The sequence below is a fragment of the Rhodovulum imhoffii genome (genome assembly GCF_003046545.1).
Lineage (GTDB): Bacteria > Pseudomonadota > Alphaproteobacteria > Rhodobacterales > Rhodobacteraceae > Rhodovulum > Rhodovulum imhoffii.
On the sequence record NZ_QAAA01000013.1, the window covers coordinates 1 to 56,830 of the forward strand.

At 63.7% G+C, this 56,830-nt stretch carries 53 protein-coding genes and 1 tRNA gene (1 of these 54 cut by a window edge); 34 read left to right on the plus strand and 20 right to left on the minus strand.

Features of this window, described 5'->3' with window-relative positions:
• Together C8N32_RS15490 and C8N32_RS14985 are read right to left on the minus strand one after the other, a co-directional pair.
• Window positions 1-92, minus strand: a 92-nt coding sequence (locus tag C8N32_RS15490; RefSeq protein ID WP_146159704.1) for a glyceraldehyde 3-phosphate dehydrogenase NAD-binding domain-containing protein, incomplete at its 3' end; no start/stop codon positions are given.
• Window positions 93-170: 78 nt separating this feature from the next.
• Window positions 171-314: a hypothetical protein gene (locus C8N32_RS14985; RefSeq protein WP_170106778.1), complete on the minus strand. Its 144-nt coding sequence runs from the start codon at window positions 312-314 to the stop codon at window positions 171-173.
• A gap of 210 nt (window positions 315-524) precedes the next feature.
• Here C8N32_RS14985 and C8N32_RS10585 point away from each other — a divergent pair, with 210 nt between their 5' ends.
• Window positions 525-986, plus strand: a complete 462-nt coding sequence (locus C8N32_RS10585) for a hypothetical protein (RefSeq protein WP_146159705.1) — start codon at window positions 525-527, stop codon at window positions 984-986.
• Window positions 979-1,380, plus strand: coding sequence for a cell division protein ZapA (locus C8N32_RS10590; protein WP_107892964.1), 402 nt, complete (start codon window positions 979-981; stop codon window positions 1,378-1,380). The genes C8N32_RS10585 and C8N32_RS10590 overlap by 8 nt, the downstream gene beginning before the upstream one ends.
• A gap of 307 nt (window positions 1,381-1,687) precedes the next feature.
• Here the strand turns inward: C8N32_RS10590 and grxD are convergent, their stop codons facing one another.
• From grxD to C8N32_RS10610, 4 genes are all read right to left on the minus strand, one after another.
• Window positions 1,688-2,050, minus strand: a complete 363-nt coding sequence (gene grxD, locus C8N32_RS10595; RefSeq protein WP_107892965.1) for a Grx4 family monothiol glutaredoxin — start codon at window positions 2,048-2,050, stop codon at window positions 1,688-1,690.
• A gap of 3 nt (window positions 2,051-2,053) precedes the next feature.
• On the minus strand, window positions 2,054-2,296 hold the full coding sequence (locus C8N32_RS10600; RefSeq protein ID WP_107892966.1) for a BolA/IbaG family iron-sulfur metabolism protein: 243 nt from the start codon (window positions 2,294-2,296) through the stop codon (window positions 2,054-2,056).
• Between the two features lie 62 nt (window positions 2,297-2,358).
• Window positions 2,359-4,521, minus strand: coding sequence for a phosphoribosylformylglycinamidine synthase subunit PurL (gene purL / locus C8N32_RS10605; RefSeq protein WP_107892967.1), 2,163 nt, complete (start codon window positions 4,519-4,521; stop codon window positions 2,359-2,361).
• A gap of 290 nt (window positions 4,522-4,811) precedes the next feature.
• The gene (locus tag C8N32_RS10610; protein ID WP_107893013.1) at window positions 4,812-5,717 is read right to left on the minus strand and encodes a LysR family transcriptional regulator; all 906 of its coding nucleotides are present in this window, start codon (window positions 5,715-5,717) and stop codon (window positions 4,812-4,814) included.
• Window positions 5,718-5,878: 161 nt separating this feature from the next.
• On the opposite strand from C8N32_RS10610, the gene C8N32_RS10615 reads away from it, so the two are divergent.
• The 11 genes from C8N32_RS10615 to C8N32_RS10660 all read left to right on the plus strand — a co-directional run bounded on the left by C8N32_RS10615 (window position 5,879) and on the right by C8N32_RS10660 (window position 17,206).
• On the plus strand, window positions 5,879-9,271 hold the full coding sequence (locus C8N32_RS10615; RefSeq protein ID WP_107892968.1) for an indolepyruvate ferredoxin oxidoreductase family protein: 3,393 nt from the start codon (window positions 5,879-5,881) through the stop codon (window positions 9,269-9,271).
• A gap of 71 nt (window positions 9,272-9,342) precedes the next feature.
• A complete protein-coding gene (locus C8N32_RS10620; protein ID WP_107892969.1) occupies window positions 9,343-10,221 on the plus strand; it encodes a lysophospholipid acyltransferase family protein in 879 nt (292 codons plus the stop codon).
• Between the two features lie 3 nt (window positions 10,222-10,224).
• Window positions 10,225-11,037, plus strand: coding sequence for a glutamate racemase (locus tag C8N32_RS10625; protein ID WP_107892970.1), 813 nt, complete (start codon window positions 10,225-10,227; stop codon window positions 11,035-11,037).
• Between the two features lie 55 nt (window positions 11,038-11,092).
• Window positions 11,093-12,121, plus strand: a complete 1,029-nt coding sequence (gene argC, locus C8N32_RS10630; protein ID WP_107892971.1) for an N-acetyl-gamma-glutamyl-phosphate reductase — start codon at window positions 11,093-11,095, stop codon at window positions 12,119-12,121.
• Between the two features lie 12 nt (window positions 12,122-12,133).
• Window positions 12,134-12,592: a cytochrome c maturation protein CcmE gene (ccmE, locus tag C8N32_RS10635; protein WP_107892972.1), complete on the plus strand. Its 459-nt coding sequence runs from the start codon at window positions 12,134-12,136 to the stop codon at window positions 12,590-12,592.
• A 60-nt stretch (window positions 12,593-12,652) separates the two neighbouring features.
• Window positions 12,653-13,264, plus strand: coding sequence for a holin-associated N-acetylmuramidase (locus tag C8N32_RS10640; RefSeq protein WP_107892973.1), 612 nt, complete (start codon window positions 12,653-12,655; stop codon window positions 13,262-13,264).
• On the plus strand, window positions 13,255-13,734 hold the full coding sequence (locus C8N32_RS10645) for a holin family protein (protein WP_107892974.1): 480 nt from the start codon (window positions 13,255-13,257) through the stop codon (window positions 13,732-13,734). Before C8N32_RS10640 ends, C8N32_RS10645 begins: the two co-directional genes overlap by 10 nt.
• On the plus strand, window positions 13,731-13,853 hold the full coding sequence (locus C8N32_RS15495; protein WP_274610752.1) for a hypothetical protein: 123 nt from the start codon (window positions 13,731-13,733) through the stop codon (window positions 13,851-13,853). The genes C8N32_RS10645 and C8N32_RS15495 overlap by 4 nt, the downstream gene beginning before the upstream one ends.
• Before the next feature lie 83 nt (window positions 13,854-13,936).
• A complete protein-coding gene (locus tag C8N32_RS10650) occupies window positions 13,937-15,907 on the plus strand; it encodes a heme lyase CcmF/NrfE family subunit (RefSeq protein ID WP_107892975.1) in 1,971 nt (656 codons plus the stop codon).
• A gap of 4 nt (window positions 15,908-15,911) precedes the next feature.
• The gene (locus C8N32_RS10655; protein WP_107892976.1) at window positions 15,912-16,361 is read left to right on the plus strand and encodes a cytochrome c-type biogenesis protein; all 450 of its coding nucleotides are present in this window, start codon (window positions 15,912-15,914) and stop codon (window positions 16,359-16,361) included.
• Window positions 16,362-16,429: 68 nt separating this feature from the next.
• Complete coding sequence (locus C8N32_RS10660) at window positions 16,430-17,206, plus strand: enoyl-CoA hydratase-related protein (RefSeq protein ID WP_107892977.1); 777 nt, start codon at window positions 16,430-16,432, stop codon at window positions 17,204-17,206.
• 103 nt (window positions 17,207-17,309) lie between these two features.
• On the opposite strand, the gene gltA is transcribed toward C8N32_RS10660, so the two are convergent.
• Complete coding sequence (gltA, locus tag C8N32_RS10665; protein ID WP_107892978.1) at window positions 17,310-18,605, minus strand: citrate synthase; 1,296 nt, start codon at window positions 18,603-18,605, stop codon at window positions 17,310-17,312.
• 70 nt (window positions 18,606-18,675) lie between these two features.
• A complete protein-coding gene (gene gltX / locus C8N32_RS10670; RefSeq protein ID WP_107892979.1) occupies window positions 18,676-20,076 on the minus strand; it encodes a glutamate--tRNA ligase in 1,401 nt (466 codons plus the stop codon).
• Between the two features lie 76 nt (window positions 20,077-20,152).
• Here gltX and C8N32_RS10675 point away from each other — a divergent pair, with 76 nt between their 5' ends.
• A complete protein-coding gene (locus C8N32_RS10675; protein ID WP_107892980.1) occupies window positions 20,153-22,171 on the plus strand; it encodes a ComEC/Rec2 family competence protein in 2,019 nt (672 codons plus the stop codon).
• Here the strand turns inward: C8N32_RS10675 and lexA are convergent.
• From lexA to C8N32_RS10705, 6 genes are read right to left on the minus strand one after another with little or no spacing between them, the layout of a single operon-like run.
• Window positions 22,165-22,845 carry a transcriptional repressor LexA gene (gene lexA / locus C8N32_RS10680; RefSeq protein WP_107892981.1) on the minus strand — a complete coding sequence of 227 codons (681 nt, stop codon included), beginning with the start codon at window positions 22,843-22,845 and terminating at the stop codon, window positions 22,165-22,167. The genes C8N32_RS10675 and lexA overlap by 7 nt on opposite strands.
• A gap of 57 nt (window positions 22,846-22,902) precedes the next feature.
• Window positions 22,903-24,072, minus strand: a complete 1,170-nt coding sequence (locus C8N32_RS10685) for a molybdopterin molybdotransferase MoeA (protein WP_107892982.1) — start codon at window positions 24,070-24,072, stop codon at window positions 22,903-22,905.
• Window positions 24,069-24,545, minus strand: coding sequence for a cyclic pyranopterin monophosphate synthase MoaC (moaC, locus tag C8N32_RS10690; RefSeq protein WP_107892983.1), 477 nt, complete (start codon window positions 24,543-24,545; stop codon window positions 24,069-24,071). Before moaC ends, C8N32_RS10685 begins: the two co-directional genes overlap by 4 nt.
• 1 nt (window position 24,546) lies before the next feature.
• Window positions 24,547-25,347 carry an indole-3-glycerol phosphate synthase TrpC gene (trpC, locus tag C8N32_RS10695; RefSeq protein ID WP_107892984.1) on the minus strand — a complete coding sequence of 267 codons (801 nt, stop codon included), beginning with the start codon at window positions 25,345-25,347 and terminating at the stop codon, window positions 24,547-24,549.
• Window positions 25,344-26,363: an anthranilate phosphoribosyltransferase gene (gene trpD / locus C8N32_RS10700; protein ID WP_107892985.1), complete on the minus strand. Its 1,020-nt coding sequence runs from the start codon at window positions 26,361-26,363 to the stop codon at window positions 25,344-25,346. The genes trpC and trpD overlap by 4 nt, the downstream gene beginning before the upstream one ends.
• The gene (locus tag C8N32_RS10705; RefSeq protein ID WP_107892986.1) at window positions 26,360-26,941 is read right to left on the minus strand and encodes an anthranilate synthase component II; all 582 of its coding nucleotides are present in this window, start codon (window positions 26,939-26,941) and stop codon (window positions 26,360-26,362) included. Before C8N32_RS10705 ends, trpD begins: the two co-directional genes overlap by 4 nt.
• Window positions 26,942-27,070: 129 nt before the next feature.
• On the opposite strand from C8N32_RS10705, the gene C8N32_RS10710 reads away from it, so the two are divergent.
• On the plus strand, window positions 27,071-28,123 hold the full coding sequence (locus tag C8N32_RS10710) for a divergent polysaccharide deacetylase family protein (RefSeq protein WP_146159706.1): 1,053 nt from the start codon (window positions 27,071-27,073) through the stop codon (window positions 28,121-28,123).
• Here C8N32_RS10710 and trpE read toward each other — a convergent pair.
• The 4 genes from trpE to fabI form a co-directional block, all read right to left on the minus strand.
• Window positions 28,120-29,631: an anthranilate synthase component I gene (trpE, locus tag C8N32_RS10715; protein ID WP_107892988.1), complete on the minus strand. Its 1,512-nt coding sequence runs from the start codon at window positions 29,629-29,631 to the stop codon at window positions 28,120-28,122. The two genes, C8N32_RS10710 and trpE, sit on opposite strands and share 4 nt — an antisense overlap.
• Before the next feature lie 9 nt (window positions 29,632-29,640).
• Window positions 29,641-31,467, minus strand: coding sequence for a peptidylprolyl isomerase (locus tag C8N32_RS10720; RefSeq protein WP_170106780.1), 1,827 nt, complete (start codon window positions 31,465-31,467; stop codon window positions 29,641-29,643).
• Window positions 31,468-31,532: 65 nt separating this feature from the next.
• Window positions 31,533-32,036 carry a xanthine phosphoribosyltransferase gene (gpt, locus tag C8N32_RS10725; protein ID WP_107893014.1) on the minus strand — a complete coding sequence of 168 codons (504 nt, stop codon included), beginning with the start codon at window positions 32,034-32,036 and terminating at the stop codon, window positions 31,533-31,535.
• A 139-nt stretch (window positions 32,037-32,175) separates the two neighbouring features.
• Complete coding sequence (fabI, locus tag C8N32_RS10730; RefSeq protein ID WP_107892990.1) at window positions 32,176-32,994, minus strand: enoyl-ACP reductase FabI; 819 nt, start codon at window positions 32,992-32,994, stop codon at window positions 32,176-32,178.
• 108 nt (window positions 32,995-33,102) lie between these two features.
• Between fabI and pdxH the strand changes: the two genes are divergently transcribed.
• From pdxH to C8N32_RS15120, 19 genes are all read left to right on the plus strand, one after another.
• Entirely contained in the window at window positions 33,103-33,708 is a 606-nt protein-coding gene (gene pdxH / locus C8N32_RS10735) for a pyridoxamine 5'-phosphate oxidase (RefSeq protein WP_107892991.1), read from the plus strand.
• A gap of 180 nt (window positions 33,709-33,888) precedes the next feature.
• Window positions 33,889-34,425 carry a cold-shock protein gene (locus C8N32_RS10740; RefSeq protein ID WP_107892992.1) on the plus strand — a complete coding sequence of 179 codons (537 nt, stop codon included), beginning with the start codon at window positions 33,889-33,891 and terminating at the stop codon, window positions 34,423-34,425.
• Window positions 34,422-34,889 carry a DUF192 domain-containing protein gene (locus C8N32_RS10745; protein ID WP_244905915.1) on the plus strand — a complete coding sequence of 156 codons (468 nt, stop codon included), beginning with the start codon at window positions 34,422-34,424 and terminating at the stop codon, window positions 34,887-34,889. Before C8N32_RS10740 ends, C8N32_RS10745 begins: the two co-directional genes overlap by 4 nt.
• A gap of 40 nt (window positions 34,890-34,929) precedes the next feature.
• Window positions 34,930-35,006 (plus strand) — tRNA-Pro (locus C8N32_RS10750).
• A 294-nt stretch (window positions 35,007-35,300) separates the two neighbouring features.
• Window positions 35,301-35,957, plus strand: coding sequence for an ATP-binding cassette domain-containing protein (locus tag C8N32_RS15100; RefSeq protein WP_201132423.1), 657 nt, complete (start codon window positions 35,301-35,303; stop codon window positions 35,955-35,957).
• A gap of 227 nt (window positions 35,958-36,184) precedes the next feature.
• Window positions 36,185-36,325, plus strand: coding sequence for a hypothetical protein (locus C8N32_RS15105; protein WP_201132424.1), 141 nt, complete (start codon window positions 36,185-36,187; stop codon window positions 36,323-36,325).
• Window positions 36,322-36,726, plus strand: a complete 405-nt coding sequence (locus C8N32_RS15110) for an ATP-binding cassette domain-containing protein (RefSeq protein ID WP_201132425.1) — start codon at window positions 36,322-36,324, stop codon at window positions 36,724-36,726. The genes C8N32_RS15105 and C8N32_RS15110 overlap by 4 nt, the downstream gene beginning before the upstream one ends.
• A gap of 650 nt (window positions 36,727-37,376) precedes the next feature.
• Entirely contained in the window at window positions 37,377-41,006 is a 3,630-nt protein-coding gene (locus C8N32_RS10760) for a vitamin B12-dependent ribonucleotide reductase (protein ID WP_107892993.1), read from the plus strand.
• A 226-nt stretch (window positions 41,007-41,232) separates the two neighbouring features.
• Window positions 41,233-43,305, plus strand: a complete 2,073-nt coding sequence (locus C8N32_RS10765; RefSeq protein WP_244905916.1) for a protein-disulfide reductase DsbD family protein — start codon at window positions 41,233-41,235, stop codon at window positions 43,303-43,305.
• A gap of 95 nt (window positions 43,306-43,400) precedes the next feature.
• The gene (ggt, locus tag C8N32_RS10770; RefSeq protein ID WP_107892994.1) at window positions 43,401-45,122 is read left to right on the plus strand and encodes a gamma-glutamyltransferase; all 1,722 of its coding nucleotides are present in this window, start codon (window positions 43,401-43,403) and stop codon (window positions 45,120-45,122) included.
• A gap of 73 nt (window positions 45,123-45,195) precedes the next feature.
• Window positions 45,196-45,714: a TRAP transporter small permease subunit gene (locus C8N32_RS10775; RefSeq protein ID WP_242509575.1), complete on the plus strand. Its 519-nt coding sequence runs from the start codon at window positions 45,196-45,198 to the stop codon at window positions 45,712-45,714.
• Complete coding sequence (locus C8N32_RS10780; RefSeq protein WP_107892995.1) at window positions 45,711-47,249, plus strand: TRAP transporter large permease; 1,539 nt, start codon at window positions 45,711-45,713, stop codon at window positions 47,247-47,249. Before C8N32_RS10775 ends, C8N32_RS10780 begins: the two co-directional genes overlap by 4 nt.
• A gap of 313 nt (window positions 47,250-47,562) precedes the next feature.
• Window positions 47,563-47,925, plus strand: coding sequence for a hypothetical protein (locus C8N32_RS10785; protein WP_107892996.1), 363 nt, complete (start codon window positions 47,563-47,565; stop codon window positions 47,923-47,925).
• A 91-nt stretch (window positions 47,926-48,016) separates the two neighbouring features.
• The gene (locus C8N32_RS15115) at window positions 48,017-48,757 is read left to right on the plus strand and encodes a hypothetical protein (protein ID WP_211309709.1); all 741 of its coding nucleotides are present in this window, start codon (window positions 48,017-48,019) and stop codon (window positions 48,755-48,757) included.
• Between the two features lie 95 nt (window positions 48,758-48,852).
• A complete protein-coding gene (locus C8N32_RS10795; RefSeq protein WP_170106781.1) occupies window positions 48,853-50,319 on the plus strand; it encodes a c-type cytochrome in 1,467 nt (488 codons plus the stop codon).
• Window positions 50,320-50,332: 13 nt separating this feature from the next.
• The gene (locus C8N32_RS10800) at window positions 50,333-52,891 is read left to right on the plus strand and encodes a molybdopterin-dependent oxidoreductase (protein WP_107892998.1); all 2,559 of its coding nucleotides are present in this window, start codon (window positions 50,333-50,335) and stop codon (window positions 52,889-52,891) included.
• A 15-nt stretch (window positions 52,892-52,906) separates the two neighbouring features.
• A complete protein-coding gene (locus tag C8N32_RS10805) occupies window positions 52,907-53,578 on the plus strand; it encodes a 4Fe-4S dicluster domain-containing protein (protein ID WP_107892999.1) in 672 nt (223 codons plus the stop codon).
• A complete protein-coding gene (locus C8N32_RS10810) occupies window positions 53,568-54,305 on the plus strand; it encodes a TorD/DmsD family molecular chaperone (RefSeq protein WP_107893000.1) in 738 nt (245 codons plus the stop codon). The genes C8N32_RS10805 and C8N32_RS10810 overlap by 11 nt, the downstream gene beginning before the upstream one ends.
• Complete coding sequence (locus tag C8N32_RS15120; protein WP_201132396.1) at window positions 54,277-55,038, plus strand: 4Fe-4S binding protein; 762 nt, start codon at window positions 54,277-54,279, stop codon at window positions 55,036-55,038. Before C8N32_RS10810 ends, C8N32_RS15120 begins: the two co-directional genes overlap by 29 nt.
• A gap of 1 nt (window position 55,039) precedes the next feature.
• On the opposite strand, the gene C8N32_RS10820 is transcribed toward C8N32_RS15120, so the two are convergent.
• A complete protein-coding gene (locus tag C8N32_RS10820; protein WP_107893001.1) occupies window positions 55,040-56,389 on the minus strand; it encodes a sigma-54-dependent transcriptional regulator in 1,350 nt (449 codons plus the stop codon).
• Window positions 56,386-56,830 carry the end of a sensor histidine kinase gene (locus C8N32_RS10825; RefSeq protein WP_201132395.1) on the minus strand. The gene runs 1,469 nt beyond the window's last position, so the window shows 445 of its 1,914 coding nt (coding positions 1,470-1,914); its start codon lies beyond the right edge, outside the window; it ends in the stop codon at window positions 56,386-56,388. Before C8N32_RS10825 ends, C8N32_RS10820 begins: the two co-directional genes overlap by 4 nt.

A 56,830-nucleotide genomic window follows, 5' to 3' on the forward strand; every position in this document is an offset into this window, starting at 1 on the left:
ACCTCGATGTCCGTCCGGCCAGACTCGACAATCCCGCGCAAAACGTTCCGCCCAATCCGGCCAAAGCCGTTGATCGCTACCTTCACTGTCATGTCCGTGCCTCGCTGATGTGAAAGAATCCCGCTCCAAGAACGGAATTTGCACGGGAAGGTCAAGATCGTCGGGCTATGTTAGCGCCAGAAGGCGACCCATTCCATGAGGTCCATGAATTTCAGGGTCAGGAAAAACGAATTGTCCCAGTCAAACAGGATGCCATCCGCGACAAGCGCCACCGCGATCAAAATCGTCAGACCAAGTGCGATACTGTTGCTCATGACGCCTCCGTTCGAGATGTGGCCCTGAATGGTCCGGACAGGTGAAACTGATAGCAGTGTGGCGGGCAAGTTCAAGCGCGCCGGGGATATTGCAGGCGAGGGGGCGCAATTCATGCTTTGTTTCGGTAATGTCACTACCTGAGACCAATCGAATCGGTGTGCAGCGAAAACCGCAGTTCGGGAAAGCGTAGAATGAGTGACATGAAGGATTTGGAAGGCCGCATTGCCATGGCCCTTGAGAGGATCGGCAAGGGTATCGAGGCCCTCAAGGCTTCGCCGGTGGAGGGTGCGGGGCCAGATGCGGAAGGCATGCAAAAGGATCTGGAGGAGGAGCGTGCGGCGCGTGAGGCTGCCGAAAAAGCGCAGAACGCACAGCGGCAGCGGATCGTTCAGTTCAAGCGGTGGGTGAAAGGTCTCAAGGAAGAAATCGCTCAGCGGGACAGGGAGATTGCGCGACTCAAGGCCGTCAATACCGAATTGCGTGTTACCAGTCGCGCCCTGCGCGGCGCCAATGCCGAGGGCCTTGGTAATGCGCTGCTGATCAACAAGGCCATGGAAGCGGAACTGGACGCCCTGAATTCGCTTCGCGATTCCGATCGCAGCGAACTTGACACCATCATTCGCGAAATCGAAACCCTGGTCGATCTCCGGGAGAATAAAGAAGATGCCTGATGTCCAGATCACCATTGGCGGCCGGATGTTTGAGGTCGCCTGTCAGCAAGGTGAGGAAGAATACCTTCAGAATGCCGTACGGCTTCTGGATACGGAGGCCAGGGCCGCGAATGAGCAGATCGGTCGCCTGACAGAGTCGCGCATGTTGCTGATGGCGGGGCTGATGCTGGCTGACAAGGCTGCCGGCATGGAGCGAAAGCTGCGTGCGCTTGAGGCCGCGCATGCCCAACAGGTCGGGGAACTGGAAAAGTTGAAAGATGCGCCCCTGCCCGCGCCGGAGCGGGTGGAAGTGCCCGTTATTCCCGCCGGGTTGCGGGATCTTCTGGCTGAACTGGCCGCACGCACCGAGGCCCTTGCGGATGCCGTGGAGGAAAAGCAGACGCGTGTGGACTGAGGCGCGTTTCCGGGTGCTGTCTGGCTGTTCCGCGGGCACACGATGACGGCCAGGGGCCGTCACCGATGTCCTCGGGATATACACGGGGTGTAGGAGCTGCTGCCTGTTTTTCCCACCGGGTTTGGCAGGGAAACGTCACTTGGGCCGCGCCTGCCCTGTTTCATGACCGCCCCTGATGCATGCCTGCGCGGCATGCGCAGCGACCCGCCTATGGCCCGCATGCGGACCCCGGCACGAAAGACCGTCCGCAGCGGACTGGCCAGGGGCGAAATACCCCGGCGCGGGGAGTCGGAAGGTTGTCCGGCGATCAGGCGTTTGCAGCGCGGATCTTGTCGGCGGCATCCTTGGAATAGGCCACGCCCTTGTCGTCGAACAGCTTGTCCAATTCTCCCGAAAGGGTCATCTCGGTCACGATATCACAGCCTCCGATGAACTCACCCTTCACGTAAAGCTGGGGGATGGTCGGCCAGTCCGAATAATCCTTGATCCCTTGCCGGATGTCTTCGTCTGCCAGTACGTTCACGTCTGCAAAGTCGATCCCCATGAAGGTCAGGACCCCTGCCACGCGGCTGGAAAAGCCGCATTGCGGTGCCCCCTTGGTGCCTTTCATGAACAGAACGACATCGTTGTCGTCGATGGTTTGCTTGATCTTGGTCTGGGCGTCGGGCATGGGTTACTCCGGGGCTTTGGTGGTCAGGGCAAGCGCATGGAGTGCGGCGTCAGAGCCGTCCATTTGCTCTTTCAGCGCGGCATAGACTGCGCGCTGCTGCTGGACGCGGTTCATTCCGCGAAAGCTCTCGTCGATGACTTCGGCGGCATAATGGTTCCCGTCGCCGGCGATGTCGGTGATGGTGATCCGCGCCTCCGGGAAGCGGGTGCGGATCAGGGTTTCGATCTCTTCGGGCGCGATGGCCATGTCGGGGCGTCCTTTACTTTAGTCAGTCCAGATGTAGGCCAAGGAGCGGGCGGCGACAACACTCAGCCGAATGTCTCTTCAAAGCTTCCGCGGTAAAGGGCGGACAAGTCCGTCAGCGGGGCCTCGTGGCCGCCGAAGCTGACGGTGTCGCCCCCGAACTTGCCGACGGTTTCCAAATGTACACCGGCCTGCCCCGCCGCAACCATAAGGGCTTCGGCCGCATCGAAAGAACAGGCGATCAGATAGCGGCCCTGATCCTCACCAAAGAGCGTGGGCGTGTCTGATGCCTCCAGATGTATGCCCAAGCCTGCGGCTTCTGCCATCTCGAATGCCGCGAGCGCGAGCCCGCCGTCCGACAAATCCGTTGCGGCAGCGATCCAGGCGCGGTTCTCGCGGATGAAGATACCGTTGCGGCGTTCTGTCTCCAGGTCCACATGGGGTGCATCGCCGTCCTCACGGTTGAAGACCTCGTAGAGCAGGGCGGATTGCCCCAGATGCCCGGTCGTTTTTCCGACCAGAAGTGCCAGAAACCCGGCCTGGGGCTGACCGGAGATCAGGTCGTCGAGGCTTTCCAGCAGGCCGACCGCCCCGATCGTGGGGGTGGGCAGGATCGGCGTGCCGTCGGTTTCATTATAAAGCGAGACGTTGCCCGACACGATCGGCATGTCCAGTGCCTTGCAGGCGGCGCCGATGCCCTGGATGGCCCCCACGAACTGGCCCATGATCTCCGGTTTTTCGGGGTTGCCGAAATTCATGTTGTCCGTGGCGGCCAGCGGCCTTGCGCCGACCGCGCAGAGGTTGCGAAACGCCTCGGCTACGGCCTGCTTGCCGCCCTCCCTCGGGTTGGCGCGTACGTAGCGGGGCGTGACATCGGCGGTAAAGGCCAGCGCCTTTTGCGTGCCGTGCACGCGCACGACGCCAGCGCCAAGGCCGGGACGGCGCACGGTGTCGGCCATCACCTGGCTGTCGTATTGTTCATAGACCCACTGCCTGGCCGCATGGTTGGGGCTGGCGATCAGCGCCTTGAGACCATCCACCGGGTCGATTCCGGGGACATCTTCCATTTCCGGGGCAGGGGGTGTTTCCACCCACGGGCGGTCGTATTCCGGTGCATTGCCCGACAACGCCTTGAGCGGCAGGCTCGCTTTTTCCTCGCCGTTGTGGAGGATGAGGAAACGATCTTCGCTTATGGTTTCGCCGACGATGGCGAAGTCCAGATCCCACTTGTCGAAAATCGCCTTTGCCTCTGCCTCTTTCTCGGGGCGCAGGACCATCAGCATGCGTTCCTGGCTTTCCGAAAGCATCATTTCGTAGGCGGTCATGTTTTCTTCGCGGCAGGGCACGCGGTCGAGATCGAGCCGTACGCCAAGGTTGCCCTTGTCGCCCATCTCCACCGCCGAGCAGGTCAGCCCCGCAGCGCCCATGTCCTGGATGGAGATCACCGCGCCGGTGGCCATCAGTTCAAGGCAGGCCTCCATCAGGCGTTTCTCGGTGAAGGGATCGCCGACCTGAACCGTGGGGCGCTTTTCCTCGATGCCGTCGTCGAACTCCGCGCTGGCCATCGTGGCGCCGCCGACGCCATCGCGTCCGGTCTTGGCCCCGAGATAGACGACCGGCATGCCCACGCCGCTGGCGGCGGAGTAGAAGATCTTGTCCGCATCGGCCAGACCGGCGGCAAAGGCGTTCACAAGGCAGTTGCCGTTATAGGCCGGGTGGAACCGGACTTCGCCGCCCACGGTGGGTACGCCAAAGCAGTTGCCGTAGCCGCCGATGCCTTCGACCACGCCATGCACAAGCTGGCGGGTCCTGGGGTGGTCCTTTTCGCCAAACGACAATGCGTTCATCGCCGCGACAGGGCGGGCGCCCATGGTGAACACGTCGCGCAGGATGCCGCCCACGCCGGTGGCCGCGCCCTGATAGGGCTCGATATAGCTGGGATGGTTGTGGCTTTCCATCTTGAAGACCACGGCCTGCCCGTCGCCGATATCCACGACCCCCGCGTTTTCACCGGGCCCGCAAATGACCTGCGGGCCTTCGGTTGGCAGGCTGCGCAGCCATTTCTTCGATGATTTGTAGGAACAGTGTTCGTTCCACATCGCCGAAAAGATGCCCAGTTCGGTAAAGGTCGGTTCCCGGTTCAGAAGGCGCAGAATTTCCGCGTATTCCTCGGGCTTCAGGCCATGGGCCTCGATCAGCTCTTCGGTGATGTTCGGCTCAGCTGTCATGGGGCGGTCTCGTCTTGCTGCATTGCCTGCGTTCTAGGGGCAAGTGGCCCGAAGGGGAAGTGGAAAGCGCGGCCATGTCCCGGTGGTGCGCAGGGCTTGGGCAGAGACGCCGAAAGTTTTGGCGGGTCCCACGGGGCACAAAAAAAGGCCGAGACGAGTCTCGGCCCAAGTCCAACAGGGAGGTAAAGGTGAAAAATGCACCTTCCATTCGGAAATATGGGGGCAAGCGGGGTAACGCAAGACAAATTTCCCGGAATGGTTGCAAATCCGCTATGATTTTAATGCATAGCTCAAGGATTGTGCGCTACCCGCAGCCGGTGTTGGGAATCCGAAATCTCTGCGGTTACGAAGTCCCGGAAGGCGGCGATGCGTTTGGAGTGGCGCAGTTCTTCGGGGTAGGCGAGGTAGACCGGCACCTCGTTGCTTTCGGTTTCCGGCATGACACGGATGAGCTGAGGGTGATCTTCGGTCACGTAATCGGGCAGAATCCCGATGCCCAGCCCGTTCAGGACCGCCTGCAAAACCCCGAAATAGCTGTTCACGGTCAGAACCGAAGGGACGTTCTGCGCCAGAAGTTCCTGTGCCAGACGCGCCCCGGCATTCACCTGTGTCGACCGTGTGTTCTGGCAGATCAGCCGGTGGCTGGTCAGGTCGTCCAGGGTTTCCGGAGTGCCGTACTGATCCAGGTAGGGCTGTACAGTGTAAAGACGCATCTTGACACTCATCAGGCGACGGCGGATCAGATCGGCCTGGCTGGGTTCCTTCATGCGGATGGCGACATCGGCTTCACGCATCGGAAGGTCGAGAACCTGCTCCTCCAGCATCAGGTCGATCTTAATATCCGGGTGCTGCGCGTAGAGCTTGGGCAGGCGCTTTGCCAGCCAAAGAGAGCCAAAGCCCGTGGTCGTGGTCACGCGCAGTTCGCCGAAGACTTCCTCTACGCTGTCGCGGATGCGCGCCTCGGCGGCTTCAAGCCGTTTGGTCATGGCGCGGGTGGCGTCGAACAGCAATTCCCCCTGCTCGGTCAGAATCAGCCCGCGGGCGTGACGGTGGAACAGTGTCGTGTTCAGGCTTTCCTCAAGCGCCCGAATTTGCCGGCTGACAGCCGACTGCGACAGGTGCAGGGCATCGCCGGCGTGGGTCAGGCTGCCCGCGTCCGCGACCGCGTGGAAGATTCTGAGCTTATCCCAATCCATCATGCAATTCCTGCAAACCTGTTATGCTGATTCCGACAGATACCTACCCTTGCCCGTGTGCGATTTGCAAACCGAAAGATCGGGTAATTTTTCGCTTGGTAGGTCAATTTTTATGACCTATAATTTTGGCCGGGCGCGCTTCTCCGCGCCGGGGAGGAAACATGGTAAATCACGATATTCGCCTTGGCGACCGCTATGACCTGTCCCGTTCGCCGGTCTTGTTGAACGGGACGCAGGCTCTGGTGCGGCTGATGCTGATGCAGGCGGCCCGCGACAAGGCGGCAGGGCTCCACACCGCGGGTTACGTCACGGGGTATCGCGGTTCGCCCCTGGGGGCGGTCGATTTGCAGATGGCCCGCGCGCGAAGCGAACTCGGCGCCGCCAACATCCTGTTCCAGCCCGGCCTGAACGAGGATCTTGCGGCAACGGCACTTTGGGGGACGCAGCAGGCCGGGTTACGGGGTGAGGGCAGGTATGACGGCGTTTTCGGCCTGTGGTACGGCAAGGGGCCGGGGGTGGACCGTTCCGGCGACGTGATGCGCCACGCCAACATGGCGGGGACTGCGCCGCTGGGCGGCGTGCTGATGGCGATGGGGGATGACCATACGGGCGAGAGCTCCACGGTTTGTCATCAGTCCGATTGGGCGCTGGTCGATGCCTACATGCCGGTGCTGTCGCCGGCCGGGGTGCAGGAAATTCTTGATTTCGGGCTTTACGGGTTTGCGCTCTCGCGCTTCGCCGGGATTTGGGCCGGGCTGAAGATGATGAAGGACACGGTAGAGGTGACATCGGTCGTCGACGGGCGGCCGGACCGGATGCAGATCGTCACCCCCGACTTCGACATGCCGCAGGGCGGGCTGAACATACGGATCAACGATCATTGGGTACCCCAGGAAGCGCGCATGATCGATTACAAGCGTTTCGCGGCCGAGGCGTTCGCCCATGCCAACCGGATCGACCGCCGGGTCTGGGGCAAGCCGGGGGCGAAGATCGGCTTTGTTGCGGCGGGAAAAAATTGGCTGGATCTGGTGCATGCGCTCAATCTTCTGGGTATCGACGAGACAGCCGCCCTGCGCCTTGGCCTGACGACCTACAAGGTCGGGCAGGCCTGGCCGCTGGACATGACGGGATTTTCCGAGTGGTCCGAGGGGCTGGAACTGATCGTCGTCGTCGAGGAAAAGCGCAAGCTGATCGAGGTGCAGGCCAAGGAAGCGATTTTCCACAACCGCCATGGGCGTCGTATTTATGGTTGGGAGAATGACCGGGGAGAGGAACTGTTCCCGACGCGCTATGCGCTTGATCCGGTCATGATCGCCGAAAAGCTGGGTTCGATCCTGATCGAGGAGGGGCGCGGCACAGAGGGTGTGCGCGCCGCGCTTGCCCGGCTGGAGGATGCGCGCCGCGCCGACAACGCCAAGGAAATCGCCGCCCGCTTGCCGTATTTCTGCGCGGGGTGTCCGCACAACACGTCCACCCGCTTGCCGGAGGGGTCCCGTGCCTATGCGGGGATCGGTTGCCACATCATGGCCCTTTGGATGGACCGTGAGACCAGCGGCTTCACCCATATGGGGGCGGAGGGCGCGAACTGGATCGGCGAGGCGCCCTTTTCCACCCGGAACCATGTGTTCCAGAATCTCGGCGACGGAACCTACAACCACTCCGGCATTCTGGCGATCCGCGCGGCGGTCGCGGCAGGCACGACGATCACCTACAAGATTCTTTACAATGATGCCGTCGCGATGACCGGCGGCCAGCCGAACGAGGGCGGTCTTGCCCCCCGGCGTATCGTCGATGAACTTCTGGCCATGGGCGTGGGCAAGGTGGCCGTCGTGTATGACGAGAAGGAGGACGTGGACACCGGCGCCTTCCCCCCCGGTGTAAACTGTTACCCGCGTGCGGATCTTATGCAGGTGCAGGAGGACATGCGTGACACCGCAGGTGTGACGGCAATCGTTTACATCCAGACCTGCGCCGCGGAAAAGCGCCGCCGTCGCAAGCGTGGCACCTTCCCCGACCCGGACACGCGCATTTTCATCAATGCAGATATTTGTGAGGGCTGCGGCGACTGCGGGGTACAATCCAACTGCGTCGCCATCGTGCCGCGGGAAACGCCGCTGGGCCGGAAACGCGCCATCGACCAATCCGCCTGCAACAAGGATTTTTCCTGCCTGCAAGGGTTTTGCCCCTCGTTCGTGACAGTGGCGGGCGCCACCCCGCGCAAGGCCGCCAGCGCAGAGGTCGATCCGGGTGAGTTGCCTGCCCCGGCACTTCCTGCCATCGACGGCACCCATAACGTGGTGATCACCGGTGTCGGCGGGACCGGGGCGGTGACGATCGGGGCGATTCTGGCCATGGCCGCGCATATCGACGGCAAGGGGGCGGGGATGATGGAGATGGCCGGGCTGGCTCAGAAAGGCGGGGCGGTGCATATCCATTGCCGCATCGCCGAGCGTCCCGAGGACATTTCCGCCATTCGCGTTGCGACGGGAGAGGCCGATGCGGTGGTCGGCGGCGATCTGGTCGTCAGCGCGGGGGCGAAGACACTGGGCCTGATGACCACGGGGCGGACGGCGGGGGTGGTCAACAACCACGACATCGTCACCGGCGCGTTCACCCGCGACCCGGAATTCCGCGTCCCCTCGGAGCGCCTGGAGATGGCCTTGCAGGCGCGCCTGAAAGATCGCCTGCACCTGTTCGACGCCACGGAACTGGCGCGGTGTGCTATGGGCGATACGATCTTTGCCAACATGATCGTGACCGGGGCGGCGTGGCAGCGGGGTCTGTTGCCTCTCAGCCACGGGGCGATGGTCCGTGCCATCGAACTGAACGGCGCGGGCGTGGCACAAAATCTCAAGGCGTTCGAACTGGGCCGGTGGGCCGTGGTGCATCCGGAGGAGGCCACGGCGCTGATCACACCTGCGGTTCGCCCCGCGCCAACGCTGGAGGCTGTCATGGCAGCCCGCGCGGCGCATTTGCGCGCCTATCAGTCCGCCCGTCTGGCACGCCGCTACATCCGCCTGGTGGAACGGGCCGAAGATCCGCGTTTGAAAGAGGCCATCGCCAAGGGGTATCACAAACTCCTGGCCTATAAGGATGAATACGAGGTCGCGCGCCTGCACCTGCGCACCGAGGCCCTTGCGCGGGAGGCGTTCGATGGCGACATCCGCCTGACTTACCATCTTGCGCCGCCGTTTCTGGACCGTCCCGGTGCGGGGCAGCGCCCGGCCAAGCGCCGCTATGGCTCCCGGATGCGCCAGATGTTTCGCGTCCTGGCGGCCATGCGCCGCCTGCGAGGTACGCTGCTGGATCCGTTCCGATGGCAGGAGGAGCGCCGCACCGAACGGGCCCTGATCGCCCGGTACGAAGCCGATATGGAGGACGCCCTGCATGCCGGGAACAGGGACGCCGCCGTGGCGCTGGCGGAGCTGCCGTTGCAGATCCGTGGTTTTGGCCCGGTCAAGCGCGCCAACCTCGACAAGGCGGAGGACCGGCGCAAGGTGCTTTTGGCCGCGCTGCACGCGCCCGCGCGGGGGGCGCCGGTGGCGGCGGAGTGAAACTCTTTCCTGCGGAGGCGTTTTGGTGTAGCCCGCACGCAGGCGCGGCATGGCAGCGCCTTGTTGGGGTAATGCCAATGCAGCGCCAGATCGCGCGCGACATCAGCTATGCCAGTTCGGCCCGGACAAGGGGGGGGCGGGTGCTGATACGTGTTGTCGAGAACGCCAGCGGCCGGTTGCGGCTGATCCGGCGGGCGCGGGGCTATGAGCGGGAGGTCGCTTCCGGGCGGGATTTCTGGGACGTGATGGTCGCCCGCTACGGTTTGAGCCTGGAGATCACGCGCGGCAGCCTGGCGAATATCCCGCCGGACGGGCCGCTGGTCCTGGTTGCGAACCATCCCTATGGAATTCTGGACGGCCTGATGTTGGGCTACATTCTGTCGCGGACGCGGCGGGATTTCCGCATTCTGGCCAACTCCGTTTTCCGCAAGGCCGAGGATCTGAACCGGATCGTTCTGCCCATCAGTTTCGACGAAACCCGCGAGGCGCAGGCGCTGAATATCGAAACCCGGCGTGCGGCACTGTCCTTTCTGGGGCAGGGGGGGGCGATCGGTGTATTTCCGGGCGGCACGGTGTCCACCGCGCTGCGGCCTTTTTCCTGTCCGATGGATCCGGGCTGGCGCAGCTTTACCGCACGGATGATCGCGAAATCGGATGCCGCGGTGGTGCCCGTTTATTTCGAAGGCCACAATTCGCGTCTGTTTCAACTGGCCAGCCACCTGCACGCAACCTTGCGGCTTGCGCTTTTGATCAATGAATTTCGCACCCGTGTGGATGAACCCGTGCGCGTGGCCATTGGAGAACCGATCGCTCCGGAGTGCCTGCGACCCCATGCGGGCGATGCACGCAGGATGATGGATTTCCTGCGCAAAGCAACCTATGAGTTGTCGCCAGAGCCGGTGAAATCCTTCGATTACGGCTTCGAGTTTGACCAAAGGCACGGGGCATAGCGAATGGCTGTCGGCATTTTCGATTCGGGTTTGGGTGGGTTGACGGTTCTGGATGCGGTGACGCGTCGGCTGCCCGACGTTCCGTTCGTGTATCTGGGGGATAACGCCCACGCGCCTTACGGGACGCGCAGCGCGGACGATGTGTATGATCTGACCACGCGCGGGGTATCGCGTTTGTTTGAGGAAGGGTGTGATCTTGTCATCCTGGCCTGCAATACCGCCAGTGCCGCCGCCCTGCGCCGCATGCAGGAGGGCTGGCTGCCCCAGGGCAAGCGCGCGCTTGGGGTTTTCGTGCCGCTGATCGAGGCCCTGACCGAAAGGCAATGGGGCGACAACTCCCCCCCGCGGGAGGTTGCGGTCAAGCATGTCGCGCTGTTTGCCACCCCGGCGACTGTGGCCAGCCGGGCGTTTCAGCGGGAGCTGGCTTTCCGTGCGATCGGGGTGGATGTGGAGGCGCAGCCCTGCGGGGGCGTGGTGGATGCCATCGAGGACGGCGACGAGGCCCTGGCCGAGGCCCTTGTGCGCAGCCATGTCGAGGCGCTGAAGCGACGGATGCCGCACCCGGAGGCCGCCATCCTGGGCTGTACGCACTACCCGCTGATGGAGGCGTCCTTTCAGGACGCGCTTGGCCCGCAGGTAAAGGTGTACTCACAGGCCAACCTCGTGGCCGAAAGCCTGGCGGACTATTTGCAACGCCACCCGGATATGCTGGGGGCGGGGACCCGTGGCACCTTTCTGACCACGGGCGACCCGGCCGCCGTGACCGGCAAGGCGACACAATTCCTGCGCCGCCGTATTGATTTTAGCGCCGCCTGATTGCGGTGCGTGTGCCCTGTGCCTAAATACCGATGCAAGACGGAAAGACAGGTCTATGAGTCATAAAATCGCAATCCTGGGGGCTTCGGGGTATACGGGGGCGGAGCTTGTCCGCATCATCGCAACCCATCCGGGGATGGACATCGTGGCCCTTTCGGGGGACCGCAAGGCGGGCCAGCCGATGGAAAGCGTGTTCCCGCATTTGCGCCATCTCGATTTGCCCGATCTGGTGAGAATCGAGGAGATCGATTTTTCCGGAGTGGATCTTGCCTTTTGCGCTTTGCCGCATGCGACGTCACAAGCTGTCATCAAGGGGTTGCCCGGCGATCTCAGGGTCGTGGACCTGTCCGCCGATTTCCGTTTGCGCGACCCTGCGGCCTATGAAAGGTGGTATGGCAAACCCCATGGCGCCCCGGAGCTTCAGGAAGAGGCCGTGTACGGCCTGACCGAGTTTTACCGCGACGACATTCGCGCCGCGCGGCTGGTGGCGGGAACTGGGTGCAACGCCGCCGCGGGGCAGTTTGCCCTGCGCCCGCTGATTTCTGCGGGGGCGGTCGACCTTGACGATATCATCATCGACCTGAAAGCCGGGGTTTCGGGGGCCGGGCGGGCGCTGAAGGAAAATTTGCTCCACGCGGAGTTGTCCGAGGGGTTTCACGCTTATGCCGTGGGGAGCACCCACCGGCATCTGGGCGAGTTCGACCAGGAATTCAGTGCCCTCGCCGGGCGTCCCGTCCAGGTGCAGTTCACGCCCCATCTGATCCCGGCGAACCGGGGTATTCTGGCGACGGTTTGGGTCAAGGGCGATCCTCAGGTCATTCATGCCACCCTGGCCGGGGCGTATGCGGCGGAGCCTTTCCTGCATGTGCTGCCGATGGGGCAAGCCCCCTCTACCCGCCATGTGCGCGGGTCGAACTTTGCTCATATCGGCGTGGTGGGGGACCGCCGCCCGGGCCGGGCGATGGTGATCGTGGCGATCGACAACCTGACCAAGGGGTCCTCCGGCCAGGCCGTCCAGAACGCCAACCTGATGCTGGGGCTGAAGGAGACCGAGGGGCTGATGCTGGCCCCCTGCTTCCCGTAAGGAGGAGACAACATGCGCGGGCTGAAAAAGAAGCGTCGGATACAGGTCATCATCGTGGCGGCGGTTGCCCTTGCGGTTTCAACCGCGCTGATCGGGTACGCGATGCGCGACGGTATCAACTTTTTCCGCTCTCCCAGCCAGATCATGGCGGAACCGCCCGCACCAACGGAGACTTTCCGCATCGGCGGGCTGGTGGAGGAAGGCAGCCTCCGGCGCGGGCAGGGCAAGACCATCCGTTTCAACGTGACCGATGGCGGCGCAGCAGTGCCTGTGACCTATACCGGCGTGCTGCCCGACCTGTTTGCCGAGAACCAGGGAATGGTCGGGACCGGGAGGCTTGTCGAGGGGGTCTTCGAAGCGTCTGAAATTCTCGCCAAGCACGATGAGAGCTACATGCCCAAGGAGGTTGTGGACGCCCTGAAGGAGCAGGGGGTCTACCGTCATACGGAGAACGCCGCGAACGATGGCTGAGGGCCGCGTTAACCGCACTTGAACCACTCTGCCCCCGGTTGACGCAACCGGGGGTTTTCCATGCGGACAGTTCAGGACTTGGCTGAAGAAATCGTTGCCCGTGAGGGCGGCTATGTGAATGACCCGGATGATCCGGGCGGGGCTACGAAATACGGGATAACAGGACAAACGCTACGGCGCCTGGGCCTGGATCTGACCGGCGACGGGCGGGTGGATGACCGCGATGTGCGCCGCCTGACCCGGCGGCAGGCCGTGGATATCATGGTGGAGCATTATTTTCGCCGCCCGCGGCTGGATGCTTTGCCGGAACTTCTCCAACCCGGCGTTTTCGATATGTACGTGAATGCGGGTGCCAACGCGGTCCGGGTGCTGCAGCGGCTGCTTAACGACATGGGGCAGCGTGTGGCGGTGGATGGTGTTGTCGGGCCCGAAACAGCGGCTGCCGCCAAGGCCGCGGCCACCGCGGCACCGGGGGTGATTGCGGATGCCTACGGCATTGCCCGGCGTAATTATTATTATCGTCTGGCCGATTCCCGCCCTGCCAGCCGCAAATACGCCCTCCGCCGCGATGGCGGCAAAGGCGGCTGGATTTTGCGTGCGGAGGAGTTCATCTCTCCCCGTTACCGCCTGACGGAAGCAGAACACACGGCGAGGGTCGCGGCATGGGGATGATTGCCACTCTGGCGGAACTGATGTTTGGGTCCGGTCGTAACGTGGTGCGCGAGACGGTGGAGGCGTTCCGTGCCAGCGCCGAAGGCGCCGATGACCGGGAGGCGCGGATGCAACAGGCCGCGCTGGAGCAGTTCGCCGCCGAGTTCGCGCAGCCCCGACCAAGCCGGTTCGACCGGGTGGTGGATGGGCTCAACCGCCTGCCGCGTCCGGCTTTGGCGCTGGGGACGGTGGGGTTGTTCATCGCGGCGATGGTGGATCCGGACTGGTTCGGATCGCGCATGCGGGGGCTTGCGGAGGTGCCTGAGCCTCTTTGGTGGCTTCTGGGGGCGATTATCTCGTTCTATTTCGGGGCGCGCCACCAGGCCAAGGGGCAGGAGTTTCAGCGTGCCATCGCCCGGACTTTCGTCCGCGCACAGCCAGTGCAAAGCGGTCCCAATCCGGCATTGCGCGATTGGCGGGGGGGACAATGACGGGGGCGGCCCCGGCCTTTGCGGCGGGTCTGTCGGTTTCGGCGTGGTGTCTGTTTCAGGGCCGGCGTGCGGAGGCGATGTCGGTGGCGATCCTGACCGGGGGCGCGATGCTGACCTGAGATCACGCTATCGTCAGCGGGCGCGGGGTTTGGGCGCAGCCAAAACCGTTGGCGTGCCGGAGGCTTGCCGTTAAATATCGGGCATGTTCATTGAGCTTGGCCACTTTGCCCTGACCCTCGCCTTCGCTGTCGCCCTCGTGCAGACGGTGATTCCCCTGATCGGTGCCCACAAGGGCTGGACCGGATGGATGGCGGTGGCCGAACCTGCGGCCATCGCCCAGTTCCTTTTGACGGCCTTCAGTTTCGCGGCGCTGACCTACGCCTTCGTGGTCTCGGACTTCTCGCTGCGATTGGTGGTGTTGAATTCGCATACGCTCAAGCCGATGCTTTACAAGGTGTCGGGCGTATGGGGAAACCATGAGGGCTCAATGCTGTTGTGGGTGTTGATCCTGACGTTGTTCGGGGCCATGGCGGCGTGGTTCGGGGGCGGCTTGCCACCGTCACTGCGTGCGCGTGTCCTGGCAGTTCAGGCTTCAATCTCGGCAGCATTTTTCGCCTTCATCCTTTTCACCTCCAACCCTTTTCTGCGGCTGGAGGTCCCCCCGTTCGACGGGCAGGATCTCAACCCGCTGTTGCAGGATCCCGGCCTGGCGTTCCACCCGCCGTTTCTCTACCTCGGCTATGTCGGTCTTTCGATCTGCTTTTCCTTTGCCGTCGCTGCGCTGATCGAAGGGCGCGTCGATGCCGCGTGGGGTCGCTGGGTGCGACCGTGGACGCTGGCCGCCTGGATCTTTCTGACGGTCGGTATCGCGCTGGGATCGTGGTGGGCCTATTACGAACTGGGCTGGGGAGGCTTCTGGTTCTGGGACCCGGTGGAAAACGCCAGCTTCATGCCGTGGCTGATTTCGGCGGCGTTGCTGCATTCGGCGATTGTGGTGGAAAAGCGCGAGGCGCTGAAAAGCTGGACCATTCTTCTGGCCATCATCGCCTTCGGTTTTTCGTTGATCGGGGCGTTCATCACCCGCTCGGGGGTGATTACTTCGGTGCACGCCTTCGCCTCGGACCCGGAGCGGGGGGTGTTCCTGCTCGTTATCACCGCGCTGTTCATGGGGGGCGCGCTTACGCTTTATGCCGCGCGGGCGGGGATCATGCAGGCCAAGGGGGTCTTTGGCCTTGTCAGCCGTGAAAGTGCACTGCTTTTCAACAATATCCTGCTGGCAGTTGCCGCCTTGGTGGTGTTTGTCGGAACGATCTGGCCGCTGGTGGCAGAGATGTTTTTCGACCGTAAGCTTTCGGTCGGGGCGCCGTTTTTCAACATGGCGTTCACGCCTTTCATGGTGGTGCTGGGGCTGCTTTTGCCCGTCGGTGCGGTGATGCCATGGAAACGGGCGCGGCTAGGACGGGGCCTGCGCCAGATGTTGCCGGCCGCTATTCTTGCCGTGGCCCTGGGGGCGTTGGCCTGGGCGATGCAAACCGGCCGCAGCGCCCTCGGTCCGGTCGGGGTGATGTTGGGCGCATGGTTGGTTTCCGGGGCGCTGGCCGATTTGTGGTTGCGGTCCGGGCGTGGCGTGCTGGCCGAGCGATTGCGCCGCATGGGGCGCCTGCCACGCGCTGACTGGGGCAAGGCTGTGGCCCATTCCGGTCTGGGGGTAACGATGCTGGGAATCGCGGGGCTGATGGCCTGGCAGCAGGAGGATATCCGCGTCACGCAACCCGGCGAGAGATTCGAGATCGGCGATTATGGCATCGTTCTGGAGGGGGTCGAACGCGTCGAGGGCCCCAACTACATCTCAACCATGGGAACGATGTCTGTCTGGCGGGCAGACCGCCAGGTCGCCACACTCTATCCGGAAAAGCGGGTTTATCCCGTGGCTGGGTCCACGACCACCGAAGCGGCGCTCGATAACGGCGTGTTCCGGGATATTTACGTGGTGATCGGCGATCCGCAGCAGAATGGCGGCTGGGCGGTGCGCAGCTATGTCAAGCCGTTTGCCAACTGGATCTGGGCCGGTGCGATCATCATGGCGCTTGGCGGCGCGTTGAGCCTCTCCGACCGGCGTGTGCGTGTCGCGGCGGGTGCACGCAAATCCGCGCCACCGGTTCCTGCGGAGTAGACACATGTTCAAACGACTTCTTTTCGCTCTCCTTGTTTTTGCGGCCCCGGTTCAGGCTGTGCAACCCGATGAAATCCTGCCCGACCCGGTGCTGGAGGATCGCGCGCGGGAGCTTTCCAAGGGGTTGCGCTGTCTCGTGTGCCGCAATGAGAACATCGACGATTCCAACGCCGATCTTGCGCGGGATCTGCGCCTTTTGGTGCGCGAACGCCTCGTCGAAGGGGACAGCGATGCGGAAGTGATCGATTATGTGGTCGACCGCTATGGCGAATATGTGCTGTTGAAGCCTACGGCGACGGGGTCGAACCTGGTACTATATATTGCCGGGCCGGTCATGCTTCTTCTTGGGCTCGGTCTGGCGGGCGTCTATCTGCGGGGGCGCCGCCGGACGGTCGGGCTGCCGGATCTGAGCGCAGAGGAAGAGGCCCGCCTGAAGGAAATCATGGGGGAGTGACCCCGCGTTCCCCTTTGCGCCGCTTTGCCGCCCGCTAAACTGGCTCCAAAGCTTGGAGGGAGAGGCCGATGGTGTATCAGGCGATCACTTATGACGTTGATCTGGGGGTCGCGGTTCTGACGCTGGACCGCCCCGATGTGATGAATGCGCTCAATACCCAGATGCGAGCAGAGATCACGGATGCGGCTCGCCGTGCCGCTCGGGATGCCCGCGTTCTGGTATTGACGGGTGCCGGGCGGGCATTCTGTTCTGGGCAGGATCTGACCGATGGCGGGAATGTTGCGGATATAGACCTGGAGGCCACTCTGCGCGATGAGTATGAGCCCATGCTCAATGCCATCTACAATAGTCCGATTCCGACGATTGCCGCAGTAAACGGTGCGGCGGCGGGGGCGGGTGCGAATCTTGCGCTGGCCGCCGATGTGGTGATCGCTTCGGAAACAGCGGTGTTCTTGCAGGCCTTTTCCCGGATCGGCCTGATCCCCGATGCAGGCGGAACCTACTGGCTGCCCCGGCAGGTTGGCTTTGCCCGTGCAATGGGTACCACACTGTTCGCCGAACCTGTCAGCGCCGCACAGGCGGCTTCTTGGGGGATGATCTGGGAGGCCATTCCCGAGAAGTCTTTTCCCGATCACTGGCGCGCTCGTGCCGCACACCTCGCGCAGGGACCGACGGAAACCTACCGCCATCTCAAACACGCGATTCGCGAAAGCTACGCGAACGACCTGCCCGAGCAACTGGCGCTTGAGGCCGACCTTCAGGGCCAATGCGGCCGGACCCGCGATTTCCGTGAGGGTGTGATGGCCTTCCTGGAAAAGCGCAAACCTGCCTTTGAAGGGCGCTGAACGGCTTTGCTTTGGTCGAAATATCCCCGCCGGAGGCCCCCGCCTCTGGCGGGGATAAACAAAGGCCGCCTTTTGGAGCGGCCTTTATAGTTGTCATACTGGCTCAGCGGTTTTCCACGTCCACATAATCGCGGCGGGTATGTCCGGTATAAAGCTGCCGCGGACGGCCGATTTTCATCGCCGGGTCGCCGATCATTTCCTTCCACTGGGAAATCCAGCCTACCGTCCGGCTGACGGCGAAGATCGGCGTGAACATCGATGTGGGGAAGCCCATCGCGTCGAGGATGATGCCGGAGTAGAAATCGACATTCGGGTAGAGCTTCTTTTCGACGAAGTACGCGTCTTCCAGGGCGATTCGCTCCAGTTCCATCGCGACCTTGAGGGTCTCGTTGTCTTCGACCCCCAGCAGGTCCAGAACTTCGTGGGCGGATTGCTTCATCACCTTCGCGCGTGGATCGAAGTTCTTGTAGACCCGGTGGCCAAAGCCCATCAGGCGAAACGGGTCGTTCTTGTCCTTGGCGCGCTTGAGATATTCGGGAATGCGATCCACCGTACCGATTTCGCGCAGCATCTCCAGACAGGCCTGGTTCGCGCCGCCATGGGCCGGACCCCACAGGCAGGCGATGCCGGCCGCGATGCAGGCGAACGGGTTCGCCCCGGAGGACGAGGCCAGCCGCACCGTCGATGTGGAGGCGTTTTGTTCATGGTCGGCATGCAGGGTCAGGATGCGATCCATTGCGCGGGAGAGGATCGGATCGACCTCGTATTCTTCCGCCGGGACGGCAAAACACATGCGCAGGAGGTTGGCGGCATAGTCAATATCGTTGCGTGGATAAATGAAGGGCTGCCCGATCGTATATTTGTAAGCCATCGCGGCGATGGTCGGCATTTTGGCGATCAGCCGGACCGATGCCACCTCACGTTGTTGCGGATCGGAGATGTCGATCGAGTCGTGATAAAAGGCCGACATCGCGCCGACGACTCCCACCATGACGGCCATCGGGTGTGCATCGCGCCGGAAGCCGGTAAAAAAGCGGTGCATCTGCTCGTGCACCATGGTGTGGCGCGTGATTCGGGTTTCGAACTCTTCCAGTTCGGGGGCAGTCGGCAACTCCCCGTAGAGCAGCAGGTAGCAAACCTCAAGATAGTGCGATTTTTCCGCCAGCTGATCGATCGGGTATCCCCGGTGCAACAATTCGCCCTTGTCGCCATCGATGAATGTAATGGTCGACTCACAGGAAGAGGTCGAGGTGAACCCCGGGTCGTGGGTGAAAACACCCGCCTGGCTGTAAAGTTTTCGGATGTCCACGACATCCGGGCCAGCCGAAGGGCTGAGAACCGGAAGATCGACGGATTTGCCGTCGAGGGTCAGGGTTGCTGTTTTCTGAGTGTCAGCCATGAAAGTCCCTCTTTTCAGGACCAGGCCGCAACGGCCCGGTCAAAATTCCTGGGGGCTTTCGGCACTGCCTTCAGCCCGTGGCGTCCTCGATCCGGGCGATGGTTTCCTCCCGGCCAATGACGAGCATCATGTCGAATACGCTGGGCGAAACGGTTCGTCCGGCCAGCGCGGCGCGCAAGGGTTGCGCGATCTTGCCCAGCTTCAGATTATGGGCTGCGGCAAGTTGGCCCACCTCTGCTTCCAGCGCATCACGCGACCAGCTAGCATTTTGCAGATGCGGCGTCAATTCTGCCAGTATACGACGGGATACATCATCGAGAGATCCGGCCGCTTTTTCATCGGGCTCAAAGGGGCGTTCTGATAAGATAAAATGTGCTTTTTCAATAAGATGTGCGATCGTTTTCGTTCCGGACTTCATCTGGGGCAAGGCTTTGGAAAAGCGTTCTTTTTGCAGGTCAGTCAAGGGGGCTGACCTTTTTGACGCGAGGTAATCCTCGGCTTCTTGCAGCAGTGCAGCGTCGTCCATCACGGCAATGTGTTGACCGGACAGGTTGTCGAGCTTCTTGAAGTCGAACCGGGCCGGAGATTTCCCGATCCCTTCGAATCCGAACCACGCTTTCGCCTGAGAATCAGTGAAGAACTCGTCGTCTCCGTGTGACCATCCCAGCCGCGCCAGATAATTGCGCATCCCCGCCGCCGGGTAGCCCATGGCCTGATATTCCTCGACCCCCAGCGCCCCGTGGCGCTTGGACAGTTTCTTGCCGTCCGGCCCGTGTATCAGCGGGATGTGGGCCCAGACCGGGACATCCCAGCCCATGGCATGGTAAATCTGCATCTGGCGCGCAGCATTGGCCAGATGGTCGTCCCCCCGGATGACATGGGTCACCCCCATGTCGTGATCGTCGACAACGACGGCCAGCATGTAGGTGGGAGTTCCGTCCGAACGTAACAAAACCATGTCGTCGAGATGATCGTTTTGCCACGTGACATCGCCCTGCACCTGGTCGCGGATCACGGTTTTTCCGGTCCGCGGGGCCTTCAGCCGCACGACAAAGGGCGCATCCGGATGGGTTTGCGGGGCCGCGTCACGCCACGGGCTCTGAAACAGGGAGGAGCGCCCCTCGGCCTTTGCGGCGTCGCGGAAGGCGGCGATCTCCTCTTGCGTGGCAAAGCACTTGTAGGCGTGGCCGGCCGCAAGCATCTGCCGGGCGATTTCGGCGTGGCGGTCGGCGCGGGCAAACTGGCTGATCGGTTCGCCGTCCCAGTCCAGCCCGAGCCAGGACAACCCCTTCAGGATGGCCTCTGTCGCTTCGGGGGTGGAGCGCGCCCGGTCGGTGTCCTCGATCCGCAGCAGAAACCTGCCGCTGCGCCCGCGGGCATAAAGCCAGTTGAACAGCGCCGTGCGCGCGCCGCCGATATGCAGATAACCGGTGGGGGAGGGGGCAAAACGGGTAACGGGGGCCTCAGACATGCGCCTTAACCTTTTGTAAACCATGCGGGGGATAGCATCCCTCCTGTCTAGGAGATCACCGGCATGAGGACAAGATGTGAGCCTGCCAGACGCGTTCGGGGCGCAGTGGGAGCACCTCTTCGGATGGTTGCCGGTGGGGTTGGCCGGGGGGATCGGCCTGTACTTCGCCTTGCCCGGAGAGCCCGCAGTATGGGCGCTGGTTGTCTGCGCAGGCGGTGCCCTGAGTGGCACGGCCATTTTGCTTTTTCTGCCGCGCCAGGCGGCGCCATGGGTGTGGTTGCCGGTGCTGCTGCTGGGCGGGTTTGCGCTGGCCGGGGGACGGGCGCATTGGCTGGCCGCTCCGGTGTTGGAGTACCGCCTCCATGGTCCGGTCGAAGGGCGCATTGTAGCACTCGATCGCTCCGGGGCGGGTGCGCCGCGCGTGACGCTGGACCGGGTCTGGCTACGGGGCGTAGCCCCGGAAGAGACGCCCGTGCGGGTGCGGTTGTCTCTGCATGGTGGGCATCCGGAGTTTGAATTGCACCCCGGGCAGACCGTCATGGCGACGGCGTTCTTGGCGCCGCTGCCAGCGCCGGCGGAGCCAGGCGGTTTCGATTTTCGCCGCCATGCGTGGTTTCAGGAACTCGGTGCGGTCGGTTATTCCCGTGGCCCCCTGATGCTGCTGGAGCACCCTCGGCCCGGTGCAGGGCTTTGGGTGGCGCGGTTGCGTTCCGATCTTTCCACCGCCCTGCAAGAGCGGCTGCCAGGTGTGCAGGGGGCTTTTGCCGCCGCGATCCTTACGGGGGAACGTTCGGCGATTCCGGAAGCCATCCTGCAGGACCTGCGCGACAGCAACCTTGCCCACCTGCTGGCGATTTCAGGGCTGCATATGGGGTTGCTGACGGGGGTTGTCTTTACCATGCTACGCTACGGCCTGGCCCTGATCCCCCCCCTGGCCTTGCGGGTGCCGGGAAAGAAGCTTGCCGCAGTGGGGGCCTTTCTGGCGGGCGCCGGCTACCTTGCCCTGTCGGGGGGGAATGTCGCGACCGAACGGGCCTTTATCATGGTTTCCGTGGTTCTGGTTGCTGTTCTGGCGGATCGGCGGGCCCTGACGCTGAGAGCGGTGGCTCTGGCGGCGCTGATCGTGCTGGTTCTGTCGCCGGAAAGCCTTACCCAGGCGGGGTTTCAGATGTCTTTTGCCGCAACGACGGCCCTTGTGGCGGTCTTTTCCGCACTGCGGAACCGGCCCGGACGGTATCCGCGCTGGGTCCGGCCGGTTTGGGCGTTGCTGGTGTCCTCAGCCGTGGCAGGGGCGGCAACGGCTCCGTTCGGGGCCGGGCACTTCAATCAGGTCGCACATTACGGGTTGCTGGCAAACTTGCTTTCGGTACCCTTGATGGGCGGACTCATCATTCCTGCGGCGGTTCTTGCCACCTGTCTGGCACCCTTGGGTCTGGAGGCGCTGGGTCTCGTACCGATGGGGTGGGGAATCGCATGGATTCTGATGGTTTCCGAATGGGTTTCCGGGTTGAAGGGCGCGGTCTGGACCGTGCCCAGCCCCGGTCCCTGGGTTCTCCCGCTTATCAGCCTTGGGGGGATTTTCTGCATGCTCTGGCAGGGCTGGGGGCGCGTTGCCGGGATCGTTCCGATGCTTCTGGGTCTCTGGCTTTGGGGGCAGGTGGAACGGCCCGCCTTGCTGGTTTCCCAAAGCGGTGGCCTGGCCGGGGTGCTTGGGCCGGAGGGCCGCGCGCTGAGCAAACCGCGCGGCGACGGGTTCTCGGCGCGGGTCTGGCTGGAAAATGACGGCGATCCGGTCCCCCAACGGGCGGCGGCGGCCCGGCCCGGCTGGCAGGAGCAGGGCGGCGTGGCGTTCACGCGGCTTGGCAAGACGACCATCGCCCATCTCACCGGGCGCGGCTGGCAGGACCGGTTGGTTGCCGCCTGTGCGCTGGGATTGGTTATCACCAACCAGGAGATCCCGACCCCCCCATCCGGATGCCGGGTGATCGACCGGCACGGTCTTGCCCGCAGCGGGGCGTTGGCTTTTTACCTCAGGGAGGGGGACCTTCTGCGGCGAGAGGCCAAAACCGCTCGTCGCCTTTGGTCCGGTCAGTAGCTGCGGATCAGACCGACCAGCCGCCCCTGAATACGGATCTGGTCACTGCGCAAAATCCGGGTTTCGTAGGCGGGGTTCGCGGCTTCCAGCGCGATCATGTTGCCTTTTCGGCGAAATCGCTTCAGCGTTGCCTCATGCCCTTCGACGAGCGCGACGACGATTTCACCATTGTCGGCGGTTGTCTGTTCCCGGATCACGACGACATCGCCATCGTTGATACCTGCATCAATCATGGAGTCGCCCTTGACCTCCAGGGCATAGTGGCGCCCGCGGCCAGAGAGCATCGTCCCCGGCACGGCGACATGATGGGAGGTTTCAGAAATGGCCTCGATCGGGGTTCCGGCGGCAATCCGCCCCATGACCGGCAGTTCCAGCGCGTGCACGGCCTCGCCCGGGAACCCCGTGGGGGGTGACGTGACATCCCCATCGATCCCCTTTGGGTGGAAATCCTTTTCCATCGATTCGGGCAGGCGCACGATTTCTATGGCTCGCGCACGGTGGGCAAGGCGACGGATGAAACCGCGTTCCTCCAATGCCGTGATCAGCCGGTGGATCCCCGATTTGGAGCGCAGATCGAGCGCCTCTTTCATCTCGTCGAAAGACGGGGGCACACCGTCCGTCTTCATGCGGCTGTGGATGAATTGCAGCAGGTCGAGTTGCTTTCGGGTCAGCATGGGGTCCCCATCTTGAAAGTTCCCCCTTGTTCTACGCTTGTTCCTGTTTTGTGTCAACTATCGCAGGGGCAGGCAGGTTACTGCGGTTCCGATTCTGCGGGGCGGATCATCGGGCGGGCGTTCGATCAGCACATCCGCGCGCGAGAGAACCGTCAGAAGCGAGCTGTCCTGGCTGTCAAAGGGAATCACCCCTTGTGGGGTGCTCCGGGCGCGCATGTAATGAGTGCGCGATCCGTTGGCCGGAAGCGGCGCAGCAAGCGGGACGCTTTGGCGTGGGATTGGGCCAGGCAGCCCCTGCATCGCCCAAAGGGCCGGTTCCATGAACAGATGCGCACAGACCAGCGCCGAAACCGGGTTGCCAGGCAGGCCCAGCAGCAGCGCGCCCGCCAACCGCCCGGCCATGACCGGCTTGCCGGGGCGCATCGCCACCTTGTGGAAGGCCAACTCCAGCCCCAGCGCGCCCGCCACCTGACCGACGATGTCATGCTCCCCCACGGAGGCGCCGCCGATGGTCACGATCATGTCTGCCCCTTCCGCCTGCGTGAAAGCCGCCCTCAGCGCCGGGTCCGTATCGTGTGCGATCGGCAAAAGCCGGACCCGCGCCCCCGCGCGTTCGGCCAGTACCTTCAGCCCGTAGCCATTGGAGGCGATGATCTGGTCCGGGCCGGGTATTCCGCCGGGGGGGACCAATTCGTTTCCCGTGGCGATAACCGCGACCTCCGGGCGACGATGGACCGGCAACCGGGCGTGGTTCATGGCTGCAAGCAGGGCAACCTCTGCCGGGCCCAGGCGGCAGGGGGCGTGCAGGGTGTCGCCTTCCCGGAAATCCCCGCCGGCGGGGCGGATATTCGCGCTGTCCCCAAGGGCTGTGAGGGTCACGTGCTTGCCAGAGCGGGTGGTATTTTCCTGGATGACGACGCGCTGTGCCCCTTCGGGGACCGGTGCTCCGGTAAAGATGCGCACGGTCTCGCCCGGCGCAATGGGCTTGCCGTAGCCTGCCCCCGCGGCGGATTCCCCTACCACGCGCAAGACCGCGCCGGGGAGGGCATCCGCCCTGTGCACCGCGTAGCCATCCATGGCAGAGGCGGCAAAGGGCGGCTGTGTGCGAAGGGCCGCCATATCGCGGCCCAGAACCCGCCCGCCGGCCTCTTCGATCGGCACTTCTTCCACCGGCAGCAGGGGGGCAAGGGCAAAAAGCGTTTCCAGCGCGGCTTCGGCGGAAATCATCTGGCGTCGTAGCGACCGGATTTGCCGCCCTCCTTGCTCAACAGCCGGATACCTTCGATTCGCATACCTTTCTCGGCGGCTTTCAGCATGTCATACACCGTCAAGGCGGCGGTTGAGACTGCGGTCAGGGCCTCCATCTCGACGCCGGTCTGGCCAGAGGTCTTTACCGTCGCGGTGATCCGGATGCCGGGCAGGTCCGGGTCGGGGGCCAGATCCAGCGCCACCTTGCTGAGCGTCAGCGGATGGCACAGCGGGATCAGGTTGGCGGTCTGTTTCGCCCCCATGATGCCCGCAAGCCGGGCGACACCCAGAACGTCACCCTTCTGTGCCGTGCCGTCGATGACAAGTGCCAGCGTTTCCCGCGCCATGACCACGCAGCCTTCGGCGATGGCTTGCCGGGCGGAAGGCGCCTTGCCCGACACATCCACCATATGGGCTGCGCCCGAGGGGTCGAAATGGGTCAGCCGGGGCATGTCAGGCCGCCACCGGGTTGGCCAGCAGCGCCCGCGTGGCGGCCCGCACGTCGGGCTGGCGCATCAGGCTTTCCCCGATCAGGAAGTTGCGCACCCCGTGGGCGGCCATGTCGGCAAGGTCGTCAGGCGTGTTCAGGCCGCTTTCCGAAACCGCGACCTTGTCCTTGGGAAGGCGCGCCGCCAGTTGGCGCGAGGTTTCAAGGCGGGTTTCGAAAGTTTTCAGGTTACGGTTGTTGATGCCGATCAGCGAAGAGGTCAGCCCACATGCGCGTTCCAGTTCCTCTGCATCGTGCACTTCGATCAGTGCGTCCATACCCCAGAAGCGGGCTGCGTCCTCCAGATCTTTGGCCTGCATGTCGGACACGCTGGCCATGATGATGAGAATGCAATCCGCCCCCAGTGCGCGGGCTTCGGCGACCTGGTAAGGATCATACATGAAATCCTTGCGCAGACAGGGCAGGGAAACCGCCGCGCGCGCGCGCTCAAGATAATTCTTCGCGCCCTGGAAAGAGGGGGTGTCCGTCAGGACCGACAGGCAGGTCGCACCGCCGTCCTCATAGGCGCGGGCCAGTGCGGGCGGGTCGAAATCGGGACGGATGAGCCCCTTCGAGGGGCTGGCCTTCTTGACTTCGGCGATCAGCCCATAGCCCGTGGCCGAGGCCGTCCGCAGCGCGCCGGCAAAGCTGCGCACCGGCGGAGCTTCCCTGGCAGCGGCCTCGATCTCGGCCAGCGGTGTCGTGGCCTTGTCGGCGGCAATTTCCTCCAGCTTGTAGGCCTTGATGCGGTCGAGGATCGTGTTCATGCGGCCTCCGAGGTGATCTTGGCCAGCCCTTCGACCTTGGCGCGCGCGGCGCCGGAGTCGATGCTTTCACGGGCGTGCCCGACGCCTTCCTTCAAGGACCCCGCCTTGCCGGCCACCACAAGCGCGGCGGCCGCATTCAGCAAAACCGCGTCGCGGTAGGCGGAGGCTTCCCCGTCCAGCAATGCCGCGAAGGCGCGGGCGTTATGGGTGGGCGTGCCGCCGAGGATTCGCTCGAACGGGTGGGTGGGCAGACCGGCATCTTCGGGGTGAATCTCGTACTCTTTCACGGCGCCGTCTTTCAGTTCGGCGATCCAGCTGACACCGGCAATAGAGATTTCATCGGTTCCGTCGCCGCCATGCACCAGCCACGCGGCATCGGAGCCAAGCGCGGCCAGCGTTTCGGCCATCGGGCGGATCAGGTTGCGGCCGAAGGTGCCGGTCACCTGCCGGGTTACGCCGGCGGGGTTTGTCAGGGGGCCCAGAATGTTGAAGATCGTCCGGGTGCCCAGTTCCGTGCGGGCCGGCATGACATGGGCCATCGCCGGGTGGTGCATGGGCGCCATCATGAACCCGATTCCCACCTCGTGCAGCGCACGCTCCACCACTTCGGGGCCGACCATGACGTTGACGCCCATCTCCCCCATCGCATCCGCCGCGCCGGACCTGGAACTCAGGTTCCGGTTGCCGTGCTTGGCCACCGGTACGCCCGCGCCCGCGACGACAAAAGCCGTGGCGGTGGAAATGTTCAGCGTACCCTTGCCGTCCCCCCCGGTTCCAACGATGTCGATCGCGCCCTCGGGGGCTTTGACGGGGCGGCACTTGGATCGCATCACCGAGGCGGCCGCTGCGTATTCTCCGACCGTTTCGCCCCGGGTGCGCAGCGCCATCAGCAGCCCGCCGATCTGACTGGGGGTGGCTTCTCCCTCGAACAACGCATCGAACGCGGTTTCAGCTTCCTGTCGGGTCAGCGGGCGGTCGGCGGCGATGCCGATCAGGGGTTTCAGCGCGTCGCTCATGCGGGTTCCCTCACCATATTCAGGAAATTTTTCAAAAGCGCATGCCCATGCCGGGAGGCGATACTTTCAGGATGAAACTGCACGCCGTGGATCGGCAGGTCGCGATGGCGCAGGCCCATGACCAGCCCGTCCTCCAGCCAGGCGTTTACGAGCAGGCACCCCGGCAGGCTGTCACGGTCGACCACCAGCGAGTGGTAGCGTGTGGCCTCAAACGGGCCGGGGAGCCCCGCGAACACACCGGAGCCGTCATGGTGAATGCAGCCCATCTTGCCATGGACGATCTCGGGGGCGCGGACCACCTTTCCGCCAAACGCCTGCCCGATGGTCTGATGCCCGAGGCAGACCCCCAGCAGCGGGGTGCGGGTCTCGGCCGCGGCCAGCGTCAGGCCAAGGCAGATGCCCGCCTGATCCGGGGCGCACGGCCCGGGCGAAAGGAGAATGGCATCGGGGCGGAGCGCCATTGCCTGTTGCACGTCCAGTGCATCGTTGCGCACGACCTTCGTTTCGGTTCCCAACTCCCCCAGGTAATGCACGAGGTTGTAGGTGAAGCTGTCGTAATTGTCGATCAGTAGCAGCATCTTGTACGCCTTGCGGGTTTGGGGGTGAACCCAGTGCGGGGTCGGGTTATACATGGTCCGAGCCGGAGCCCGGGGTCAAGGAAAAGCCGCAGACGGCGCCGGCGATGCAGCGAAGCGCAGGAGGCAGGCGTGGTGAAGGGGTTGACCAGGGGGGTCTTGTGGGGGCTGTTCAGTGCGGCATTCGTATTTTTTTTGCTGTCGATTGCCTTTCCGCCGGTCGCACCGGCCCCGCAAGGACGGCTGAATCTGCCTGGCCAGGCCGAATTCGACCGCAGCCCCACCGATACCGTCCCGCCCCGGCCCGGCGCCGAAACTGCCCCCACATCGCCCCTGACGCAGCCTGCTTCTCCGCCGGAACCCGCCGCGCCGCCGACCGTGCCCGCCCCGCGGGAGACTGCGGCCGCACCGGAGGCGATGACGGAAGGGGTGAGGCCCCCGGACCTGCCGGAGGGGGCTGCGCAAACCTCGCCCGCGTTGAAGGTTCCGCCCCGTGCGCTGCCTGTGCAGGGTGGCGATGTCGCTGCGCTTATGCCCCCCGACCATGCGGCTGACACCTCGTTGGAGCCCCCCCCGCCCGCCGTGGTCAGCCGGGCGCTGGATCGTTTCGCGGCGCGCTTCGAAAGGCCCGGCGGTCCGCTGCTGTCCGTGATTGTGATCGACGTCGGAGAGGCGGGGCTTGACCGTACTTCCCTGAAAACCTTCCCTTTCCCGGTCAGCTTCGCGCTGGACCCGGGGCGGGAGGATGCGACCCAGGCGGTGACCGATTATCGCGGTGCGGGGTTTGAGATCCTGGCGCTTTGGCCGCAAACCTCCGGGAAGGGGGGGGCGGCGGGATTTCTGCCCGAAGCCGTCGCCCTGATAACACCGGCAGCGCAGCCTTTGTACGGGGATACGGCCCTCATGGATCGCCTCGATGAGGAGGGCCTCGGCCTGGTTCTCTATGAAGACGTACCGGCAGGACGAGTCCCTGCAGTGAGAGTTTCGCAGGTTCTGGATGCGAACCGGGAGCCGGCGCCCCTCATCCGGGTTTTTTTGCAGCAGGCCGCCGCCCGCGCCAAGGACACGGGGCAGGCGGTGGTGGTGGCACATGGCTACCCTGAAACGGTGACGGCATTGTATTCCTGGGCGCAAAGCCTGGAAGAAGATCTGACGCTCGCCCCGGTTTCGGCCCTGTTGCGTTAGCGGTTTCCCCGCCCGGCGAACATTCCCGCGTCTTCGGCGGCTTTGCGCAGGGCGCGGGACTTGTTCACCGTCTCCTGCCATTCGGCCTCCGGGTCGCTGTCGTAGACAACCCCGCCACCCGCCTGGATGTAGAGCTTTTCATCCTTTACCACCGCGGTGCGCAAGGCGATGCACATGTCCATGTCTCCCCCGGCGCTGAAATAGCCGCAGCCGCCGCCATAGATGCCGCGTTTCTCGGGCTCCAGCTCATCGATGATCTCCATGGCGCGAACCTTGGGCGCACCGCTGACTGTGCCTGCGGGCAGCCCCGCCAGAAGGGCGGAGAGGGCGTCATGCCCATCAGCGATTTCACCCACCACATTGGAGACGATGTGCATTACGTGGCTGTAGCGTTCGATGATGAATTGTTCGGTCGGGCGGACGGTGCCGATTTTCGCCACGCGGCCCACATCATTGCGGCCAAGATCCAGCAGCATCAGGTGCTCGGCGGTTTCCTTGGGGTCCGCGAGGAGCTCGGCCTCCAGCGCGCGGTCTTCCCCGGGGGTGACGCCACGGGGACGGGTGCCCGCGATCGGACGAATGGTGACCTCGCTTCCGCGCAGCCGCACGAGGATCTCCGGGCTTGCGCCGACCACCTGAAAGCCGCCGAAATTGAAGAAGAACAGGAACGGTGAGGGGTTGGTCCGCCGCAGGCTGCGATACAGGGTGAAGGGCGGCAGGGCGAAGTCCTGTGTCCAGCGCTGGGCGGGCACGACCTGAAAGATGTCCCCCGCGCGGATATAGTCTTTCGCCTTCTCCACCGCGGCCATGTAACCATCCTTGGTGAAGTTTGATACCGGCGTGCCGACCTGTGCGCTCTCCCCCATTTCGCGTGTGGCGGGGGCAGCGCGTTCGAGGTCGCGCAGCGCGTCCATCACGCGTTCGGCGGCCTGGGCATAGGCGGCGCGCGGGGTCAGCCCGGTGCCCGCCCAGGCGGGGGAAACAACCGTGACTTCGCCCTTTACCCCGTCCAGGACCGCCATGACCGAAGGCCGCAACAGCAGCGCATCGGGCAGGCCGAGCGGATCCGGGTTCACGTTCGGCAGGTGCTCGACCAGGCGGATCATGTCATAGCCCAAATAGCCGAACAGCCCCGCCGCGATGGGGGGAAGGTCATCGGGCATGTCGATGCGGCTTTCCGCGATCAGGGCGCGAAGGGTGTCCAACGGGGACCCGTCCAGCGGTTCGAACGCGGTGGGGTCGAAGCGGGCCTGCCGGTTGATACGGCTGGTCTCCCCCCGGCATTCCCAGATCAGGTCGGGCTTGAGCCCGACGACGGAATACCGTCCGCGCACCTCCCCACCGGTGACGGATTCCAGAATGAAGCTGTCCTTGCGGGCCTCGGCCAGCTTGAGCATCAGGCTCACGGGGGTGTCGAGATCCGCGGCCAGCCGGGCATAGACAAGCTGGGATTTCCCGGCCTCGAACCCTTTTGCGAACTTTTCGAAGGACGGGGTCAACTGGACCATGGCGACACCTTAGCGGAACTGGGCGTGAACGGCGTTTATGGCCTGCTGGTTCAGTTCCAGACCGGCGGCATCGACAAGCGCCTGCGCGTAATAGCCGTAGATATCCTGCGCAAGGCTTTGCACAAGTTGCGATTCGAGACTGCGGTGAACCAGGTCGGTGGCGGGGTCTTCGCTGTCGGGGGCCAAGATGGCTTCCAACTGCACCAGAGCGACACCGGCGTCGGTTTCGGCCACTGCGGCCTCGCCCGGCGCCAGCGCGAACAGCGCGTCGGACAGGGGGGCGGGCTGAACCGCGGCGCGGGTCAGGGCCTCCTGCCGCTCGACAGGGCCGAGAGTGTCAATCGCTTCACCGGCTTCCAGGCGGGCCTTCAGGGCCTCGGCCTGTTCGGTCAGACGTGCCTGCGTCTCGCGCGCCTCCCAGCCCGCGACGACCTCTGCGCGAACATCCTCCAGCGGGCGCGGGGTGGGGGGAATGACCGTGTCGAGGCGCAGGGCGAAAACGCCGCCATCCTCCAGCATCACGAGTTCGGGAAAGTCGTCGGGCTGAACGGCTTCGGCCGCCTCGCGAAAGGCCTCATAGGCGGCGATGTCCGCGTCCTGACCGGCGAAGTAATCCAGCTTGCCCAGTTCCATCCGGGTCTCGTCGGCCAGTTCCTCCAGGGTTGCGCCCGCAGCCAGGCGATCGTCGAGGTCCGTCATCTGTTCGGCGATGGCGCGGGCGGCGCGTTCGGTCGCGGCGCGCGCGCGCAGATCTTCGCGAACGTCCTCGAACGGGGTTTCCTGTGCTTCCAGAATGGCGTTCACCCGGAAGATCGCCGGGCCGAGATCGCTGTCATGGGGGCCGGTCACGCCCGTTTCCGGCAGGGCGGCCACCGGGGCGGGCAGGTCGTCGCTCCCGACGATGCCCATGTCGATGTCGGAGAGGTCAAGGCCACGCGCGGCGACCTCGTCCTCGAAGTCGCTTTCGCCGCTGTCGATGCGCGCCATGGCCTCCGCAGCGGCTTCGGGGCTTTCAAACACAAGCCGTTCGACGATTCGGCTTTCGGGGGTGTTGTATTCGTCGCGACGTTCTTCGTAGAGGGCGCGCAGGGTATCCTCGGGAATTTCGAGACTGTCGAGCATCATGTCCGGGGTCAGCCAGGCATAGGTCAGTTGCTTCGTGCGCGGTGTGGTGAAGGCGGGGGCGTTGGCCTCGTAATATTCCGTGATCGCGGACGCGTCGGGGGAGGGCAGGGGCATGTCGAGATCTTCGGAGGCAAGAGTGATCTGCGCGTAGCTGCGCCGTTCGCCGATGAAGGCCATCAGGGTATCGACCGGCGTTCTGGGCAGTTTGATCCCCCCGATCACCGCACCCTGGACAAAGCCGCGGGCCGCTTCGGTGCGGATGCTCGCCTCGAATTCGGCCTCGCTCAGCCCACTGCGCTCCAGCGTGAAGCGGTAGGAGTCGCGGCTGAACTGACCATCGGGGCCATGGAAGGCGGGAATTGCGAGAATCTCGTCCCGCAGGGCTGCATCGTCGATCGAGACCCCAAGCCGCGCGGCCTCTCCATCCAGCGCGGTGTCGATGATGACCCGTCCGCGCACCTGCTGGTCCAGCCCGCGCGCGATGGCCTCGCTCAGCGGAAGCGGTGTGCCGTTTGCCTGCTGTGCCCGCAATTCCTGTTGCAGAGCGCGGGCATAGGTATCGGTGGTGATTTCACGCTTGCCCACGGCGCCGATGCTTTGCACCGAGCCGCCGAAATTGCCCACCCCGAAGCCTGCAAGTCCGATGATCAGAAGCAGCAGGATGATCCAGACGATCGCGTTGCCGGTTTTTTTGCCGATGCCCTTGGCCATGATGGCGCCCTTGTTCCCGTTTCTGGGTGGTGTAAGGTCTTGCCGCGCGTCCCGCAAGCGGCGGCTTAGTCGGTGCCGCGATAAGGTTCCACGTATTGCAGGGCCAGATCCCATGGGAAAAAGATCCAGGTGTCCTGGCTGACCTCGGTGATGAAGGTGTCCACCTGGTTGCGGCCTTTGGGCTTGGCGTAAACCGTTGCCACATGTGCCTTCGGCAGGTGGGCGCGCACAACTTCCAGCGTGCGGCCCGTATCGACGAGGTCATCGACGATCAGAACGCCTTCGCCCTCACCCAGAAGCGACATGTCCGGCGATTTGATGATGCGCGGGGCGCTTTGGGTCTGATGGTTGTAGGACTTGACCGAGATCGTGTCGACGGTGCGGATATCCAGTTCCCGCGCCACGATCATCGCCGGGGCCATGCCGCCGCGGGTGATCGCCACGACCGCGCGCCAGGCGCCGTTGTCGGGGCCTTCGCCGTCCAGCCGCCAGGCCAGTGCGCGCGCGTCGCGGTGCAACTGGTCCCAGCTGACGTGAAAGCCTTTTTCATGGGGCAGACGGTCAGACATCATGGGTCCTTCTCGTTTCGGGGCGGGTCCGCAACAGAGCCCTGCACGCGGCCGCGGGGGCGTGTCCCTCAGACCTGCCTGGAAAAGCGGCGATGGGCCGGGCAGGGTCGAAGGAAGGGATTCGCCTGACGTTCACCCGTTACTTCCGCCCGGTGACCGCGTCGATGTCGGGCGCGTCCACGGCCTTCATGCCGACGACGTGGTAGCCTGCATCCACGTGGTGGGTTTCGCCGGTGACGGCGCTGCCGAGATCCGACAGAAGGTAAAGCGCGGATTTGCCGACCTCATCCTGGGTGACATTGCGGCGCAGGGGGGAGTTCAACTCGTTCCACTTCATGATGTAGCGGAAATCCCCGATGCCGCTGGCTGCCAGCGTCTTGATCGGCCCGGCCGAGATCGCGTTGACGCGGATGCCGTCCTTGCCGAGATCCTCGGCGAGGTAGCGCACGCTGGCTTCCAGCGCGGCCTTGGCGACGCCCATGACGTTGTAGTGGGGCATGACGCGCTCCGCTCCGTAATAGGTCAGGGTCAGACAGGAGCCGCCCCCGGTCATCATCCTGGCGGCCCGTTGCACGACGGCGGTGAAAGAGTAGACGGAGATGTCCATGGACATGAGGAAATTCGCGCGCGAGGTATCCACATAGCGCCCGCGCAGTTCGTTCTTGTCGGAAAACCCGATGGCGTGCACGATGAAGTCCAGCTTGTCCCAGCGGGCGGACAGATCAGCGAACAGAGCGTCGATCGAGTCCTCCTGCGCGACATCGCATTCCAGCACGATGTCGCTGCCCAGTTGTGCGGCGAGCGGCTGGACCCGTTTTTTCAGTTGCTCCCCCTGGTAGGAGAATGCCAGTTCGGCGCCCTGGTCCGCGCAATTCTTCGCAATACCCCAGGCGATCGACTTGTCATTGGCCAGCCCCATGACAAGGCCACGCTTGCCTTCCATCAGTTTCGTTGTCATTGGATGTCCTTCGACCACCTTTCCGAAAAGTCAGCGTGGTTTAGGCCAATCGCGCCTATCCATCAAGAGGCACAGCCCGAACAAACCGCCATCGCCGGAGGACAGGACATGAGTGACCGCACTGGAATTTTCGCAGGCGACGACCCCTTCGCCATTACCCGCCTTTGGTTGAAGGAGGCCGAAAAAACGGAGCCGAACGATCCCAATGCCATTGCGCTGGCCACGGTGGATCGGGACGGGCTGCCAAATGTCCGCATGGTTTTGCTGAAGGAGATTTCCGAAGAAGCGTTTACCTTTTACACCAATTACGGTAGTAGTAAGGTAGAAGAAATTACTTATGCGGGCAAAGCTGCGTTCGTGATGCACTGGAAATCTATCCGGCGGCAGATCCGTGTAAGGGGCGTAACCGAAAAGGCAGATGGCCCGGCGGCAGATGCCTATTTCGCGTCGCGTTCACTCAAAAGCCGCCTGGGCGCCTGGGCGTCGCGCCAGTCGCAGCCGCTTGCATCACGGGCTGCGCTGATTGCGGAAGTCGCCCGGGTCACTGCGGAGAAGGGTGTGGCACCTGCGCGCCCCCCTTTTTGGGGCGGCGTAAGGATCACGCCGCTGGAGATCGAGTTTTGGGCCGATGGCCCTTTCCGGCTGCACGACCGTTTCCGCTGGACGCGGAAATCCGCCGGGGAAGAGTGGGGCGTACAAAGGTTGAACCCGTGATCGGGAATGCTAGGTTTTTAGCGTCAGGAGTAAGACGTTTTCTGTGAGTGGTTACTGAAACCCTTTGAAACAGCGCATTTTCTGCGCGGATGTCACGGGGTGCTGGTGGGGAAGTGGTACAGGACGATCGGATACACAAAATAACGATGGCAGTTTCGGAAGATGGTAAAGAATGCCGCGATGTCTGAAGACGATAAAGAATGCCGCGATGTTTACGGCCGGGTGAAGTGGTTCGATCCCGGTAAGGGGTTCGGTTTCGTCGTGGCGGACGAGGGCGGGCAGGACATCTTGCTGCATGCGAACGTTCTGCGCAATTTCGGGCAAAGCTCGGTCGTGGAAGGCGCCGGCGTAAGGGTGCGGGTACAATCCACCCAGCGTGGGCAACAGGCAATCGAAATCCTGGAAATCACGCCGCCCGACGGCCTTGAGCAGGCACCGCTGAGGGATCTTGCCGAGACCACCGACTCCGATCTGGAGGCACTGCCTTTGCTGCCGGGGCGGGTGAAGTGGTTCGATAAGGCCAAGGGCTTTGGATTCGCCAATGTTTTTTCAGAACCGGGGGATGTCTTCATCCACGTGGAGGTGTTGCGCCGGTCCGGCCTGTCCGAGTTGCAGCCAGGCGAAGCCATCTGCCTGCGTATCGTGCAGGGCCCGCGCGGGCGCATGGCGGCAATGGTCCTGGCGTGGGAGGCGGCGGTACATGAGGCGCGGGCGTGAGGGGCCTGACCGTTGCCGCGCTGGCGTTGTCGGGGGCGCAAGCCCTTGCCGGCCCCTGTGCGATGGATCGTGTGGATCTGCGCGGGCCATGGGGCCAGGCAAGCTTTGCCATCGAAATTGCCGATGATCCTCAGGAACGGGCCGTCGGCCTGATGGGGCGGGACAGCCTTGCCGCGACGTCGGGCATGCTTTTCCTGTTTGAGCGGCCTCAGCGCGCGGTGTTCTGGATGAAGGAGACCCTGATCTCCCTCGACATTCTGTTCCTGTCCGTCCAGGGAGAGGTCGTCGCCTTGCATCGCGAGGCACATCCCAACGACCTGACACCGATAGACGGCGGCCCTGATATCGCGGCCGTCCTTGAAATTCGGGGCGGTCTGGCGCGACAATTGGGCGTCAGCGAGGGCACAGTGCTGCGTCATCCCGCCTTCGGGGCGGAGGCCCTCTGGCCCTGCCCGGTGCAATAACGCTTTTCTTCATGCGGCGTGCCCGCTAAGAGGGCGCTGACGGGGCGTAGCGCAGCCTGGTAGCGCGTCGGTTTTGGGTACCGAAGGTCGTGGGTTCGAATCCCGCCGCCCCGACCATTTCCGCAGGTGGCGGTGATCAGGCATTCGGGCTGTCGCGCCACAGGCGACCCTCTGGGCGGCGCGGGTCCTCGGCCCGGCTTGTCTCTGCCCGCAGGAAAACACCGCATCTGCACCCGTGGTGCGGGGGCCCCGTCTCCCGAAACCCGCAGGTTGACGGGCTTTTACGTGCCCCGCGCCCTTGTACGCGCGCAATCGCCCTAAATATACCTCACAGCACCGGAGATACTCTCGCAATGGACATGACCCTCGCCGTCTTCGCCCCTCTGGTTTTGCCGCGAGAAGTTCTGTCCCATGCCCGCATCCATCTCCCTGTCCGGCCTGTTCTGGTCCACGCCTGACGGCACGCCGCTTTTCTCTGACCTCAATCTTGCCTTCGGCTCTGGGCGTACCGGCATCGTCGGGCGCAATGGTATCGGCAAGAGCACGCTTCTGCGCCTGATCGCGGGGCGTCTGAGCGCAGCGCCCGGGCAGATCAGGGTGACCGGATCCATCGCCATGATGCGCCAGGACGCAATGAAGCGCGCCGACGAGACCCTCGCCGATCTCTTCGGTGTCGGGCGGGCCCTCGACCTTCTGAAACGTGCGGAACGCGGGCAGGCGGTGGCTGGCGATTTGGCCGATGCGGACTGGACCTTGCCCGCCCGGATCGAGGCGGCGCTTGCCAGGTGCGCCTTGTCGGCCGATCCGCGGACTCCGCTTGCGACATTGTCCGGTGGGCAGCGGAGCAGGGCGGCCCTTGCCGCGCTGATTCTGGCCGAGCCCGATTTCGTGCTTCTGGATGAACCAGCGAACAACCTGGATCGGGCGGGACGCCAGGCGGTGATCGGCCTTCTGCGCGGCTGGACAGGCGGAGCAATCATCGCCAGCCATGATCGCGAGGTGCTGGAGGAAATGGACTCCATCGTCGAACTTACCTCACTTGGCGCGGCCAGATATGGTGGCAACTAAACGGTCTTCCGGCAGCCAAGGACAGCGACCTCGCGGCAGCGGCGCGTGGTCTGTCCCATGCGGAAAAGGCCAGCGCCGAGGCGGCGCGTCGGGCGCAGCAGGCGACGGAGCGCAAAGCGCGCAAGGACAGCGCCGGGCGCCAGTTCCGGGCGAAGGGCGATCAACCGAAGATCCTGCTGGATGCGGCCAGAGGCCGCGCGGAGGCATCGGGCGGCGCCGGTTCCCGCTTGCGCGAGGTTCGGCGTAACGCGGCCGAGGAGGCGTTGGCCTCCGTCCGCGAGAAGGTCGAGGTGCTGGAGTCTCTGCACATGGAGATTGCGCCGACCGGCCTTCCGCCGGGCAAGACTGTCTGCGTCTGGATCATGTGACTGGCGGGTACGATTTTGAAGTTCCGGCAATCCGCGATCTTTCGGTGACGGTCACCGGGCCCGAACGGATTCTGATTGCCGGGGCAAATGGCAGTGGAAAAACCACGCTGCTCAAGCTGATTACCGGCCAGCTTCGTCCCCAAAGCGGACAAGCCCATGTTTCCGCCCCATGGTCGTTTCTGGATCAGCATGTCGGGCTGCCCAGCCCTGGCCGGACCTTGCACGAGAGCTTTCAGAGAATGAATCCCGATGCGACGACACAGATGGCCCACGCCGCTCTGGCCCGGTTTGGCTTACGCGCCGGTGACGCCCAGCGCTGCATCGCCGATCTGAGTGGAGGCGAGCGCGTGCGTGCAGGCTGGCCTGTGTTCTTGGCGGTACGCCATCCCCGCGGTTGCTGATTCTGGACGAGCCGACCAACCACCTCGATCTTGAGGGAATCGAGGCCTTGGAAGCGGCGTTGGCGTGCTATGACGGGGCAGTGCTCATCGTCAGTCATGACCGGGCATTCCTCAAGTCGCTTGCGCCCGAGAGGGTCATTCAGTTGGGGGACAACTGCCCTGTCCCGTGTCGTTGTCCTGAGGGGCCGTCCTGGACAAAACCCGATGAAACGGGTCCTTCGTTGGGAAACCGAAATTGGCCCGCGCGTTCCCGCCGACCTGCGAGGGCAAATCTGGCGCCTTGAGGGCAAGAATGAAATGTGAACCAGGCCGCCGTGCTGGTCCGACGGCGCCGCGCGGATAACAGCTTATTTTATCTTTGGTTTTCGAAACTTCGCAAAATCCGTCCTTTGGGTGTGAAAGCGCCCGAATGGCCGGAGTGTTGTGGTTGGCGAAAAAAAAGTGGCTGTGGCCTGATTTTTCGTTGACCGGCGCGTCGGGAATAGGTCATCTTGTGCGAGCCTGAGGGAGGACACACAATATTTTGTGTCCTTGGGTGGGGGGACGAAATCCAGTCAGCGGCGCCTGTCGGCGGAGCTGTGTGCAGTGCGCGCGGCCACTGGTTCCTTTGCTCAGCGTGCAGGTGTGGAATTGAACGACGGGGCAGGACGATGAAGATCGAGCGCAGATTCACCACCGAGAAAGCCGGGGCCTATGGCGGACTGGAGTTCGCGACCACCGCATCGGAGATTCGCAATCCCGACGGCCAGGTGGTTTTCCACCTTTCCGGGATCGAAGTGCCGAAGGGCTGGAGCCAGGTCGCCAGCGATGTCATCGCGCAAAAATACTTTCGCAAGGCCGGCGTCCCCGCGCGGTTGAAGCGGGTGCGTGAAAAAGGGGTGCCGGAGTTTCTGTGGCGGTCCGTGGCGGATGAGGCTGCGCTGGCGGACCTGCCGGAGACGGAACGTTTCGGGGGGGAAACCTCGGCTCGGCAGGTGTTTGACCGGATCGCCGGAGCCTGGACCTACTGGGGTTGGAAAGGCGGGTATTTCAGCACTGAAACCGACGCGCGCGCTTATTATGACGAGATGCGCCATATGTTGGCAACCCAGCGTGGGGCGCCCAACTCCCCCCAGTGGTTCAACACCGGGCTGCATTGGGCTTACGGGATCGATGGGCCGGGGCAGGGGCATTTTTACGTCGATTATCGCAGCAAAAAGCTGGTGCAATCGAAATCCGCCTATGAGCACCCGCAGCCGCATGCCTGTTTCATCCAGTCGGTCAAGGACGACCTGGTGAATGATGGCGGTATCATGGATCTTTGGGTGCGCGAGGCGCGGCTGTTCAAATACGGTTCGGGCACGGGGACAAATTTTTCCAGCCTGCGCGCCGAGGGGGAGGCCCTTTCAGGGGGCGGAAAATCCAGCGGTCTGATGGGGTTCTTGCGGATCGGGGACCGCGCGGCGGGAGCGATCAAGTCAGGTGGCACGACGCGCCGCGCGGCGAAGATGGTCATCTGCGACATGGACCACCCCGATATCGAACAGTTCATCAACTGGAAGGTCATCGAGGAGCAGAAGGTCGCCAGCCTTGTGGCGGGATCGAAAGCTCATGAAAAGCAGCTCAACGAGATTTTCGGGGCGATCCGCGCCTGGGAGGGCCGGTCCGAAGAGGCCTGCGAGCCGACCGCCAACCCGGCGCTGAAATCTGCCATCCGCGCGGCCAAGAAGGCGCTGATTCCCGAGACCTATATCAAGCGGGTGCTCGACTACGCGCGGCAGGGCTACACGGGGATCGAATTTCCGACCTACAACACCGATTGGGACAGCGACGCCTATGCGACCGTTTCGGGACAGAATTCCAACAACTCGGTTCGGGTGACGGACGCTTTCCTGCAGGCTGTCAGGGACGATGACGACTGGGAACTGCTGCACCGGACCGATGGCAAGGTGGCCAGGGTCGTCAAGGCGCGGGAGCTGTGGGAGCAGGTCGGCCATGCCGCCTGGGCCTGCGCCGATCCGGGTATCCAGTTTCACGACACGATCAACGCCTGGCACACCTGCCCGGCGGACGGACCGATCCGGGGTTCCAACCCGTGCTCGGAGTACATGTTTCTCGACGATACGGCGTGCAACCTCGCCTCGATGAACCTGCTGACCTTCTATGAGGATGGGCGTTTCATCGCCGAAGACTACATCCACGCCGCGCGCCTTTGGACGCTGACGCTGGAAATCAGCGTGATGATGGCGCAGTTCCCCAGCCGCGAGATTGCGCAACTGTCCTATGAATTTCGTACGCTTGGGTTGGGCTACGCCAATATTGGCGGGCTGTTGATGAGCATGGGCCACGGGTATGACAGCGCCGAGGGCCGGGCGCTTTGCGGGGCGCTGACGGCAATCCTGACCGGGGTGGCCTACGCGACATCGGCCGAGATCGCGGGGGAATTGGGCGCCTTCCCCGGTCATGCCCGTAATGCCGCCCATATGCTGCGCGTGATTCGCAACCATCGCCGCGCCGCACGGGGGGAGGCGCAAGGCTATGAGGGGCTGGCCGTGCACCCGGTGCCGCTGGATCATGCCAACTGCCCGGACACGGCGTTGCTGGCCCGCGCGCAGCAGGCCTGGGATACGGCGCTGGCATTGGGTGAGAAGCACGGCTTCCGCAACGCGCAGGTCAGCGTGATTGCCCCGACCGGGACGATCGGGCTGGTGATGGATTGCGACACCACAGGGATCGAACCCGATTTTGCGCTGGTCAAGTTCAAGAAACTTGCGGGCGGGGGATATTTCAAGATTATCAACCGTTCCGTCCCCGCGGCGCTGCGGGCCTTGGGATATACCCCTGCACAGATCGGGGAAATCACCGCCTATGCGGCGGGGCACGGATCCTTGGGCAACTGCCCGGCCATCAACCCGACGTCGCTTCTTGGCCATGGGTTCGGCAAGGCCGAACTCGACCGGATCGAGAAGGCGCTGCCTTCGGCTTTCGATATCCGCTTCGTTTTCAACCAGTGGACGCTGGGGGCGGAGTTCTGCACGGGCACTCTGGGGATCCCGGATGAAAAGCTGGCCGATCCGGGGTTCGACCTGCTGCGCCACCTTGGCTTTACGAAATCCGAGATCGACACCGCGAACGACCATGTTTGCGGGACCATGACGCTGGAAGGCGCCCCCCATCTGAAGCCCGACCACTACCACATTTTCGACTGTGCGAACCCTTGCGGCAAGAACGGGCGGCGTTTCCTTTCCGTTGAAAGCCATATTCGCATGATGGCGGCAGCGCAGAGTTTCATCTCGGGCGCGATTTCCAAGACCGTCAACATGCCCAATGACGCCACCATCGACGACTGCCTGAGTGCGTACGAATTGTCGTGGTCGCTGGGGGTAAAGGCGAACGCGCTTTACCGGGACGGCTCGAAACTGTCGCAACCGCTGGCGGCCGCGCTGGTCGAAGACGACGACCGGGCAGAGGAGATCCTTGCCGCCGGCACGCCCGCCGAAAAGGCGCAGGTGCTGGCCGAAAAGGTCATCGAAAAGGTCGTGGTGCAGGAGATCGTCCGTTCCCATCGGGTCAAGCTGCCGGAGCGCCGCAAAGGGTATACCCAGAAGGCCATCGTGGGCGGGCACAAGGTCTATCTGCGGACCGGGGAGTATGGCGATGGCAGCCTTGGCGAGATTTTCATCGACATGCACAAGGAAGGCGCGGGCTTCAGGGCGATGATGAACAACTTCGCCATCGCGGTCTCGGTCGGCCTGCAATACGGTGTGCCGCTGGAGGAATTCGTCGAGGCCTTTACATTCACCCGGTTCGAACCTGCGGGCACGGTGCAGGGCAATGACAGTATCAAGAACGCGACGTCGATCCTTGATTACATCTTCCGCGAACTGGCCGTCAGCTACCTCGACCGTACGGATCTGGCCCATGTCAAGCCCAGCGGGGCGGCCTTTGACGATCTTGGCGGCGGTGACAGCGAGGGCAAGCCCAACGTAAGCCCGGTATCGGAGACGGCGGCGGAGAAGTCGCTCAAGGTGCTCAAGCAGATCAGTTCCGCCGGCTACCTGCGCAAACGTCTGCCCCAGGACCTGATGCTTCTGGGCGGGGCGGATACAGGCTTTGCCGGCCCGCGGGACGCCGCTGCGCCGTTGCAGGTTCTGGTTCCGGCCAAATCCGACGCCCGTGCCAAGGCGCGCATGCAGGGCTACGAAGGCGACCCCTGCGGAGAATGCGGCAACTATACGCTGGTGCGCAACGGCACCTGCATGAAGTGCAACACCTGCGGCGCAACCAGCGGGTGCAGCTGAAACGGGTTCGGGGGCGGGTGCGCTCGCCCTGAACACTGAGAAGGCCCAGGCAAGGCAACTTTCGGGCGGTAACAAGGAGCCTGATCAGTGAACACTGGCCCCCTCCGGTTCGGAGGGGGCATTTTCTTGTCGGTCGCGATCCGTCACAAGACGGTGAGGCCCATGCCATTGATCTTCCCGCGTGGTATTGGAACACAGGCTTTGCACAGCACTGGAAGGAATCCCGATGCCCAGACAGTTTACCCTGCCGGTTCTCGCAATGTGCATAGCGGTCGCCATGGCCGGCATTCTTGGGGGGGGGCGGGCGCTTGCGGCCAGTTCCGCGCCCGCGGCATCCGACATGGTTTCCGCCCGGCTTCTGACGGCCGAGAACGGGGTTGCGCCGGGGGCCTCGACAGTCTCCGCGGCACTGGAGATTTCGCTCACGCAGGGGTGGAAGACCTACTGGCGCACGCCCGGAGAGGTCGGCCTGCCCCCCCGGATCGAGTGGAGCGGGTCGCGCAACGTGGCGGGGGCCGAGATTCTCTGGCCGGCGCCGGATCGGTTTACAGCCTTTGGCATTGAGAATTTCGGTTATTCCGGGGAAACGGTATTGCCCTTGCGGGTGAACCTGGAAAATCCGGGGGAACCCGTTGCCTTGCGGGCGCAAGTCAGCCTTTTGATCTGCGCCGAAATCTGTGTTCCGCAGGATTTCGATCTTGCGCTGGATCTGCCGGCAGGAACCGGCATCGACCCGGAAGCCGCGGCGTCGATCGCCCGACATGTGGCGCGCGTCCCGCTGTCGACGGAGGAGGCCGGCCTCTCTCTTGAACGGGCCCATCTCGACGACGAAGCCCTGACACTGGCGTTGCGCGCCCAGGCGGCGTTCACGGCACCGGACATCTTTCCCGAACTCGGGGAGGGGGCTGCCCTCGGTGCCCCGGATATCCGCCTTGGCGAGGACGGGCGGTTCCTGTGGGCACGTTTGCCGGTGCTTGCGCCGGTAACGCCCGGGGCGGCCAGCATTACCGTGACCGACGGCGCGCGCGCGGTGACACTGGATCTGCCATTGTCGGAGACGCCGCCTGCCCCGCCGTTCGATGTTCAAGAACGGCACGCCGGAGCCGGTGAACTTGTTGCGGTGGCCCTGGTGGCGTTGCTGGGCGGGCTGATTCTCAATGTCATGCCCTGCGTGCTGCCGGTGCTCTCGATCAAGCTGTCTTCGGCCCTGACGGCCCAAGGGCAGTCACCCGTGCGGGTGCGGGGCGGATTTCTGATGGCCGCGCTGGGGGTGATGTTGTTTATGTGGGGGCTGGCCGCGGCAACGCTGGCAGCCCGCGCCTTCGGGCTTTCGGTGGGGTGGGGTCTTCAGTTCCAAAACCCCGTATTCCTTGCGGCGATGTTCATGATTCTCGTGGTCTTTGCCGCAAACCTTCTGGGGCTTTATGAGATCAACCTGCCCGCAAGCTGGCAGACCCGGCTGGCCCGTGCCGACGGCGCGCCGGGCTATGGTGGGGATCTGGCCACCGGGGCCTTCGCGGCGGTGCTGGCGACGCCTTGCTCCGCGCCCTTCCTTGGCACGGCGCTGGCGTTTGCACTGTCGGGCCGGGTGGTGGATGTGCTGGTGATCTTTACCGCGTTGGGGCTGGGGCTGGCCTTGCCCTATCTTTTGGTTGCGGCGGTTCCGGGGGCGATGCTCCGGCTGCCCCGGCCGGGGCGGTGGATGCTTTGGGTCAAGCTGGGGCTGGGGGTCTTGCTGGCGGTGACGGCGGGGTGGCTGATCTGGGTGCTTTCCGGGGTCGGGGGGGGCGCCGTGGCCGTGGCCGTCCTGGCAGCCAGTGCCGTCCTGGTGGGCGTTCTGGCCCTGCGCAGGATTCCCGGCGGGATCCGGGCGCTGGCCTGTGGCATTCTGGTTGTCGTGGCGATGGTGGCGCCAGCGGTTCTCCGGCCTGAGCAGGGCGTGGCGCAGGCGGCGGCCCGGTGGCAGGCCTTCGACCGGGCGGCCATTGCCCGCCACATCGCGGCGGGGCAGGTGGTGTTCGTCGACATTACCGCCGACTGGTGCCTGACCTGCAAGGCCAACAAGGCGCTTGTAATCGGCCGTGCGCCCGTATCCCGTGCGCTGGAGGCTGCGCATATCGTGCCCATGCGCGGGGACTGGACCCGGCCCGATCCGGCCATTGGCCGTTATCTGGAAAGCCTTGGCCGCTATGGGATTCCTTTCAACGCGGTTTACGGGCCGTCGGCCCCCGAAGGGATTCTCTTGCCGGAACTGCTCAGTGCCGAAGCGGTGGTGGAGGCGCTGGAGCGGGCCCGGTAGACGGCTTCTGCCGGGCGTTGTCCGGGGCTCTGGTCTTTCCGGAACGGTTGTGCCAGCCTGACCCCGGCATATACGGCCAGATATGGGAGAAAATCATGAAATCCATCCTTTCGGGGCTGGCGGCGCTGGCGCTGTCGGCAGTGCCCCTGCACGCCCAGCAAACGGCGATTTACAGCGGTATGGACCGGCTGCACCCGGTTTGGGCTGAAAACGGTATGGTTGCCGCGCAGGAACGGGTCGCTGCCGAAGTGGGGCTTGAAATTCTGCAACAGGGTGGGAACGCGGTGGATGCCGGAGTCGCCGTGGCCTTCGCGCTGGCGGTAACGTTGCCGCGGGCGGGAAACCTGGGCGGTGGCGGGTTCATGCTGGTCCATGACGCTCAGACCGGCGAAACCAAGGCCATCGACTATCGCGAGATGGCGCCCTCCGCGGCCGAGCGGGACATGTTCCTCGATGCCGAGGGCAATGCGGACAGCACGCTGTCACGGTTCCATGGCCTTGCCGTGGGGGTCCCGGGCACGGTGGCCGGCATGCAGATGGCGCTGGAAGAATACGGCACGATGAGCCTTGCGCAGGTTGTCGCGCCCGCGATCCGGCTCGCGGAGGAGGGGATCGTCGTTACGGCGGGTCTCTCAGACAGCCTGATCGCGCTGGAAGACCGGCTGAAGAAATGGCCCAGCACCGGGAAAATCTTCTACCATGAGGACGGGACGTTTTTCCGCCCCGGCGAAATGCTGGTGCAGGCCGATCTTGCCCGGACTCTGAAGGCCATCGCCGCCGAAGGCCCGGACGGGTTCTACAAGGGGCCCGTGGCCGAGAAGATCGCCACCGCCGTGCAGGAGGCCGGCGGGCGCATCACCATGGAGGATATGTCCAACTATACCGCCGCCCTGCGGGAGCCGGTGCGGGGCGATTATCGCGGGTACGAGATCGTCTCCATGCCGCCGCCCAGTTCCGGAGGGGCGCATATCATCCAGATTCTCAATATGCTGGAAGGCTATCCGATCGGCTATCTGGGGCACAACTCGGCGGACACGATCCACCTGATGGCCGAGGCGATGAAACGTGCCTATGCGGACCGCTCGGAATATCTGGGGGATAGCGACTTCGTCGATGTGCCGCTTTCGGAGATCACCTCCAAAGCTTATGCCGAGGCGATCCGCGCCCAGATCAGCCGGTCGGTCGCGACACCTTCGTCCTCGATCGGACCCGGCGATCTTGCCCCTTACGAAAGCGATCAGACCACCCATTTCTCGGTTGTGGACAAGGACGGCAACGCGGTTTCCAACACGTATACCATCAACTTCTCGTACGGGTCGGGGCTGGTGGCGGAAGGCACCGGGGTGCTGCTCAACAACGAGATGGACGATTTCTCCGCCAAGCCCGGCGTTCCGAATGCCTATGGTCTGATCGGTGGAGACGCCAATGCGGTGGAGCCGGGCAAGCGGCCGCTTTCCTCCATGAGTCCGACGCTGGTGCTCAGGAACGGGGAGGTATTCCTCGTGACCGGGAGCCCGGGCGGGGCCCGCATCATCACCACGGTGTTGCAGGTCATCATGAACGTGATCGATCACGGTATGAACATTGCCGAGGCCAGCACCGCGCCGCGTATCCACCACCAGTGGCTGCCGGAAGAAATCCGTATTGAGGACGGGATCAGCCGCGATACGATCGCGATACTGGAAACGCGGGGTCACAAGGTGGTTCAAAAGCCGGTGATGGGATCGTCCCAGTCGATCATGATCGACCCCGAGACCGGCCTGCGCCTGGGGGCGTCCGATCCGCGTATTACTGATGCGGCCACGGTAGGCTATTGATCGTCTGACCGGCCCCCGTCCGGGCGGCGGTTCTGCATTGCGGTTCGGGCGGGGCTGTGGCACAGCCCCGCCCATGAGCGGGTTGATCTCTGGATATTTGGCGCTGGCGCGCTGGCTGGACAAGCTGTCGCTGGCGATTTGCGTGACGGCGGGCATGTTCCTGACCGGGGCGACCCTGCTGATCGTGGTTTTGCGCTACGGTTACGGTGCCGGGTTCATCCAGTTGCAGGATGCCGCAGCCTATGCGTTTACGGTTTTGCTGGCTTTCAGCCTGCCGGTAACCCTGGCGCGTGGCGGGCATGTGCGGGTCGAGGTCCTGTCCGAGCGGATGCCGTCCGGCTACGTGCGGGTTGCGGATACGGGCGCGCTGATCTTGTTCCTGATCCCGGTTTTCGCCCTCATGTTGTACGCTTACTGGCCCGATCTGCGCTATGCGTGGTCGATCCGGGAGGCGTCACTGGAAACCGGAGGGCTGGGCGGGCTTTACCTTGTCAAGACGACGTTGCCGGTTTCGGCCGCGCTGATGATCGTGCAGGGTGTCGCCGCTGTTGTGTCCTCTCAGGTCCAGAAGAAAGGCGAGGCCGGGTTGTGACGGGCGAAGAGGTCTTTCTGCTGGGGATGTTGCTGGGGTTGTTTGCGGGGATCCTTAGCGGGATTCCGGCGATGCTGGCCATTTCGGGTGTTCCCCTGATCGCGGCGCTGGCAGGATCGGCGTTTGGCGTTTTTGACCTGCATTTCCTGAATTTTTTCCCGGCGCGGGTCTGGGGGGTGATGACCAATCGCCTGTTGATGGCGGTGCCGTTGTTCGTGCTGATGGGGGTGCTTCTGGAGCGGGCGCGCCTGGCCGAGCGCATGTTGGCGGTGCTGGGGCAGATGACGGGGGGCGCACCGCGTGGGATGGCATTGAGCGTGCTGGCCTTCAGCACTCTGATTGCCGCTTCCACGGGGATCATTGGCGCAACGGTGGTGATGCTGGTGCTGATCAGCCTGCCGGCGATGCGGAACGCGGGTATCGACAAGCGTCTGGCGGCGGGGCTCATCTGTGCGAGCGGTACGCTCGGGCAGGTTATCCCGCCTTCGATTTTGCTGGTGTTGCTGGGTGACCAGATCGGTAACGTGTATCTGGAAGCCCAGCAGGCGGCAGGCAATTTCGCGCCCGATCCCGTTTCCGTCGGGGATCTGTTCGCGGGGGCGATGCTGCCGGGGTTGATGCTGGTGGGGTTGTATGCGGTTTACATCGCGCTGCGGATGCGGCCCGGCGATGGCCCTGCGCCCGCGCGCCAGAGAGTTCCTTTGCAAAAAGTGCTGTTCACCTTCTTGCCGCCGATCCTGCTGATCCTGGCGGTGCTGGGGTCGATTCTGGCCGGGGTTGCCACGACGACCGAAGCCGCGGGGCTTGGGGCCATCGGCGCGCTTCTGCTGGCGGCGCATCAGGCCGAAGGGCGCGGGACGGGCCGTGTGCTGATCGTGGCCGCAGCCCTGGGGGCGCTGGTCCTCGTCGCGATCGGATTGGCGGGGCTGGGGCGCGGGGGTATTGCCGGTCCGTCCGGAGTGGCGGCGCTTGTGGCAGGAGTGGCGATTGGCGCTGGAACCCTGGCGGCCGGCTGGCGGTTATGGCGCGGAGGGGTTCTGTACGGTGCGATGGTGGAAACCGTGCGTATCTCGGGCATGGTGTTCGGAATTGTCGTGGCCGCTTCGATGCTGTCGCTGGTGTTCCGGGGCTTTGGGGGCGACCATCTTGTCGGGACATGGATGCAGACATTGCCCGGTGGCGGGATGGGGGCGATTGCCGTGGTGATGGCGCTGATCTTCGTGCTTGGGTTCATTCTTGAAGCTGTTGAAATCATTTATATCGTTATCCCGTTGCTGGGGCCGCCAATTCTGGGAACGGAGATTTCTCCGGTCTGGTTCGGGATCCTGATCGCGATGAATCTCCAGACAAGTTTTCTGACCCCCCCGTTCGGATTTGCGTTGTTCTACTTTCGCTCTGTCGCACCGGCAGACATCTCCACCGTGGACACCTACCGGGGCGTTGTGCCCTTCGTCCTGCTACAGATTCTGGCACTGGGTATTCTGGTTGCGGTACCCGAACTGGCGACCTGGTTGCCGGATCGGATTTTCCGGTAGCGGCCCATAGCAACCCCGTATGATTCGCGCCGTCTTGCGTGTATCTCCATAAAAATTATCAACTCCTGATTGACTCATATATTTTTGTCCTGCCGGTGCGGCGTTGTGGCACATGACGGGCCAGATACAGGGTCCTGTCAAATTGGCAGTCGGATTTGCCCTTTTGGGGCTGGCTGCAAGGCGGGATTTTCCTGAGAATGCCAAATTGTCATTAGCACAAAAAGAATTTCAAAGAGTAACCATTTGAAAAGTATATAAAAAACTCTGTGCTGCGAAAATTTTCGATACCCTAGGCACCGCAAGCGGGCAGTCCATGGTGGTGCCCGAAATCCGCAGTGCCAGATGCAGGGAGCGTGTCTGGCAGGACGCGGTGAAAGGGGGGAGTGTGCTGACAACCAGACTGATCGCGGTATCGCTGGTCTGGGCCGCTTTATCCGGGGCTGGAATGGGGGCGGAAACGCCGTTTGTTGCCGGCACCGCCCCTGACAGCAGGCCGGAAGGTGCGCCGACAATCACCGAAACCGCGAAAGACAGCGACTGGTACGCCGAGGCCCTCGCGGGTGTCGAGGCACCGTACCCTTACAGCTTGCGCTTTCTTGAAGATCAGGGGGGATGGTTCACGCCGTTTACCCGACCGGGAATGACCGGGCCATACGATATTCGGGAAATGCATTGAACGCAGGCAAGGCCTGCGGAGCGATTGTCCGATCTCTTCGGGCAGTCGGGGAGTACGGGGCAAAGCCCCATAACCACAAGGAGACAAAGGGATGATTTCCAGCTTCAAGACTTTCGCGGCTGCGCTTTGTTCGGTTTCGATCCTCGCGCTGCCTGCGCTGGCCGAATCCCAGTCCGGCATGTCCGGCATGGACGGCATGTCCGGCATGGGTGGCATGTCCGGCATGGGTGGCATGTCCGGCATGGGCGGCATGTCCGGCATGTCCGGTATGAGTGGCATGGCTGGTGATGGCAGCAACTGGGTGTGCACCCAGTGGAGTTATGTCGCGCCCGGAATGATGGGCATGGGCGGCATGTCCGGCATGGGCGGCATGTCCGGCATGGGTGGCATGTCCGGCATGGGCGGCATGTCCGGCATGTCCGGCATGGGCGGCATGTCCGGCATGGGTGGCATGGGCGGCATGTCCGGCATGGGCGGCATGTCCGGCATGTCCGGCATGGGCGGCATGTCCGGCATGGGCGGCATGTCCGGCATGGGTGGCATGTCCGGCATGGGTGGCATGTCCGGCATGGGTGGCATGTCCGGCATGGGTGGCATGTCCGGCATGGGCGGCATGTCCGGCATGGGTGGCATGTCCGGCATGGGCGGCATGTCCGGCATGGGCGGCATGTCCGGCATGTCCGGCATGAGTGGTATGGCTGGCCATGGCAGCAACTGGGTGTGCACCCAGTGGAGCTCTGGCGCCCCCATGATGGGCATGTCCGGCATGGGTGGCATGTCCGGCATGTCCGGCATGTCCGGCGAGTGGACCCCGCCCAAGAGCGACGGCTGACAAGCCTGCGGCCGGGCGGGCGTTCCGCCCGGCCATTCCCTTACTGAAGATCAACAGGGCATGCGATGAAACTGCTGGGAAACGTGTTAGGTCTGGTGACCTTTGTTTTTTATGCCGCAACGGGTGTTCTGGCGGTTGTCGCGGCCTCACAACTGGTGCCTCATGCGGGCCAGCGTATTCAGCAGATATACCGGATCTGGGCAACGCCGGTCGGAACCTCGGAAATCGTCATGCCCGGCCCGGCCTGGATCGCATCGCGCGAGGCGGGCGCCAAGACCCCTTCCGATGACGCGGCACCCGTGGCGATAAGCGCCGACGCCGGTGAGGCCGTATTCCGCAAGTGTTCGGCCTGCCACACCGCCGATCAGGGAGGGGCCCACCGGACCGGGCCCAATCTCTGGAATGTTGTCGACCGGCCTGTCGCTTCGGTGGATGGGTTCGAGTTTTCCGAACCCATGGCAGGTCTCGCGGGAGAAGCCTGGAGCCCGGCACTTCTGGATGAATTTCTGGCAAACCCGCGTGGATTGGTTCCCGGAACCAAGATGACCTACGCAGGTCTTTCCGGCGCGGCGGACAGGGCGAACCTGATCGCGTGGCTGGCGCAGCAATCCGATACCCCCCGCAGCCCGGATGATCTGGGGCTTGCGGTGGCCGGGGCGGCGGATGCCGGGGCGGAGGCGGCCCCCGAAGCGGCGCCTGAGATTGCGCCGGTCCCTTACCCGGAGGGCGTGACCTATCGCAATCCGCCCGGCGCGGATGCCGGTGAACGTGCCCGCATCGAAGAGGCCGTTGCCGCGCTCAAATCCGAGGCCGAGACGCTCGACTATGAGCGCGCCCGCTTTCACCCGATCCATTTCCCGCCGCGGATCGAAACCGCGAGCAACGCGGAATGCTTGGTCTGCCACAAGGAAGTTCTTGAAAACAAAGTCCGTGAAAGCTCACCCGCAGGGGTGGAGGCCCAGGAAAGCCTGGCCTGGTACCAGACCCTGGACACTTATACCGGGCCGCAGGCAACGTTCCACTGGCGGCACCTTGAGAGCGACTTCGCCAAAGAGGTCATGAACCTTGAGTGCACCTTCTGTCACAGAGGCAATGACCCGCGTGAGGAAACCCCCGACATGGTGCCGACCCGTGCCGCTTTCAGTGCCGCACCCCAGCCGGAGTTCACTTTGCGCAAGATGGTCAATCCGACCGACACCTGCCTGCGATGCCATGGTGCCTACCCCTCGCCCGAAGAGATCATGGGCCTGGCCGGGCCCTGGCATGAGGTGCGCGAGGATTTCGAGTTTCCCGAAACGCCGAACGGCTGCATGACCTGCCATGCCGAACTGTATCGCACCAACCGGCATATGGTGACCTATCTCAACGCCGAAACCATTGAGGAACTGGCACGCGAGGGGTCGTCTGACACCTGCTACGGCTGCCATGGCGGCCGCCAGTGGTACAGCATTGCCTACCCGTATCCGCGTTCGCCCTGGCCGATGATGCCCGAAGGCGTTCCCGGCTGGGCCGAAGGCCGGCCCACGGCCCCCGACGCGCGTTACGCGCTGCCCGAGAATTGAGGAGCACCGGAAAATGACCCCCAGAGACGATCATATTGACCCGGTCGCCCCCCAGCGTGAGGATCGGCGCGATTTCCTCAAGACCTCGGCTGTTGCGGCCGCCAGCACCCTGGTGTTGGGGCCGGGGGCGCGCAAGGCCCATGCCTTCGCTTATGAACCCTATCCAACCGATGATGAGCTTGAGACCGTCGTCACGAGTTGTGCGCATAACTGCGGGTCCCGGCACATGCTGGTCGCACACAAGAAGGGTGACGTGATCGTGCGCCTGTCCACCGATAACGGGACCTACCAGGGGGATGAGTACGGCACCGATACCGAAGAAAAACCGCAGATCCGGGCCTGTCTGCGCGGTCGTTCCTACCGGCTGCGGCTTTATTCGCCCGAGCGCCTTCTCTATCCGATGAAGCGTGTCGGCGAACGGGGCGAGGGCAAGTTCAAACGCATCGGCTGGGAACAGGCTCTGAGCGAAATCGCCGAGCGCATGGTGCATCTCAAGCAGACCTACGGGCCCACCGCCCTGGTGGACCAAAGCTATGCCGGCGCTTCTTACGGGGTGCTGCACAAATCCGACCAGATCGAGGGGCTGCTTGGCCGGTTTCTCGGTATGTTCGGGTGTCGGACGTCATCCTGGTCCGTTCCCTCGTACCAAGGTACAACGTTTTCCTCCAGGATGACGTTCGGCACGATCGAAGATGGAAATGAAGACGATGCGTTCGCCCATTCCAAGCTGATCATCATGTGGGGCTGGAACCCGGCCTACACGTTCCATGGCGGCAACACGTTCTACTACATGCGGATGGCCAAGCAGCGGGGCTGCAAGTTCGTGCTTGTGGACCCGCAATATACCGACAGCGCCGCCGCCTACGATGCCTGGTGGATTCCGATCCGCCCCAATACCGATGCGGCGATGCTGGCGGGCATGGCCTATCACATCTGGGACAAGGACCTGCACGATCAGGACTTCATCGACCGCTTCGTGCAGGGAATGGACAAGGGAACCATGCCCGACTGGGCCGGGGGGCAGGAGAGCTTTCGGGATTACATTTTCGGCGAGACCGACGGCACACCCAAGACCCCGGAATGGGCGGCGGAGATTTGTGGTGTCAAGGCCGACGATATCCGCAAGCTGGCGGAGATGTATGCCACCACGAAACCCGCCGCCCTGAAGGCAAGCTGGGCGCCGGGGCGCAACGCCTATGGCGAACAATACAACCGCATGGCCGCGGCCGTTCAGGCGATGACCGGCAATATCGGCGTTCTTGGGGGGTGTGCCGAAGGGGTCGGCAAGGCCTGGCATGCCGAAGCCGTCGCTTATCCCTACGATCAGTATTCCAATGTCTGGTTTGCCTCGATCAAGTCGGACCGCTGGGCGCATATCGTGCTGAACTACCCCAACGTGAAGCGTGAGGAGGCCGGGCTCTGGCCGCGGGGGGATGCCCTTGACGGGGTGATTCCGAACATCCGCGGCATTTTCTGGCAGGGGTCGGACTGGCTCAACCAGTTGACCAATATCAACAAGGAAATAGAGGCGATCCGAAAGCTCGACAGCTATGGCGAAGGCGAGAGTTTGCTGGTCTGCATGGACAGCACCATCACGCCGACGGGCATCTGGGCCGATTACCTGCTGCCCATCGCCACCCATTTCGAGCGCCACGATGTGGCCCTGCCCTGGTACAAGGGGCATTACTACATCCACCGCCCGAAAGTGATCGAGCCGATGGGCGAGTCGAAATCCGACTTTCAGGTGTTCACGGAGCTTGCGTATCGGCTGGGTTTTGGGCCGCAATACAACCCGAAGGCCGGGCGTGACTATTTCAACAATCCCGACGCCGTGGATGAGGCGTATCTCGTCGACTGGTGGCACCGCGTGCAGGATCACCAGGGGGTCGACTGGGATTGGGAAACCTTCAAGAAGCGCGGGGTTTACAAGTTTATCCTGCCCCGGCCGCATGTGGCCTTCCGCGACCAGATCGAGAACGGAACGCCGTTCCAGACGCCTTCGGGAAAGATCGAGATTTTTTCCACCACGCTGGCGCAGATCACCGACTGGACGAAAACGCAGTATGGGTATCCGATCCCGGCAATCCCGAAATGGGTCGAGCCGTGGGAAAGCCTGATCAGCGAGAAAACAGCCGAATTTCCCTTTCACATGGTCAGCCCGCATCCGCGCTGGCGGACGCACTCGATTTTCCACAACATTCCGTGGCTGCGGGAAACCTACAGCCAGGAAACCACGATGAACGCCTCGGATGCGGCCAGGCTCGGTATTCGCAACGGCGATATCGTCGAGTGCTGGAATGACCGCGGCAAGGTCGTCACGCCGGTTTACGTGACCGAACGCTGTATGCCGGGGGTCGTCGTGTTACATGAAGGGGCGTGGATGGATCTGGATGAGAACGGCGTGGACCGTGCCGGAAATCCGGACTTCCTGACGCTGGACGAACCATCTCCGGCGGGGGCCTTCGCCTATAACACGGTGTTGTGCAATGTGAAGAAATCCGATCTCGGCCACCGGCCCGGCTGGGACCAGCTTGCAACCGCGCGGAGCCACGTGTTCCGCCGGGATCTGTAACGCGGAGGACGCGCCATGGCCGCGAATCTCGACAAGGAACGCATCAAGGAAAACGTCGCGCGGATGAAGCGCGAAACCTACACACCGGTCGTTCCGGACATGCAGATGGGTTTCATCCACCACAACGTGGATTGCATCGGCTGCCGGGCCTGCGAAATGGCCTGCAAGGACAAGAACGGCCTTGCGCCGGGGCCCCGGTTCCGCCGGGTCCAGTATATCGAAGGCGGGACCTACCCGGAGGTTTTCGCCTTCAAGGTGAACATGTCCTGCAATCACTGCGCGGAACCGGCCTGCCTGCCGTCCTGCCCGACCGGCGCGATCTTCAAGCGCAAGGACAATGGCGTGGTGGATATCGACAGCACGCTGTGCATCGGGTGCCGCAAGTGTGAGGCCGCCTGCCCCTTCGGGGCGCCGCAATACGATCCGCAGGATAACCTCGTCAAGAAATGCAACATGTGCATCGACGAGCTGGAGGCCGGGCGCAAACCCTATTGCGTTGCCGCCTGCATGATGCGCGTGCTCGATGTCGGCCCGATCGACGGGTTGCGCGACGGCACCTACGAGACCAAGGCGCGCGGTGAGAATGAAGCGGTCGTGCGGCAGGTGCACTCCATGGCGGACCCGAACCTGACCAATCCCTCGATCGTGTTCATTCCGCACAGCAAGGGGGTGGTCGATGACGGGTGAGCCCATCCCTCCGGCACAGGCGGCCCGCCTTGAATTTCTGGCCGATGCTCTGGATGTCCTGATCCGGCTGCATGACCGGGAAGTGGATCGGTCTCTTCTGATGGCGATGCAGCGTCACCGGGTGGCGCAGTGGATGGCGCGCGGCCCCGGAACGCCGGCTGTCGGTCGCGCCGCGGCCGACCTGGAAGACGCCTTGTCCGGGATCGGCCTCCAGCCGGATGCTGTGCTGCTGGACGCCCTCGCGGCGGAATATGCCGACATCTACCTGACCCACGCCTACCGCGTCGCGCCTTGCGGCTCGGTCTGGCTGACGGAGGACCGTCTGGAGCGTCAGTTGCCCATGTTCGAGGTGCGCGACTGGTATGCCCATTACGATATCACGGTCCCCAACTGGCGTCGCCGCGCCGATGACCACCTGGTACACGAGTTGCAATTCGTTTCGTTCCTGTGCCGCCAGGGGACGCCGGTCGCCGTGGCGGATGCGGCCCGGTTTCTCGATTTGCATGTGCTGTCGTGGGTGCCGCAGTTCTGTGTCAAGGGGGCCGGGCTGATGCGTCAACCGCTTTACCGTGCTTTGGCACGGCTGACCGCCGCCGTTCTGGAAGATCTGCGCAGCCTGCTGGAAGAGATGACCGGCTCCGCGCGACAGGTTCGCGCCTTGCCCGATCCGGCCCGGCCCGAGCCGGAGGAAAACGCCTATGTTCCGGGCCTCGCGGAAAGCTGGTAACATCACGCGGGAAACCATCCTGAGTTGTCGGCCTTCGGGGTGCCTGCGTGATCTGACCCCAGAGAACATCGCCGCCCTCTATCTCGACGGCACGCGCCGGATCGGCTGTGCCGATGTGTCTTGTCCAGCCTGTGCCGGTGCCGGGCGCGCGCACCTTGAAGATCTTTGCGAGGGGTTTGACGCCTTGCTGGCGGCGCGGGGGCTGCCGGGGCTGGAATTCGTGGGTCTCGATCCTGCGGCGCTTGGGGCGTGGCGCCGCCGCCGCCGGGAAGCCCCCGCCGATATGGGGCGCCGCCGCCTGTTTGTGCCGCCCGAAGACACGCCCACTGCGTTGCGGCGCCTCCAGGCAAAAGGCGCGCAAAGGCCTGGTGTGCCCTTTGCTCATGTGCCGGTCATTGACGCGGAGCGGTGCAGCGGATGTTCCGCCTGCGTACGGGTTTGCCCGGAGGGGGTGATTTCCCTTGCCGACAGCCTGGAAGGGGGGGGGGCTGCCTACCGGGTCCGCCCCACAAGGTGCTGCGGATGCGCCCTTTGCGTGGATGTGTGTCCGGAGAGCGCGCTGCGCCTTGACCGCTTCGCACCCGCGCCTGTGGATTTGCAGCTTGCACATTCGATCTGCCCGTCTTGCGGCGCGGACAAGCTGGACCCCGTAGCGAAGGCGACCGACGGCGTCGGCCCGTGCCGGGTCTGTCGCGCGGTCCGCTCCCGGCCGCCGGTTCTCGTCATGCGGTAACTCAGGTTTCCTTCAGCTTGCCGATCAGACGGTAGGTGTTGCGCTCACTCATGCCCATGATGCGCGCGACGGTCTTTCTGTTTCCGTCGTGCCGGTCCAGAAGCATTTTCAGATAAACGTCGCGGATCTGGTCGAGCGTGGGTTCTTCCCTGAAGCTCAGGGTTACGCCTGCGTCCGACCGCGCGGCGGCTGGGGTAAGGGCGATGTGATGGGGGGCGATCTCGGGTTCGGTTGCGGACATGATCAGGCCGCGTTCGATGACGTTGCGCAACTCCCGTACGTTGCCGGGCCAGTCATAGGTGGTGAGGTCCTGTAACGCCTGCGCGGTGAGTTCCTTGTCGATGTTGCGCTGAAAGCTTCGGTTGCGGACGAAATACCTGGCCAGAACCGGGATGTCCTCCTTTCGTTCGCGCAGGGGCGGAACGGGGATTCGGAAGGCGCTGAGCCGGTAGTACAACTCGCTGCGGAAGGTACCTTCCTCGACGAGTTTCGCAAGGTCGTTGCTGGTGGCGGCAATGATCCGCACATCGGCAAACAGATTCTGGACCCCGCCCAGCCGCCGGAACACGCCGGTTTCCATCACCCGCAGCAGGCGGCTCTGGTTCGCGGGGGACAATTCCGCCACGTCGCTGATATAGATCGTCCCGCCATCGGCGAGTTCCAGCATCCCTTCGCGACGGTTTTCGGCACCCGGTATGGCGTCGGGCTCGTGCCCGAAAAGTTCCGAAGCAGTCATCGTCTGCTGAGCCGGGTCGCAGTCGATCGGCACGAAGCGTTCCTCTTTGCGTTCGGACCCTTCGTGCAAGGCGCGCGCGACCAGTTCTTTTCCCACACCGCCTTCGCCTTCGATCAGCAAGGTCGGGGCCGAGGCCGCATAGAGGTCGATCAGCCTGCGCAGTTCGGTGACATTCGGACTGTCGCCGATGATCGGTTCACCGCTGCCGCGCCGGGCCAGAGACTGCCAGAACACCACGTCCCGCTTGAGTTCCGCCGTCGCCAGCGCCCGCTGAAGTGCGAGCTTGAGCGTGTCGAAGGTGACAGGCTTGGTCAGGTAATCGCTGGCTCCGCTTTGGACCGCACGCACGGCCTGGTCGATGGAGCCGAAGGCCGTCAGGATAATCACCGGGCAGTGCGGGGAAAACCGTTCCAGCAGGGTGAACCCTTCGGAATCGGGCAGGCGGATATCGGCGCAGATGAGATCGGGGTGCAGGGCTTCGGCCTGGGATTCGGCCTCGGCCAGGGAGTGGACGCCGTTGGCGGTATATCCCATCTCCCGGATATGGTCGCATAACAGGGCGTTCAGGCTCTGGTCGTCTTCGATCACGAGAATGCTGTGCTGCGGCTGGGTCATGCGCGGGCCTCGTCTGCGTCGGGAATGCTGACATGAAAGACCGCGCCGTCTCCCGGGGCGCTTTCGGCGCTGATGCGGCCGTTCAGGTTGTCGAGAATGGATTTGCAGATCGACAGTCCCAGTCCGCGCCCGCGGCTGCCATCGGCGCGGCGTGTCCAGAAAGGAAGGAATATCTTGTCGATCTCGTGCGGGGGGATGCCAACGCCGGTGTCGCGGATGCTCAGCCGGACCGTGCCTTCGCGTGCGCGGCAGGATATTTTGACCGTACCGCCTTCCGGCATCGCGTGGATCGCGTTCAGGACGAGGTTGAAAACCAGGGTCCGCATGTCGCCATCCCGTGCCAGGACCCGGGGGCACCCCTCAAGTTCGGGGACCAGGCGGGCATTGGCCTTCTCGGCCTCAAATCGCAAAAGGGCCAGGGTTTCGCGTATGATCGGGTTC

Coding starts and splice junctions, on each gene's coding strand:
- C8N32_RS14985 (WP_170106778.1), bottom strand. CDS start 314: ATGAGCAACAGTATCGCACTTGGTCTGACGATTTTGATCGCGGTGGCG.
- C8N32_RS10590 (WP_107892964.1), top strand. CDS start 979: ATGCCTGATGTCCAGATCACCATTGGCGGCCGGATGTTTGAGGTCGCC.
- grxD (WP_107892965.1), bottom strand. CDS start 2,050: ATGCCCGACGCCCAGACCAAGATCAAGCAAACCATCGACGACAACGAT.
- C8N32_RS10600 (WP_107892966.1), bottom strand. CDS start 2,296: ATGGCCATCGCGCCCGAAGAGATCGAAACCCTGATCCGCACCCGCTTC.
- purL (WP_107892967.1), bottom strand. CDS start 4,521: ATGACAGCTGAGCCGAACATCACCGAAGAGCTGATCGAGGCCCATGGC.
- C8N32_RS10610 (WP_107893013.1), bottom strand. CDS start 5,717: ATGGATTGGGATAAGCTCAGAATCTTCCACGCGGTCGCGGACGCGGGC.
- C8N32_RS10615 (WP_107892968.1), top strand. CDS start 5,879: ATGGTAAATCACGATATTCGCCTTGGCGACCGCTATGACCTGTCCCGT.
- C8N32_RS10620 (WP_107892969.1), top strand. CDS start 9,343: ATGCCAATGCAGCGCCAGATCGCGCGCGACATCAGCTATGCCAGTTCG.
- C8N32_RS10625 (WP_107892970.1), top strand. CDS start 10,225: ATGGCTGTCGGCATTTTCGATTCGGGTTTGGGTGGGTTGACGGTTCTG.
- argC (WP_107892971.1), top strand. CDS start 11,093: ATGAGTCATAAAATCGCAATCCTGGGGGCTTCGGGGTATACGGGGGCG.
- ccmE (WP_107892972.1), top strand. CDS start 12,134: ATGCGCGGGCTGAAAAAGAAGCGTCGGATACAGGTCATCATCGTGGCG.
- C8N32_RS10640 (WP_107892973.1), top strand. CDS start 12,653: ATGCGGACAGTTCAGGACTTGGCTGAAGAAATCGTTGCCCGTGAGGGC.
- C8N32_RS10645 (WP_107892974.1), top strand. CDS start 13,255: ATGGGGATGATTGCCACTCTGGCGGAACTGATGTTTGGGTCCGGTCGT.
- C8N32_RS15495 (WP_274610752.1), top strand. CDS start 13,731: ATGACGGGGGCGGCCCCGGCCTTTGCGGCGGGTCTGTCGGTTTCGGCG.
- C8N32_RS10650 (WP_107892975.1), top strand. CDS start 13,937: ATGTTCATTGAGCTTGGCCACTTTGCCCTGACCCTCGCCTTCGCTGTC.
- C8N32_RS10655 (WP_107892976.1), top strand. CDS start 15,912: ATGTTCAAACGACTTCTTTTCGCTCTCCTTGTTTTTGCGGCCCCGGTT.
- C8N32_RS10660 (WP_107892977.1), top strand. CDS start 16,430: ATGGTGTATCAGGCGATCACTTATGACGTTGATCTGGGGGTCGCGGTT.
- gltA (WP_107892978.1), bottom strand. CDS start 18,605: ATGGCTGACACTCAGAAAACAGCAACCCTGACCCTCGACGGCAAATCC.
- gltX (WP_107892979.1), bottom strand. CDS start 20,076: ATGTCTGAGGCCCCCGTTACCCGTTTTGCCCCCTCCCCCACCGGTTAT.
- lexA (WP_107892981.1), bottom strand. CDS start 22,845: ATGCTGACCCGAAAGCAACTCGACCTGCTGCAATTCATCCACAGCCGC.
- C8N32_RS10685 (WP_107892982.1), bottom strand. CDS start 24,072: ATGATTTCCGCCGAAGCCGCGCTGGAAACGCTTTTTGCCCTTGCCCCC.
- moaC (WP_107892983.1), bottom strand. CDS start 24,545: ATGCCCCGGCTGACCCATTTCGACCCCTCGGGCGCAGCCCATATGGTG.
- trpC (WP_107892984.1), bottom strand. CDS start 25,347: ATGAACACGATCCTCGACCGCATCAAGGCCTACAAGCTGGAGGAAATT.
- trpD (WP_107892985.1), bottom strand. CDS start 26,363: ATGAGCGACGCGCTGAAACCCCTGATCGGCATCGCCGCCGACCGCCCG.
- C8N32_RS10705 (WP_107892986.1), bottom strand. CDS start 26,941: ATGCTGCTACTGATCGACAATTACGACAGCTTCACCTACAACCTCGTG.
- trpE (WP_107892988.1), bottom strand. CDS start 29,631: ATGGTCCAGTTGACCCCGTCCTTCGAAAAGTTCGCAAAAGGGTTCGAG.
- C8N32_RS10720 (WP_170106780.1), bottom strand. CDS start 31,467: ATGGCCAAGGGCATCGGCAAAAAAACCGGCAACGCGATCGTCTGGATC.
- gpt (WP_107893014.1), bottom strand. CDS start 32,036: ATGTCTGACCGTCTGCCCCATGAAAAAGGCTTTCACGTCAGCTGGGAC.
- fabI (WP_107892990.1), bottom strand. CDS start 32,994: ATGACAACGAAACTGATGGAAGGCAAGCGTGGCCTTGTCATGGGGCTG.
- pdxH (WP_107892991.1), top strand. CDS start 33,103: ATGAGTGACCGCACTGGAATTTTCGCAGGCGACGACCCCTTCGCCATT.
- C8N32_RS10740 (WP_107892992.1), top strand. CDS start 33,889: ATGTCTGAAGACGATAAAGAATGCCGCGATGTTTACGGCCGGGTGAAG.
- C8N32_RS15100 (WP_201132423.1), top strand. CDS start 35,301: ATGCCCGCATCCATCTCCCTGTCCGGCCTGTTCTGGTCCACGCCTGAC.
- C8N32_RS10760 (WP_107892993.1), top strand. CDS start 37,377: ATGAAGATCGAGCGCAGATTCACCACCGAGAAAGCCGGGGCCTATGGC.
- C8N32_RS10765 (WP_244905916.1), top strand. CDS start 41,233: ATGCCCAGACAGTTTACCCTGCCGGTTCTCGCAATGTGCATAGCGGTC.
- ggt (WP_107892994.1), top strand. CDS start 43,401: ATGAAATCCATCCTTTCGGGGCTGGCGGCGCTGGCGCTGTCGGCAGTG.
- C8N32_RS10775 (WP_242509575.1), top strand. CDS start 45,196: ATGAGCGGGTTGATCTCTGGATATTTGGCGCTGGCGCGCTGGCTGGAC.
- C8N32_RS10785 (WP_107892996.1), top strand. CDS start 47,563: ATGGTGGTGCCCGAAATCCGCAGTGCCAGATGCAGGGAGCGTGTCTGG.
- C8N32_RS15115 (WP_211309709.1), top strand. CDS start 48,017: ATGATTTCCAGCTTCAAGACTTTCGCGGCTGCGCTTTGTTCGGTTTCG.
- C8N32_RS10800 (WP_107892998.1), top strand. CDS start 50,333: ATGACCCCCAGAGACGATCATATTGACCCGGTCGCCCCCCAGCGTGAG.
- C8N32_RS10805 (WP_107892999.1), top strand. CDS start 52,907: ATGGCCGCGAATCTCGACAAGGAACGCATCAAGGAAAACGTCGCGCGG.
- C8N32_RS10810 (WP_107893000.1), top strand. CDS start 53,568: ATGACGGGTGAGCCCATCCCTCCGGCACAGGCGGCCCGCCTTGAATTT.
- C8N32_RS15120 (WP_201132396.1), top strand. CDS start 54,277: ATGTTCCGGGCCTCGCGGAAAGCTGGTAACATCACGCGGGAAACCATC.
- C8N32_RS10820 (WP_107893001.1), bottom strand. CDS start 56,389: ATGACCCAGCCGCAGCACAGCATTCTCGTGATCGAAGACGACCAGAGC.